We start from the raw sequence: 41,519 nt of genomic DNA, 5'->3' as shown, positions 1-41,519 counted from the left end.
GGCGAGCGGGTCACCTTCCGGCATTGCCAGGTAGACGGGTTCTTCCCAAAGATGGGTGATGGCATAGCCCTGCCCAGGCGAAGCCTCGGCTACAACACCGATATCCAACTGCCCGCGCCGCACGGCCGCGATGAGGTCAGGCGTGCTCGCTTCGCTGAAGCGCAGGCGGGTGCCCGGCCTGTCCCACCGAAAGGCGCCGAAGAGTTCCGGCAGGAACCCCATGGTCAGTGGCCCGAAGACGCCAACCGTGAGATATCGCCCTTTCGCCGCCCCGGTCCGCGCGCGTGCGAGTGCCGAACCGATCTGATGTGCGCCGGGGCTGGCTTGGTGCAGAAACTGCTTGCCGATCTCCGTGAGGTCGACGCCAGCGCTGTGACGGCGGAACAGCTTGGCACCGATCTCATCCTCGACATCACGGATGCGCCGGCTGATCGCCGACTGCTCGACGCCGAGGTCCTGAGCCGCGCGCCGGAAGCTGCCGCTCTCAGCCGCGGCCATGATGTAACGCACATGGCGTAGCTCGATCTTCGATCTCGGCACGATGGTTCCCCATTATGCAAAGGTCTTTGCAAACGTCGCCCCGTCAGCCCCCGAGAACTGTTCCGATCAGATTATGGGTCTTCTGCGTCTCCTCGCTACCGCCGCCAACGAAATCCTTAAGTGTCACACATTCGACTGTTCCTACGTCGCTAGCGGACTTCTGGATCGCATTTCGCCGGTGCAAGCAGTAAATGGTGCGTGATCTGAACAGAGCAATTACGGCGCGGAACGGGTGCGGCGAGTCGTGCAGATTCTGTGGGCTGACGGATGTCCCGCCGAGCTTTCAGGACTGAATTTGACCCGCCGATTTCTACGCCAGAGCCCGAGATTGCCGCACGCCACTCGGAAGGGACTTCCGGGATCGGCACCTATCGTTCTCAATCGCCAGCGACCGCCGCGAAGGAGAGCCAACATGGGTCAGAGCGAGCTTCTGGAGATCAGGAAGACCATCAGGCGGCACCAGCTGCGCGAGATGGTGCCCCTGGCCGACAGCACAATCTACGAGATGGAGCAGCGCGGCGAATTTCCACGCCGCTTCGCGCTGTCGCCGCGCTGCATCGTCTGGGATCTCGCCGAGGTCCACGCCTGGTTGCTGGCGCGGCGCGCGAAGCCGATCCAGCGCGCGCAGCACCCCGACGTGACGAAGCGCAAGTCCCGCCCGGTCAAAGCGCAGGATCGAGCGCGATAGGCGGCATGACTGTCGGCAGCAGCGTCGGAACATACTTCCGGCCCTCGACCCACGCATCGACGGTGTCGGCCCATTCCTGCATCATGTGGCGACGCTGAACCTCGTATTCCGCCTTGTTGTAGACGCCGCGAGATGAACGCCCGTCCTCGTGCGCCAGGCACTTTTCGATCCAGTCGCGGTTGAAGCCCAGCTCATTGAGCAGCGTCGAGCCCGTGCGGCGCAGGTCATGCACGGTGAACGGCTCCAGTGGCAGCCCCTCCTTCTTGGCCTGTTCGACGACAGCGTAGGTGACCCGGTTGAAGGTCGCCCGCGACATCGGCGCATCCGCATCGTAGCGGGACGGCAGCAGATACCTTGAATTGCCGGCGCAGGTCTTGAGCGCGATCATGATGTCGAGGGTCTGCCGGCACAGGTAGACATTGTGAGGCTTCGACCGCTTCATGCGCTCCTTCGGGATCGTCCAGACGGCGTTTTCGAAATCCACCTCATCCCAGACCGCGTCCTGCAGCTCGCTCTTCCGGACCATGGTGAGGAGGTAGAGCTTCATGCCGAGACGGATCGTCGGCAGCGTCGCGACATGCTCGAGCTGCTTGAGCATGATGCGGATCTCGGTCGGCGACAGCGCCCTGTCCTTCGGCGTGAAGGTGGCGATCGAAGCAGGACCAACGTCATCGGCCGGGTTCGCGACCTTTTCGCCGTGGAGAATGGCGAACGCGTAGATTTGCTTCAGGATATCCCGCACATGGATGGCCGTCGCCGGCGCACCACGTTCCACGATCTTGGCGCAGTGGGCACGCAGGTCATCAGGCGTGATCTCGGTCAGCAAACGGTTCCGCCAGACGGGCTTGAGTTCACGCTCGAAGATGGCGCGGCGCATGGCGCGCGTGCTGTCGGCCATGGGCGCGCCCGTCAGCCACTTCTCGCCGAACTCGCCGAAGCTCTTGGCCTCCTTGATCCGGCGCTTATCCCGCTGCTTCTCGATGGCGGGGGATCGCCCCTCGGCGATCATCCGTTTCGCATCCAGGCACAGTTCGCGCGCCCGGGCGAGTGAGATCCCATCCCGGGCGTACTTGCCGAGATGGACGGTCTCCCGCCTCCCGTTCAGCCGGTAGTCGAGCCTGAACGAAATGCCGCCCGTCGGTGCGACGCGCACATACATGCCGTCACGATCTGTCACCTTGTACATTTTGGCTTTTGGTTTCAGGCACTTGAGTGCTGCATCCGTCAACATTTGGGCCTCCTCGCGGAAAAAGGACCGTCACGCGGTTTTTGGAGGCTTTTGACGGAATTATCTCTTTATGTTCAGCGCGTTAGGCTGAAAAAAGTACCGTCATGGGCCTCGGTCGCTGTGACGGTACTTTCGATTTTTCGGATTATCAACGGGGGCCGGGTCCGTCATCAGACACGACAGACGCGTTCCATGCCCACCGATAGACATCGATAGGCTTCGGATCGATTATTTTTGTTTTTCAGTGGTTTAGAGCGTATTCTGGCGTAGTTTCGGATACCCTCGGATGGGCAAAAATTATTCCCACTCGATCGTGCCGGGCGGCTTCGAGGTATAGTCATAGACGACGCGGTTGATGCCGCGCACCTCGTTCACGATGCGGGTGGCGACGCGGCTGAGGAAGGCCGCCTCGAACGGGTAGATGTCGGCCGTCATGCCATCCACGGACGTCACGGCGCGGAGCGCGCAGACCTTGTCGTAGGTGCGGCCGTCGCCCATCACGCCCACCGTGCGCACTGGCAGCAGCACGGCGAAGGCCTGCCAGATGGCGTCGTAGAGGCCCGCCGCGCGGATCTCCTCAAGGTAGATGGCGTCGGCCTGCCGCAGCACGCCGCAGGCTTCCTTCGTCACTTCGCCCGGGATGCGGATGCCCAGCCCCGGCCCGGGGAAGGGATGGCGGCCCACGAACACCTCGGGCAGGCCAAGTTCCCGGCCCAGCGCGCGGACTTCATCCTTGAACAGCTCGCGCAGCGGTTCCACCAGCGCCATGTCCATCCGTTCCGGCAGGCCGCCGACATTGTGGTGGCTCTTGATGGTGACGCTGGGGCCACCGATGAACGAGACGCTTTCGATCACGTCGGGATAGAGCGTGCCCTGCGCCAGGAATTTCGCGCCGCCGATCTTCTTCGCCTCCGCCTCGAACACGTCGATGAAGGTCTTGCCGATGAACTTGCGCTTGGCTTCCGGGTCGGTCACGCCGGCGAGGCCCGACAGGAACAGCTCTTCCGCATCCACATGGACGAGGGGGATGTTGTAATGGTCGCGGAACAAGGTCACGACCTGCTCCGCCTCGTGCAGGCGCATCAGGCCGTGATCGACGAAGACGCAGGTGAGCTGGTCGCCGATGGCTTCATGGATGAGAACGGCGGCGACAGCGGAATCGACCCCGCCCGACAGGCCGCAGATCACCTTGCCTTGCCCGACCTGGGCGCGGATTTCCGCGATCTTGGTCTCGCGGAAGCTGGCCATGCTCCACGCCGGCTTGGCGCCGGCGATCTTCAGCACGAAATTCTCGATCAGCGCCCGGCCGTCGGGTGTGTGCAGCACCTCCAGATGGAATTGGGCGGCATAGATGCCGCGCGCCTCGTCCGCGATGAAGGCGAAGGGCGCCCCTTCCGAACGGGCCATCACCTCGAAACCTGCCGGCAGTTCGTCTGCATGGTCGCCATGGCTCATCCAGACGACATGGCGTTCGCCCACGCCCCACACGCCCTCGAACATCCGGCACGGCGCGACCACGTCCACCTCGGCCCGGCCGAATTCGCGGGTGACGCCCGGCGTCACCCGCCCGCCCAGCGCCTTCACCAGCGCCTGCTGGCCATAGCAGATCCCCAGCACCGGGATGCCGGCAGACAGCACTTCGGCGGGGAGTTCGGGGCTCGTCGCCTCCGTCACGCTGGCGGGACCGCCCGACAGGATGATGGCCTTCGGCTTCAGCCTTTCGAGCGCCGCCCGTGCTGCGTGGAAGGGCACCACCTCGCAATAGACATGGGCCTCGCGGACGCGGCGGGCGATGAGCTGGGTGACCTGGCTCCCGAAGTCGAGGATCAGGACGGTGTTGGCTTGGGCTTCGGCAGAGACTGACATGGCGGGCTCATAAGGCCCGAATCCGAGTCGCGCCAGTGCCGCGGATCAGATGTCGACGGCGATCCTGCTGATCACGGCCTTCCACTCGGGCGTCAGCGGCTTCGGGCGGCGGCCTTCGCGATCGACATAGACGTGAACGAAGAAGCCTTCGGCGGCCGGCTGGTTGCTGCCCTTCACGAACAGACCGATTTCGTAGCGGACCGAGCTGTTGCCGACACGGCTGACCGCGATTCCGGCCTGCACTTCTTCGGGGAAGGCGACGGGGCGGGCATAGGTGCAGCCGGTTTCGACGACGAGACCGATCATCGGGCCCTTTTCGATGTCGAGCAGGCCATGTTCGACCAGCCAGGCGTTCACGGCCGTGTCGAAGAAGCTGTAATAGACGACATTGTTCACATGGCCGTAGACGTCATTGTCCATCCAGCGCGTGGCGATGGGGCGCCAGGCCTTGTAATATCCGCGCGGACGCATTTCCCGCTTTTCAGCCATTGGCGACCATCCCTTCTGTTGCCCGACGAGTCGGCCTTAGCCCATGAGCAACGAAAATGGGAGCCTTCATGTTGCAGGGCAGCATGGCGGAACTGCCTGTGCCGGAAACGAAAAAGCCCGGCTGGCGGATCGCCAGCCGGGCTTTTCAGTCCGTTCGGTCGGACGATCAGGCCGCTTCGGCGGCCTGGACCGGGCCGGAATCCTGGCCCTTGGCGCTGACATCGCGATCCACGAACTCGATCACGGCCATGGCGGCCTGATCCGAGGCGCGGAAACCGGCCTTCAGCACGCGGACATAACCGCCCGGGCGGCCCGCGTAGCGCGGGGCCAGCACGTCGAACAGCTTCTTCAGCTGCGCATCGTCCTGCAGGCGGGCATGGGCGAGACGGCGGTTGGAAAGACCGCCCTTCTTGGCCAGCGTCACCAGCTTTTCGATATAGGGGCGAAGTTCCTTCGCCTTGGGCAGCGTGGTCACGATCTGCTCGTGCTTGATCAGCGAAGCCGACATGTTCTTGAGCATCGCCATGCGATGCTCCGTCGTGCGGCCGAGCTTCCGGTGGGCAACCTTGTGACGCATAGTCCTGTCTCCGTTTGTAAAGGGGCCGTTTCAGGTACCCCAGTCCACGCCCGCTTAACCCCGGGCGCTTCGGGCCTTAGAATTCCTGTTCGAGCTTCTTGGCGAGATCCTCGATGTTCTCGGGCGGCCAGCCCGGGATGTCCATCCCGAGGCGCAGCCCCATGGAGGCGAGAACTTCCTTGATCTCGTTCAGCGACTTGCGGCCGAAGTTCGGGGTGCGGAGCATTTCCGGTTCCGACTTCTGCACCAGATCGCCGATATAGATGATGTTGTCGTTCTTCAGGCAGTTGGCCGAACGGACCGAAAGTTCCAGCTCGTCCACCTTCTTCAGAAGGTTGCGGTTCATCATCACGTCGGTCGGCGCATCTTCCACGGCGCCGGCGACCGGGGCGGCCGCCACCGGGCGGGCGGCCGGCTCTTCAAAGTTGATGAACAGCTGCAGCTGATCCTGCAGGATGCGCGCGGCATAGCCGACGGCATCTTCCGGCGGCACCGAGCCATCGGTTTCCACCGTCAGCGTCAGCTTGTCATAGTCCAGATCCTGGCCGACGCGGGTGGGTTCCACCTTGTAGGCGACCTGGCGGACGGGCGCATAGAGCGCGTCCACCGGGATCAGGCCGATCGGCGCATCCGCCGGGCGGTTCATGGCGGCGGGCACATAGCCCTTCCCCGTCTGCACCGTCAGCTCCATGTTGAAGGTCGCGCCTTCATCGAGCGTGCAGATCACCAGATCCGGGTTCGAAATCTCGATGTCGCCGGTGACCGCGATCTGGCCCGCCGTGACTTCGCCGGGGCCGGAGGCGGACAGCGACAGGCGCTTCACCTGATCGCCCTGCATCTTCACGACGACCTGCTTCACGTTCAGGACGATGTCGGTCACGTCTTCGCGAACGCCCGGCAGAGACGAGAATTCATGAAGCGCGCCATCGATCTTGATGGCGGTGACCGCCGCGCCCTGCAGGCTCGACAGCAGCACGCGCCGCAGCGCGTTGCCCAGCGTCAGGCCAAAGCCGCGCTCAAGCGGTTCCGCCACGAACACCTTCTTGCTCGCCGTGCCGCCGGCCTTCACGTCCAGCGCGTTCGGCTTCTTCAGTTCCTGCCAGTTCTTCGCATAGGCTGCTGACACGATCATTTCACCTTTGCCTTGGGCAAGATGGCCCGTCGACCATCCGCCACTTGTTTCGTGCCCCTCAGGCGCTTCGCCGCATCGGATCGCGGAAAGCGCGGCCGCCCGGCGGTGGGCACCGCCGGGCGGATATGCGATGTCGTCAGACCCGGCGGCGCTTCGGCGGACGCACCCCGTTGTGCGGGATAGACGTGACGTCGCGGATCGACGTGATCTGGAAGCCGACAGCCTGCAGCGCGCGCAGGGCGGATTCGCGGCCCGAACCCGGACCCTTCACTTCCACTTCCAGCGTGCGGACGCCATGTTCCGCGGCCTTCTTGCCGGCGTCTTCGGCGGCAACCTGCGCGGCATAGGGCGTGGACTTGCGGCTGCCCTTGAACCCCATCGTGCCGGCCGACGACCAGGCAATCGCATTGCCCTGCGCGTCCGTGATGGTGATCATGGTGTTGTTGAAGCTGGCGTTCACATGCGCGACGCCGGCCGTGATGTTCTTGCGCTCGCGGCGCTTCAGCCTTTCGGGTGCGCGTGCCATTACTTCTTCTTCCCTGCGATCGGCTTGGCCTTGCCCTTGCGGGTGCGGGCGTTGGTGTGGGTGCGCTGACCGCGAACGGGCAGACCCTTGCGGTGGCGCAGGCCGCGATAGCAGGCCAGGTCCATCAGCCGCTTGATGTTCATCGCGGTGTCGCGGCGAAGATCGCCTTCCACCGTGTAGTCGCGATCGATCGTCTCGCGGATCGAAAGGACTTCGGCGTCGGTCAGGTCCTGCACGCGGCGCTCAGGCGGGAAGCCGAGCTTGGCGGTGATTTCCTTGGCGCGGGTGCGGCCAATGCCGTGAATATAGGTGAGCGCGATTTCCACGCGCTTGTTGGTGGGGATGTTGACCCCTGCGATACGTGCCACAAACTGCTCCTGCTCCACGGTGCGCCTTGGGCCGGGCGCTCCATCTCTCTGCGTTGCCGGTTTCCCGCCAGCGGAAACATGGCCGACCGGACTTGACCGGGGCTATGGCTGCACGCGTGCGGGAATCGGAAGAGGCGTCGCTATAGATGGCAGGCGCACCTGTCAAGGGCGCGCCTGCCGAAATTCAAATGCCTGTCAAGCCTGTTTCGAAAGGCGGGCGGGCGCCTGATCGAGGATCCCGGCGATCGCGGCAGAGACCTCGTCCATGTCGGCCATGCCATCCACATCCTTCACCAGGCCGCGCGCGGCATAGATGGGCAGGATCGGCGCGGTCTTGGCGCGATATTCCGCCATGCGCGTGCGCACGGTTTCCTCATTGTCGTCCGGGCGGCGCTTGAACTCCGTGGCACCGCACTTGTCGCACACGCCTTCGGCCTTCGTCGGCTTGAAGCGGTCGTGATAGCCTTCGCCGCACTGGGCGCAGGTGAAGCGGCCGGTGATGCGGTCCACCAGCGCGTCCTCGTCCACGACCAGCTCGATCACATGGTGCAGCGTGCGGCCCCGGGCGTCCAGCAGGCCGTCCAGCAGCTCCGCCTGACGGGCGGTGCGCGGATAGCCATCGAAGATCACGCCCTTGGACAGCGGAATGCCATCCAGATGCTCGCCCAGGATTTCGGCCATCAGTTCATCCGGGAACAGCTTGCCGGCCTTCATGATCTCGTCGGCGAGCGTGCCCACCTCCGTGCCGGCCTTCACCGCCGCCCGAAGGATATCCCCGGTGGACAGCTGGACCATGCCCCGGCTTTCGACGAGGCGGCTGGCCTGCGTGCCCTTGCCGGCGCCCGGGGGGCCCAGCAGGATGATGTTGATGCCTTCGGCTGTCCCCGCGTTCGTCAACGCCGCCCCCCTGTTCTCAGCTTCGCCTTCTTGATCAGGCCCTCATACTGGTGCGCCAGCATATGGCCCTGGATCTGGGCGACCGTGTCCATCGTGACATTGACCACGATCAGAAGCGAGGTGCCCCCCAGATAAAAGGGAATTGCCATCTGGCTGATCAGGAACTCCGGGAGAAGACAGACCAAGGTCAGGTAGGCGGCGCCGATCACGGTGATCCGGGTCAGCACGAAATCCAGATAGTGCGACGTCTTTTCGCCGGGGCGGATGCCGGGGACGAAGCCGCCGTGCTTCTTGAGGTTCTCGGCCGTTTCATCCGGGTTGAAGACCACGGCGGTGTAGAAGAAGCTGAAGAAGATGATCCCGCCGGCATAGAGCAGCATATAGAGCGGCGCGCCATGCTGGAGCGAAGTCGTGATCGTCAGCAGCCAGTCCGGCCCGCCTTCCTGGCCCATGAACTGGGCGATGGTGAGCGGCAGCAGCAGCAGCGACGAGGCGAAGATCGGCGGGATGACGCCGGCCGTGTTCAGCTTCAGCGGCAGGTGGCTGGTATCGCCCTGGAACATCCGGTTGCCCATCTGGCGCTTCGGATACTGGATCCGAATGCGGCGCTGGGCGCGCTCCATCAGGCAGATGAAGGCGATGACGCCAAGGCCCACGACCAGCACGGCAATGATGAAGCCGGCCGAAATGGCGCCGGTGCGGCCCTGTTCGAACAGGCCGCCGATGGCGACGGGCACCTGGGCGACGATCCCGGCCATGATGATGAGCGAAATGCCGTTGCCGATGCCGCGGCTGGTGATCTGCTCCCCCAGCCACATCAGGAACAGGGTGCCGCCCAGCAGGGTGATGATGGTGGAAATGCGGAAGAACCAGCCCGGATCGATCACGGCGGAGGCGCCGGAGGCCGCACCCCAGCTTTCAAGGCCGACGGCGATGCCATAGCCCTGGAAGATGGTGAGGATCACGGTGCCGAAGCGGGTGTACTGGTTCAGCTTCTTGCGGCCGCTCTCGCCCTCTTTCTTCAGCGCCTTCCACGGTTCGTAGATGGAGCCCATGAGCTGCACCACGATGGAGGCGGTGATGTAGGGCATGATGCCGAGCGCGATGATCGACATCCGCTCCAGCGCGCCGCCCGAGAACATGTTGAAGAAGTCCAGCATGCCGCCCGATGTCTGGGTGAACAGCTGATCGAGCGCCTGCGGATCGATGCCGGGCAGCGGCACGAAGGAGCAGAGCCGGAAAACGATGAGAGCGCCAATGGTGAACCACAGGCGCTTCTTCAGGTCGGTCGCCTTCGAGAAGTTTGCGAAACTCAGGTTCTGGGCAAGGGAGTCGGCGGCTGTCGCCATTGTCTCATCCTGTCTGGGGGCCGGTTCCCGGCGCAGTCCTTGATGCCGGTGCCCGGCTGGGCCGGGCGCCACATCTGATCAGGATGTAGGCGCTCGGCCCGGCCTTGCAAAGACCGAAGCCTCAGGCTTCGGTCGCGGCCTTCTTCGCCGGAAGCGTGACGGAGCCGCCGGCCGCTTCGACAGCAGCCTTGGCGGACTTCGTGACGCCCGAGACGTGCAGGTCCAGCTTCGCCTTCAGCTCGCCCTTGCCGAGGAGGCGGACGCCGTCCTTGGGCTGGGTGACGAGGCCGGCGGCCTGGAGGGCTGCCATGTCAACCGGCTTGCCGGCATCGAGACGCCCGGCATCGACGGCCCGTTGCAGGGCGCCGGTGTTCACTTCGCTGTACTCGGCCCGGTTCGGCTTGTTGAAGCCGCGCTTCGGAAGCCGCATGTGCAGCGGCATCTGGCCGCCTTCGAAGCCCTTGATGGCCACGCCGGAGCGGCTCTTCTGGCCCTTCTGGCCGCGCCCGGCAGTCTTGCCGAGGCCGGAGCCGATGCCGCGGCCGACGCGCACGCTGTCCTTGCGGGCGCCGGGGTTGTCGGTGATTTCGTTCAGCTTGGTCATTGCACTCGCTTTCGCTGTGTTCGCGCAGTGAACGGCAGAGGGCTCAGCCCTCCACCTTCACCAGATGTTGCACCTTGGCGATCATGCCGCGCACCTCGGGGGTGTCCTGCAGCTCCCGCGTGCGGTGCATCTTGTTCAGGCCCAGGCCGATCAGGGTCGCGCGCTGGTCCTTGGTGCGGCGGATCGGCGAGCCGATCTGCGTGACCTTTACGGTTTTCACGTCTGCCATCGTCACACTCCTTTATGCGACAACCGCGTCGGCGTCGGCCGCGGCTTGGGCCGGGCTGATATCGCCGCGACGGGCCAGCAGGTCCGCCACCTTCTTGCCGCGCCGCTGGGCGACCGTCCGCGGGGAGGTCTGCTCTTCGAGCGCCGCGAAGGTCGCGCGCACCATGTTGTAGGGGTTGTTGGAACCGGTCGACTTGGAGACCACGTCGGCCACGCCCAGGCTTTCGAACACGGCGCGCATCGGGCCGCCGGCGATGATGCCGGTACCGGCCGTCGCCGAGCGCACATGCACCTTGCCGGCGCCGAAATGGCCATAGCCGTCATGGTGCAGCGTGCGGCCTTCGCGCAGCGGCACGCGGATCATCGCCTTCTTGGCGGCCGCAGTCGCCTTGGAGATGGCTTCCGGCACTTCGCGCGCCTTGCCATGGCCGAAGCCCACGCGGCCCTTGCCGTCGCCCACGACGACCAGCGCCGCAAAGCCGAAGCGCTTGCCGCCCTTCACCGTCTTGGAGACGCGGTTGATGTGGACCAGCTTCTCGATCAGCTCCTGGCCGTCTTCGCCTTCGGCAGCGCGCGGTTCGCGGCGGCGGCGATCGCCATCGCGGCCGCCACGGCCACCACGGTCCCCGCCGGGGCCACCACGCCCACGGCCACCACGGCCACGGCGCTCTTCCTGCGGCGCGGCTTCCGCACCCGCCACTTCGGTTTCGATCACGTCGTCAGCCATATCAGAACTCCAGTCCGCCTTCGCGGGCGGCATCGGCCAGAGCCTTCACCCGGCCGTGGAAAATGAAGCCGCCACGGTCGAACACGACCTTGGTGACGCCGGCCGCCTTGGCGCGTTCCGCCAGAAGCTTGCCGATCGTCGCGGCAGCGGCAACCGTTGCACCCGTGCCCGAGAAATCCTTCTCGAGCGTGGAGGCGGCAGCCAGGGTCTTGCCGGCGGCATCGTCGATCACCTGCGCATAGATATGCTGCTGCGAGCGATGCACGCTGAGACGCGGACGGCCACCGGCCTTGGCGACGAGGGCCGTGCGCACGCGGCGCCGACGGGCCTCGAAGGGGGAAAGATGCTTCACCATTACTTCTTCTTCCCTTCCTTGCGGAAGATGAACTCGCCGCGATACTTGATCCCCTTGCCCTTGTAGGGCTCGGGCTTCCGCCAGCGGCGGATCTCGGCGGCCACCTGGCCCACCTTCTGCCGGTCGGAGCCGGAGATCTCGACCGTCGTCTGGTCCGGCGTCTTGATCGTGATCCCTTCGGGGATCTCGTAATTGACGTCGTGGCTGTAGCCGAGCTGAAGCTTCAGCATCTTGCCCTGGACATTGGCGCGATAGCCGACGCCGGTGATTTCCAGCACCTTGGTGAAGCCGTCGGAGACGCCCACCACCAGGTTCGAAACCAGCGTGCGCTGCATGCCCCAGAAGGCGCGGGCGCGCTTGGTTTCATTCGCCGGGTTCACGCGGATCTCGTTCGCCTCGATCGCGTAGCTGATATCATCGGCCAGCGGCATGGAGAGGGTGCCCTTGGGCCCCTTCACCTCGATGATCCCTCCGTTGATGGACGCCTGCACGCCGGCAGGAATCGCAACGGGCTTCTTTCCGATGCGGCTCATGATCAGAACACCTGGCAGAGGACTTCGCCGCCGACGTTCTCGGCCCGCGCTTCCGCGTCGGAGAGAACGCCCTTCGGCGTGGAGACGATGGTGATTCCAAGGCCGTTCTTCACGCGCGGCAGCTCCTGGGCGCCGGCGTAGACGCGGCGGCCGGGCTTGGACACCCGTGCGAGGTGCTGGATCGCGGGCTGGCCTTCGAAATACTTCAGCTCGATGCGGATATTCGCCTGCGGCCCCGCGGTGTCCTCCTTGGAGTAGCCACGGATATAGCCTTCGCGCTGAAGCACATCGAGAACGGAGGCCCGGAGACGGGACGCGGGCGTCAGCACGCTGTCCTTCTTGGCGGACTGGCCGTTGCGGATGCGGGTGAGCATATCACCCAGAGGATCGGTCATGTTCATGTCTGTCGGCCCTTACCAGCTCGACTTCGTGACGCCGGGGATCAGGCCCTTGTTGGCCAGTTCACGCAGCATCACGCGGGAAAGCTTGAACTTGCGGTAATAGGCGCGGCTGCGCCCAGTCAGTTCGCAGCGGTTACGCACGCGCGTCGGGTTCGCATTGCGCGGCAGCTCGGCCATTTTCAGGCGCGCGATCAGGCGCTCGCCCTCGTCGCGGCTTTCATCGTCCGCGATGGCCTTCAGCTTCTCGAACTTGGCCGCATACTGCTTGACCAGCTGCTTGCGACGCTCGTTCTTGTTGATCGAACTCAGTTTCGCCATGGACTTAAGCTCTCTCTTCTATCTCAAGCCGCAGCCGCTTGGCGCGCTTCCGCGTCGCCAACAAACGGCATCCCGAAATGGCGAAGAAGCGCGCGCGCCTCGTCGTCGGTTCCGGCGGTGGTGGTGATGATGATGTCCATGCCCCGGATCTTGTCGATCTTGTCGTAGGGCACTTCCGGGAAGATGATCTGTTCCTTCAGGCCCATCGCATAATTGCCACGGCCGTCGAAGCTCTTCGGGTTCACGCCCCGGAAGTCCTTCACGCGCGGCAGCGCGATGGTGATCAGGCGATCCAGGAATTCGTACATGTTGTCGCGGCGCAGGGTGACCTTGCAGCCGATCGGCATGCCTTCACGCAGCTTGAACTGCGCGATCGACTTCTTGGCCTTCGTGACGACAGGCTTCTGGCCCGCGATCGCCATCATTTCGGCGGCCGCGATCTCGACCTTCTTCTTGTCCTGGGTGGCTTCACCGACACCCATGTTGATCACGATCTTCTCGATCTTCGGGACCTGCATCGGGTTGTTGTACCCGAACTCTTCGGTCATCGCCGCGCGGATCCGCTCTTCATAGAGCTTCTGCATCCGCGGCTTCGCGCGTTCGTTAGCCATTCAGCACCTCGCCCGAGCCCTTGAGGACCCGTACCTTCTTGCCGTCGCGCACTTCAAAGCCGACACGGGCAGGCTTGCCCGTCTTCGGATCCTTGATCGCCACGTTCGACACATGGATCGGCGCCTCGCGCCGCTTCACGCCACCTTCCGGATCGGCTTGCGAAGGCTTGGTGTGACGCGAAATCATGTTCACGCCTGACACCACGACCTTGCCGTCCTTCGGCAGCGACTTGACGACCTGACCTTCACGACCCTTGTCCTTGCCGGACAGGATCACGACGGTGTCGCCCTTCTTGATCTTCGCCATCGACATCACAGCACCTCCGGCGCGAGCGAAATGATCTTCATGTGGCCGGTCGAGCGCAGCTCGCGGACAACCGGGCCGAAGATACGGGTGCCGATCGGCTCCTCGTTCTTGTTGATCAGCACGGCGGCGTTGCCATCGAAGCGGATCACCGAACCATCGGCACGACGGATGTCCTTGGCGGTGCGAACGACGACGGCGCGATGCACGTCACCCTTCTTCACGCGGCCCTTGGGGGCGGCTTCCTTCACCGAGACGACGATCACGTCGCCCACGCCGGCGAAGCGGCGCTTGGACCCGCCAAGCACCTTGATGCACATCACTTCCTTGGCGCCGGAGTTGTCGGCAACATCCAGCCTGGTTTGCATCTGGATCATGGATCAGCCCACCTTTTCCAGCACGCGCCAGGTCTTCAGCTTGGAAACCGGCGCACATTCCTCGATCCGCACGACGTCGCCGGCCTTGATGGCATTGGCTTCGTCATGGGCATGATATTTCTTCGAACGGCGAATGATCTTGCCGTACAGGGGGTGCGGCACCTGCCGTTCCACCAGCACAACAACGGTCTTGTCCGTCTTGTCGGAGACCACCGTCCCCTGCAGCACGCGCTTGGGCATCAGGGCCTCCTTAAGCGTTCGAAGCCTGGGCCTTGGCCCGGGCATTCTGTTCGGTCTGGATGCGGGCGATGCCACGGCGCACTTCGCGCACCCGGCTCGGCTTTTCCAGTTGCTGCGTCGCAGCCTGGAACCGCAGGTTGAGCTGCTCGCGCTTCAGCGCCTGCAGATCGTTGGCGAGGTCGGCGTCCGACCGGCTCTTGAGTTCAGTCTTGGCCATGATCAGTCCTTCTGCTCGCCAAGGCGGGTCACCATCTTCACCTTGATGGGAAGCTTGGCGGCCGCGCGCTCGAACGCACCGGCGGCGATCTCGTGGCTGACGCCATCGATCTCGAACATGATGCGGCCCGGCTTCACGCGGGCGGCCCAGAATTCCGGCGAACCCTTGCCCGAGCCCATCCGGACTTCGGCAGGCTTCGAGGAGACCGGCACATCCGGGAAGATGCGGATCCAGAGGCGCCCCTGGCGCTTCATGTGGCGGGTGATCGCGCGACGGGCGCTTTCGATCTGGCGCGCGGTGATCCGCTCGGGCGCCAGGGCCTTCAGACCATAGGTGCCGAAGTTCAGTTTGGTGCCGCCCTTGGCGTCCCCATGAATACGGCCCTTGAAGGCCTTGCGGAACTTTGTCCGTTTCGGTTGCAGCATCTTGTCTCGCCTTCAGTCGAGGGAGAGCCCTCCGATAAGGCGACGAGAATAGTCTCGTCGCTTACCGGGCCGGGCGAACTCCCGAAGTCTGGGATTCCATCATCAGCCGGTCCTGGGCCAGCGGGTCATGGCCGAGGATCTCACCCTTGAAGATCCACACCTTGACGCCGCAGACGCCATAGGCGGTGTGCGCCTGGGCTTCTGCATAATCGACGTTCGCGCGGAGCGTGTGCAGCGGCACACGGCCTTCGCGATACCATTCCACCCGCGCGATTTCAGCGCCGCCGAGGCGGCCCGAGCAGGTGATCTTGATGCCTTCGGCGCCCAGGCGAAGCGCGGACTGGACGGCCCGCTTCATCGCACGGCGGAACGCCACGCGGCGCTCCAGCTGATCGGCGACGCCCTGCGCGACGAGCTTGGAATCGATTTCCGGCTTGCGGATCTCGACGATGTTCAGGCTCACCTCGCTCTTGGTCATCGCACCGATCTGCTTCTTCAGCTTCTCGATGTCGGCGCCCTTCTTGCCGATGATCACGCCGGGGCGCGCGGCATAGATGGAGACGCGGCACAGCTTGGCCGGGCGTTCGATCACCACCTTGGAAATGGCGGCCTGCGGATGCGCCTTCTGGATGAACTGGCGGATCTTCAGGTCTTCCAGAAGCAGCCGGCCATAGTCGTCGCCGGTGGCGAACCAGCGGCTGTCCCAGGTGCGGTTGATCTGCAGACGCAGCCCGATGGGGGAAGTCTTGTGACCCATGTTACGCGTCCTGCCCTTCCGTCACGTCAAGCTCCTGCACCACGATCCGCAGCCGGCTGAACGGCTTGATGATCCGCGTGGAGCGGCCCCGCGCGCGGGTGGCGAAGCGCTTCATGGTGATCGACTTGCCGACCGAAGCTTCCTTCACCCACAGACGGTCGATGTCGAGGTTGTGGTTGTTCTCGGCATTGGCGATCGCGGACTGAAGGCACTTCTTCACGTCGATGGCCATCGCCTTGCGGGAGAAGTTCAGCGCCACGACGGCTTCCTCGGCCTTCTTGCCGCGGATGAGGCCGGCGACGAGGTTCAGCTTCTGGGGCGAACCACGCACGGTGGTCGCGACAGCAAGCGCCTCGCGCTCGCCGACCTTGCGACCTGCTTGGGGTTTCGACATCTCGCTTACCTCTTCGACTTCTTGTCGGCGGCGTGGCCCGGGAAGGTCCGCGTCGGCGCGAACTCACCCAGCTTCATGCCAACCATTTCTTCCGACACCGACACCGGCACGAACTTCTTGCCGTTGTACACGTTGAACGTGTGGCCAACGAACTGCGGCAGGATCGTCGAGCGCCGCGACCAGGTCTTGATCGGGCCCTTGCTGCCCGATTCCACCTTCTTCAGCAGGCTCAGTTCGACGAACGGGCCCTTCCAGACGGAACGTGCCATCGCTTACCTCTTCTTCTTCGCGTGGCGGGACCGGATGATCATCTTGTCCGTCGCCTTGTTCGAACGCGTCTTGGCGCCCTTGGTCGGCTTGCCCCACGGGGTGACCGGATGGCGGCCGCCCGACGTGCGGCCTTCACCACCGCCATGCGGGTGGTCGACCGGGTTCTTGGCGACACCGCGGGTCAGCGGGCGAACGCCCAGCCAGCGGGCCCGACCGGCCTTCGCAAGATACTGGTTCGAATTGTCCGGGTTGGACACCGCACCAACGGTCGCCATGCAGTCCGAACGGACATAGCGCTGCTCACCCGAGTTCAGGCGGATGATCACCATGCCGCGATCGCGGCCGACAACCTGGATGAAGGTGCCGGCGGCGCGGGCCAGCTGGCCGCCCTTGCCGGGCTTCAGTTCCACGTTGTGCACGATGGTGCCGACCGGAATCTGGCCGATTTCCATCGCGTTGCCAGGCTTCACATCGACCTTCTTGCCGGCCACCACGCTGTCGCCGGGGGCGAGGCGTTGCGGCGCCAGGATATAGGCCTGCTTGCCATCGGCATAGGTGATCAGCGCGATGAAGGCCGAGCGGTTCGGGTCATATTCCAGGCGCTCGACCGTCGCGGGGGCATCCCACGTGCGGCGCTTGAAATCGATGATCCGGTAACGCTGCTTGTGACCGCCGCCGATGCCGCGGGCCGTTGCATGGCCCATGTTGTTGCGGCCGCCGGTCTTGGTCTTGCCTTCGGTCAGCGCCTTGACGGGCTTGCCCTTGTGGAGCGCCGAGCGATCGACGAGCACGAGGCCGCGGCGGGCCGGGCTCGTCGGGTTGTATTGCTTCAGTGCCATGGCGTCAGATACCCGTCGTCACGTCGATCGACTGGCCCTCGGCCAGCGTCACGATTGCCTTCTTGAGATCGGACCGCCGGTAGGGGCTACCCCGCCAGCGCTTCGTCTTGCCCTTCTGGATCAGCGTGTTCACAGCCGTGACCTTCACGTTGAACAGCGCTTCGATCGCCGCCTTGATCTCCGGCTTGGAGGCCGTGCGGGCGACTTCGAACACCAGTTGGTTATGCTCTCCGACCAGCGTCGACTTTTCCGTGATGATGGGCTTCACCACCACGTCATAGTGCTTCAGGTCGATGGTTTCGGATTGCTTAGCCATTGAAACGCGCCTCCAGGCTCTCGACCGCGGCGCGCGTCAGCACCAGGTGATCGTGGTTCAGGATGTCGTAGACATTGGCACCGATCGCAGGGAGCACATCAACCTTGTAGAGGTTGCGGCTGGCCAGCGCGAAGTTCACGTCGACTGCGGTTCCGTCGATGAACAGGCCGTTGGCAACGCCGAGCTTCTCGAGGTTCGCCTTCAGGCCCTTCGTCTTGGCAGCATCCAGCACCAGGTTGTCGACGACAACCAGCTTGCCTTCACGCACCTTGGCCGACAGCGCAACCTTCAGGCCCAGCGCCCGAACCTTCTTGTTCAGGCCGGGGTTGAAGTCGCGGACCACGGGACCGTGCGCCTTGCCACCACCGATGAACTGCGGAGCAGCGCGGTTGCCGTGACGGGCCGTGCCGCCGCCCTTCTGGCGACCGAACTTCTTGCCCGTGCGCGAGACCTCGGAGCGGCCCTTGGCGCCACGCGCCGTGCCGCGGCGCTTTTCCAGCTGCCAGGTGACAACGCGGTGCAGGATATCGGTGCGCGGCTCCAGCCCGAAGATCTCGGGGTTGAGCTCGAGCTCGCCGGCCTTGCCGCCGTCAAGCGTTTGAACCTGAACCTTCATCACGCTTGCTCCTCACCAGTCGTTTCGACGGCCGGAGCTTCCTCGACGGGGGCTTCCACAGGCGCGTTCGCGCTCTTCACGGCAGCCGGGTAAGGCGCGTCGGCGGGGCGCGAAACCTTCACGGAATCGCGGACCAGCAGCCAGCCGCCCTTGGAGCCCGGCACCGAGCCGCGCACGAACAGCAGGTCGCGCTCGACGTCCGTCAGGACGATCTCGAGGTTCTGCTGCGTGCGGTTCCGGTCACCCATGTGGCCGGCCATCTTCTTGTTCTTGAACACCTTGCCCGGATCCTGGCGGTTGCCGGTCGAGCCGTGCGAACGGTGCGAGACCGAAACGCCGTGGGTCGCGCGCAGACCGCCGAAGCCCCAGCGCTTCATGGCGCCCGCAAAGCCCTTGCCCTGCGTCGCGCCCGTCACGTCGACCATCTGGCCGACGAGGAAATGGTCTGCGGAAATCGTGGCGCCGACTTCGACCAGGGCGTCTTCCGCCACCGGGAATTCGGCGAGCATCGCCTTCGGCTCCACTTCCGCCTTGGCGAAGTGGCCGCGTTCGGGCTTGCTGAGGTTCTTGGCCTTGGCCGAGCCCGCGCCGAGCTGGACCGCGACATAGCCGTCGCGCTCCGCCGTCTTCTGGGCGACGACCTGGTTCGTTTCGAGGGCCAGGACCGTGACGGGCACATGGACCCCGTCTTCACGGAACAGGCGGGTCATCCCCACCTTCCTGGCGATCACGCCGGTTCGCATTTCAATTCCTTCATCAGAGGCCCTGTCCGGCGATGACCGCCATCGGGGCTTGACCACTCAGAGGCCCGCCGAAAAACGCCGGTGGGCTTGGCTACAATGCAGACATCAGCCCTGAAGCTTGATCTCCACATCCACACCAGCCGCCAGGTCCAGCTTCATCAGCGCATCGACCGTCTGCGGCGTCGGCTTCACGATATCGAGAAGCCGCTTGTAGGTGCGGACTTCGAACTGCTCGCGCGACTTCTTGTCGACGTGCGGCGAGCGGTTCACCGTGAACTTCTCGATCCGGGTCGGAAGGGGGATCGGGCCGCGGACATCGGCACCCGTGCGCTTGGCGGTGTCGGCGATCTCTCCGGTCGCGGCATCAAGCACGCGGTGATCGAAGGCCTTCAGGCGGATGCGGATATTCTGCGTTTCCATATTCCCAACTCTTCTCGTTCCGGCGGCGCATCCCTCAGCGAGGGATCAACTCCACCGTTTCAAACCAGGATCGACAGTCCAAACAGCTCTGCTTCGCGGCGTTCAACCGGAACCCGGCATCCCGCCAAAAGCAATCCCGCCCAGCCAGCGACGAATCACCGGCCGGGCGGGAGGCAGCCCTATATTACTTAATGATCGACGCGACAACCCCTGCGCCGACGGTCCGGCCACCTTCGCGGATGGCGAAACGCAGGCCCTGGTCCATGGCGATCGGAGCGATCAGCTTCACGCCGAGGGTGACGTTGTCGCCCGGCATGACCATCTCGGTGCCTTCCGGCAGTTCCACGGTTCCGGTGACGTCGGTCGTGCGGAAGTAGAACTGCGGACGGTAGTTCGCGAAGAACGGGGTGTGACGGCCGCCTTCGTCCTTCGACAGGACGTAGACTTCGGCCTTGAACTCCGTGTGCGGCGTGATGGAGCCGGGCTTGCACAGCACCTGGCCGCGCTCGACGTCTTCACGCTTCGTGCCGCGCAGCAGGGCGCCGATGTTGTCGCCGGCCTGGCCCTGATCGAGCAGCTTGCGGAACATTTCGACGCCGGTGACGACCGTCTTCACGGTGTCCTTGATGCCGACGATCTCGACTTCTTCGCCAACCTTCACGATGCCGGTTTCGACACGGCCGGTCACCACGGTGCCGCGGCCCGAGATCGAGAACACGTCTTCGATCGGCATCAGGAACGGCTTGTCCAGCGGACGCTCCGGCTGCGGGATGTAGCTGTCGACAGCCGCCATCAGCTTCAGCACGGCATCGCGGCCGATTTCCGGCTTCTTGTCTTCCAGCGCCATCAGGGCCGAACCCTTGATGATCGGAATGTCGTCGCCCGGGAAGTCGTACTTCGAGAGCAGTTCGCGGATTTCCAGTTCGACGAGCTCGAGGATTTCCTCGTCGTCCACCTGGTCGACCTTGTTCATGAACACCACGAGCGCCGGCACGCCGACCTGCTTCGCCAGCAGGATGTGCTCGCGGGTCTGCGGCATCGGGCCGTCCGTCGCGGAGACGACGAGGATCGCGCCGTCCATCTGCGCGGCGCCGGTGATCATGTTCTTCACATAGTCGGCGTGGCCGGGGCAGTCGACGTGGGCATAGTGCCGGTCGGCGGTTTCATACTCGACGTGCGCCGTCGAGATGGTGATGCCGCGCTCGCGCTCTTCCGGGGCCTTGTCGATCTGATCATAGGCCGTGAAGGTGGCGCCGCCGGTTTCCGCCAGCACCTTGGTGATGGCAGCCGTCAGCGAGGTCTTGCCATGGTCGACGTGACCGATGGTGCCGATGTTGCAGTGCGGCTTGTTCCGCTCAAACTTCGCCTTCGCCATTTGGGTTTCCTCTTTTCCTCAATCGTTTGTCTGTTGATGAATCCGGGCTCAGCCCAGCTTCGCCTTCACTTCTTCGGCCACGTTCGAAGGCACTTCTTCATAGTGGCTGAACTGCATCGTGTACTGCGCGCGCCCCTGGGTCATGGAGCGGAGCTGGTTCACATATCCGAACATGTTCGCCAGCGGCACCATGGCTTCGATCACCTGGGCATTGCCCCGGCTGTCCGTGCCCTGGATCTGGCCCCGGCGGCTGTTCAGGTCGCCGATGCAATCGCCCATGAAGTCCTCGGGCGTCACCACTTCCACCTTCATCATCGGCTCAAGCAGCTTGATGCCCGACTTGCTGGCAGCTTCGCGCATGGCGCCGCGACCGGTGATTTCGAACGCCAGCGCCGACGAGTCGACGTCGTGGTAGGCGCCGTCATACAGCGTCACCTTGAAGTCGATGATCGGGAAACCGATCAGTGCGCCGGAGGCGGCCACTTCGCGGATGCCCTTTTCGACGGCCGGGATATATTCCTTCGGAACGTTCCCGCCCTTCACTTCGTCGACGAAGAGGATACCCGTGCCGCGCTCGCCCGGCTCGACGACCATCTTCACCCGGCCGAACTGGCCGGTGCCGCCCGACTGCTTCTTGTGCGTGAAGTCGATGTCGACCTTGCGCGCCAGCGATTCCCGGTAGGCCACCTGCGGCGCACCGACATTGGCTTCCACCTTGAACTCGCGCTTCATGCGGTCGACGAGGATCTCGAGGTGGAGTTCGCCCATCCCCTTGATGATCGTCTGGCCGGATTCGATGTCCGACGTCACGCGGAAGCTCGGGTCTTCCTGCGCCAGGCGGTTCAGGGCGATGCCCATCTTTTCCTGGTCGGCCTTGGTCTTGGGCTCCACGGCCACCTCGATGACGGGCTCGGGGAATTCCATGCGCTCGAGGATGATCGGCTTCAGCGGCGCGCAGAGCGTGTCGCCCGTGGTCGTTTCCTTGAGGCCGACCAGCGCGACGATGTCGCCGGCATAGGCTTCCTTGATGTCTTCCCGGTTGTTGGCATGCATCAGCAGCATGCGGCCGATCTTCTCGCGCTTGTCCTTCACCGAGTTCAGCACCGAGGTGCCGGTCTCCAGCTTGCCGGAATAGATGCGCGCGAAGGTCAGCGAACCGACGAACGGGTCGCTCATGATCTTGAACGCCAGCGCGCTGAACGGCTCGTCGTCGCTCGCCTCGCGGGTGTCTTCCTCTTCCGTACCGGGCTTCACGCCCTGAACGGCCGGAATGTCCAGCGGGCTCGGCAGATAGTCGATGACGGCGTCGAGCAGGGGCTGCACGCCCTTGTTCTTGAATGCCGATCCGCACAGCACCGGCACGAAGTCGAACGCCAGCGTGCCCTTGCGGATCAGCGCCTTCAGCGTCGCGGTGTCGGGCTCGGTGCCTTCCAGATAGGCTTCCATCGCCGCGTCGTCCTGTTCGACGGCGATCTCGATCAGCTCGGCGCGGGCAGCCGCGACCGCATCCGCATACTCAGCCGGGATGGGCTGATATTCGAACTTCGCGCCCAGCGATTCCTCGAGCCAGATGATGGCGCGGTTCTCGACGAGATCGACGAGACCCTTGAAATCGCCCTCGAGGCCGATGGGCAGATAGAGGACAGCCGGGCGGGCGCCCAGGCGATCCTTGATCATCTGCACGCAGCGGTCGAAATTCGCACCGGTGCGGTCGAGCTTGTTCACGAAGCACATGCGCGGCACGCGATACTTGTCGGCCTGGCGCCACACCGTTTCCGATTGCGGCTCCACGCCAGCGACGCCGTCGAAGCAGGTGATCGCACCGTCGAGCACGCGCAGCGAACGTTCCACTTCAATGGTGAAGTCGACGTGGCCGGGCGTGTCGATGATGTTGATGCGGTGGTCGTTCCAGAAGCAGGTCGTCGCGGCGGACGTGATGGTGATGCCCCGCTCCTGCTCCTGCTCCATCCAGTCCATCGTGGCCGTGCCTTCATGCACTTCCCCGATCTTGTAGGACTTTCCGGTGTAATAGAGAATCCGCTCGGTCGTGGTCGTCTTGCCGGCATCGATGTGTGCCATGATGCCGATGTTGCGATACTTCTCAAGCGGGTGAGAGCGAGGCATGGTGTGCTCCGGTAACTAGGTTTTGAACTACCAGCGGTAGTGCGAGAAGGCGCGGTTGGCTTCCGCCATCTTGTGCGTGTCTTCGCGCTTCTTGACGGCGGCGCCACGGTTGTTGGCGGCCTCCATCAGTTCAGCCGACAGGCGGGCCGACATGGTCTTTTCCGGGCGGTTGCGCGCGGAAGCGATCAGCCAGCGGATGGCCAGCGCCTGGGCGCGTTCGGCACGGACTTCGACGGGCACCTGATAGGTGGCGCCGCCAACCCGGCGGGACCGCACTTCGACGAGCGGACGCACATTGGCGAGCGCATCGTGGAAGACGCCGATCGGATCGCGCTTGGCGCGCTGTTCCACGGTGTCCAGCGCCGAATAGACGATGTTTTCCGCGACGGACTTCTTCCCCTCGTACATCACGAGGTTCATGAATTTGGTGAGCACCTGATCACCGAAACGGGGATCGGGCAGGATTTCGCGCTTCTCGGGGCGACGACGACGTGACATGTTCCTGGTCTCCCCAGCTTACTTCGGACGCTTCGCGCCGTACTTCGAGCGCGATTGCTTGCGGTTCTTGACGCCCTGCGTATCGAGGACGCCGCGGAGCACGTGGTAGCGCACGCCGGGCAAATCCTTCACGCGGCCGCCGCGAATCAGAACCACCGAGTGTTCCTGAAGGTTGTGGCCTTCACCGGGGATGTAGCCGATGACTTCGAAGCCGTTGGTGAGACGGATCTTAGCGACCTTCCGCAGAGCCGAGTTCGGCTTCTTCGGGGTCGTCGTGTAGACCCGGGTGCACACGCCGCGCTTTTGCGGGCAGGCTTCCATCGCGGGGACCTTGTTGCGCGCCTTCTGCGGCTCGCGGCCCTTGCGAATCAACTGGTTAATCGTGGGCATTCGCAGAACGTCTTTCTCTGTTCGGCCCGGTTCCACCATGGAACATGGCCTACTCCAGCCCAGACCCGCCCATGTCTTCCAAACGGAAATCCACGGCATAAGCGCGAGCAACCCCATGGGGCTGCTCGCCGCGCGGCTCGGCCTGTCGTATCATGTCTCGCGTCCTCAAGGGCAGCGGCTGAACCGCAGCCCCCCCGGAAGCGAGCGCCGCCCTTATCCCCGCTTCCCGAAAAGGTCAACAGCGGGGTCATCGGCTGCTTGCTTGGCAGCATGGGCCGGGCTGGGGCAATATCGGCGGCATGAAACGGCAAGACAAGCCCCCCGCGACCGGCCGCGACGCAATCGCGGGCACCGAGCATCCGCAGCACGAAATGGTGGCGCTGTGCGCGCTTCGGCCATCGCTCGTCCATCTGATCCGCAGCGATCATCCGGGCCTGCCCGACGACGCGCTGATCAGCCAGGCGACGGCAAACGTTTATCGCAGCCGCTATGTGGCGCAGATGCTGCGGCGGGAACGCGGCGCCCTGTCAAAGCTGGACGAGGAGATCGTGAAATCGATCGCCTCGCAGGACATCATCACCGATAACCCCGACGCCGACGACCAGGCGACCCGCACCATTGCCGAGCGGGCGTCGGACGGGCTGGCGTCGTTCGGGGGGAGCTGGACCTTCATTATGTCCTTCTCCGTCTTCCTCGGCCTCTGGATGCTGTGGAACGCGATCCGGGGATCGGCGGCCTTCGATCCCTTTCCCTTCATCCTGCTGAACCTGATGCTGTCCACGCTGGCGGCGGTGCAGGCGCCGATCATCATGATGAGCCAGAAGCGGCAGGAAGATCGTGACCGGGCGCGGGCCAGATCGGATTATCAGGTGAACCTGAAGGCCGAACTGGAAATCCGCCTTCTGCACGAAAAGATCGACCATCTGATCCAGCGGGAATGGCGCCGTCTGGAGGAGACGCACGCCATCGAGCAGGAGCTGTTCGATACCGCCAGCCGGCAGCCCAAGGACTAGCGGCGGTCCGTCACCAGCACGCCGCCCTTCACGACCGCCTTTGCGCCCAGCAGCGGGTCGACGCTGGCGAGCGGGTCGCCCGACACGGCGACCATGTCTGCAAAGCGGCCGACGGCGATCGCGCCCACATCCTTTTCGCGGCCCAGCGCTTCGGCGGCCGTGCTGGTGGCGGCGCGAAGCGCCTGCAGCGGCGTCATCCCGAAGCGGGTCATCACTGCGAACTGGTTCACCGCCATGTCGTGCGGCATCACGCCGGCATCGGAGCCGAACACCATCCGGACCCCGGCGGCGTTCGCCCTGCGGAAGCCTTCGCGCTGCACGTCGGCGACTTCGCGGTCCTTGCGCAGATTGTCCTCCAGCACGCCATTCTTCTTGCCTTCGGACTGGGTGTAATCGGTGTTGTAGATGTCCATCGAAAGGAAGGCGCCGCGTTCCTTCGCCAGCTTGATGCCCTCGTCGTCGATCAGGCTGGCATGTTCGATGGTGTCGATCCCGGCGCGGATGGCGGCCTTGATGCCCGAAGTGCCATGGGCGTGCGCCGCCACCTTCACGCCCCACATATGGGCTTCATCCGCAATCGCCTTCAGCTCCTCTTCGCGAAGCTGCTGCTGGCCCGGTTCGGTGTTGCGGCTGAACACGCCGCCGGTCGCACAGACCTTGATCACCTCTGCCCCATATTTGCGGATCTCGCGCACCTTGGCGCGCAGGGCATCGACGCCGTCGGCCACGCCCCGGCTGGTGCGTTCGAAGCTGGGGGGGAAGAAGGTTTCGTCGCAATGGCCGCCGGTGGCGCCCAGCGCATAGCCCGCCGGCACGATTCGCGGGCCCGTCACCCAGCCGTCGTCGATGGCCTGCTTGATGGCGATGTCGTCGAAATTGCCCGAGCCGACGTTGCGGACCGTAGTGAAGCCGGTGTCCAGCATCTTGCGCGCCTGCACCGCACCCAGCACCGGCCAGTAGCTGTCGGACTTCAGGAGGCTGTCCATCGGGCTGATGCGGGGATCGCCCGTGAGGTGGACGTGCATGTCGATGAAGCCGGGCACCAGCGTGAGGCCGGGAAGGTCGATCCGCTTGCCGTCGGTGATGGTGAGCGTGCCCTGGGTGCCGATCTGCCGGATGCGGCCGTCCTCCACCAGGATGGCCGGCTTCTCGACGGTGCGGCCCGTCAGTACATCCACCATGCGCTCGGCGGTGATCAGCACGGTTTCCGCCGCAGCCGGCGCCGCGATCAGCGCGGCGGCCGCCACCAGGACAATGGCCTTCATCCGTTCAACCCCTTTATTGTTGCCTGCCCCTTGCCTGCACGGCTTCGCGGCGCTTCGCAACCTCGCCGGGGGTGACGCTGCCGTTTGCCGCACTGGAGCGGGCATGTTCCAGCGCCATCCCATCCTGGAAGCTGGCGGCGAACCCGTCGTCGATCAGTTTCTTGTAGGCGGCCGAGAAGCCTGGCTCGATCGTCGCCATGTCGGCGGCGAGCTTCCGAGCCGCCGGCAGCAGCTGGTCTGCCGGGACGACGCGGTTCACCAGCCCCCAGCGTTCCGCGGTGGCGGCGTCGAGGAAATTGCCCGACAGGCTGAGTTCCTTGGCCCGGTAGAGGCCGATGAGGCGGCTGAGTTTCTGCGAAAGCCCCCAGCCCGGCATGATGCCGACGCGGGCATGGGTGTCGGCAAAACGGGCATTTTCCGATGCGATCAGCACGTCGCAGGCCAGCGCCACCTCGAAGCCGCCGGTGATCGCGACGCCGTTGATCGCGCCGATCACGGGCTTGCGGCACTGTTCGATGGCCTTCACCGGATTGGCCTGCGGCGTTTCGCCCGTGGCGTCGCCCATGGCGGTCGCGTCGGAGCCGAGTTCCTTCAGGTCGAGCCCGGCGGTGAAGGCGCGGGTGCCGGCGCCTGTCAGCACCACGGCGCGCACATCCTCGCGCCGGTCCATCTCAACCATCACCGCGGCGAGTTCGGCGCGCAGCGCCTTGGACAGGGCATTCATCGCTTCCGGCCGGTTCAGCGTGACGACCGCCACCCCGTCGGCAATGTCCGTTTCAACGAGCGCCATCTTCCCTCTCCTTCCAGCCTTGCAGACCCTTTGCGGCGGCGGCGGCGGCTTCGCCACCTCTCCACATTGGGAATCCGCCCATCCGGAATCGACGGGGGCGAAAGCGGCTTGCCCCTTCGCCGATTTCGGGCAGGTTGGCGGCGGGAGGACGCGGCACATGTTCATCGGCCATTATGCACCGGCAATCGCGGCGGCGGCGCGCAAGGATTCGCCGCCGGCGTGGATCCTGTTCGTGGCGGCGCAGTTCGTGGACATCCTGTTCTTCCTGGCGGTTTTCCCCGGCTGGGAGCGGGCGCCGAACGACCCTGCGGCGCCGGCCGCCCTGCCCTTCGCGCTGGATGCCCCCTGGACCCACAGCCTGCTGGGAAGCGCCGGGCACGCCATCCTGTTCGGCGCGCTGCTGTCGCTGGCGGCGCCCGCCGGGCGGAAATGGGCCTGGGGGCTGATTTCGGGGCTGGTCGTGCTGTCCCACTGGCCGATCGACTGGCTGGTCCACCGGCCCGACCTGCCGCTGGCGCCGGGGACCGAGCCGCTGGGGCTGGGCCTGTGGTACCGGCCTTGGATCGCCTGGCCGCTGGAGATCGGCCTGCTGGCAGCGGCGACCTGGTGGTTTGCCCGCGCCGTGCCCAGCCGGGCACGGGCGGCCTGGGGGCTGAGCGCCTTCATGCTGCTGGTGCAGGTGGTGAGCCGGACGGCCTTCCCCCCGGCCGAGAGCATCACCGCCCTCGCCCCGACGGCGCTGTTCGCCTATGCCCTGTTCCCGGCGCTGGCGGCCTGGGCGCTGCGGAAGCCGGCGGCGGGCTAGAGCAGCAAGGGGCGCTGCCCCCTAGACCCCGCAAGGGCCCCGCAGGCCCTTGACCCGCACAGTTTCAGATCCGGAACGGTTCCATCGTCTCTGGCAACGGCTCCACCGACCCGACATGGTCGGGCTCAAGGAGATTGTTCCATGAGCCTGCAAACCCAAGCCATCTTGCCCGGCCACCTCACCGCAGCTGAAATCGCCGTTCGCTTGGAGGAAGCGTCTGCCATGCTCGTCCTCGGCTACCGCACCATGCGCATTCCCGAGCATGTTCTGTTCGAACTGGAAGAACCCAACGGCGAGATCCTGTGCATCGAGGCATTCCTCCACTCGTGGGCAGTAGAAGACTACGCCGCCATCACCAAGGGGAACAGCATATTGCTGACCACCGAACATTCTCAACGCGCGGTCGATGCCTTTCGGCAAATCACGACTGGAGGCGGATGGATGCGCGAGCACGAGTTGGGTAGCTGGACAGAGAGCCAGCAGATGGTGGCAGTGAGAGGGGTGTGACCGGCATATCCACAATATATTGATGCAGACGCGCTCTCGAGGGTTGTCCTGCACTCTGACAATGTATACGTTTTGTTCTCAACACCGAAAGCGCACACTAGGGGACGTCGCATGACCCAGAGGGAACCTGCCTTCAGATTCCTATCCTTCTTTTCAGGAGCCATGGGACTCGATCTGGGTTTGGAGGAAGCTGGCGGCGAATGCCTTTTGGCATGCGAAGTGGATCGCGCGACACAGGCCACAATTCGTTACAATCGCCCTTCACTGCCGCTGATTTCGGACGTATCATCATGCACCGTTGAAACTGTGCGGGAAGCGGCAGGCTTGCACCCGTCGGAAAACATTGATCTGATTGTTGGTGGCCCTCCTTGCCAAGCGTTTTCGACTGCAGGGGCCCGTCGCAGCTTCCAAGATTCACGCGGAAACGTTTTTCTTGATTACATCGACTTGGCACTTGCTCTCAAGCCGCGCTTTATCGTGATAGAAAACGTTAGGGGACTATTGTCTGCGCCTCTCAGCCACACTCCGCACTCCGAGCGTAGTAAAGGCTGGAAACCATCCAATGATGAACGATCTGGCGGCGCGTTAAGGCATGTTCTAGAGACCATTGAACGTCAGGGATACGGGGTTTCGTTCAACCTATATAATTCTGCCAACTTCGGCGTTCCTCAAGTTCGAGAACGTGTTATTTTAATTGCCAGTCGTGATGGAAAATCACTTCCCTTCCTTATGCCAACACACTCTGAGAACGGTGAATTTGGACTGCCAAAATGGAAGACGTTTAGGGAAGCGGTTCAAGGTATAAAAACATGCACGAGTTCCAACTTCCCTGAGTCCCGATTAAAATATTATAGGTTTCTTAGGTCGGGACAATACTGGAAGCATTTGCCCACTGATCTTCAGAAAGAAGCCATGGGAAAATCCTTCTATTCGGGAGGCGGAAAGACGGGCTTTTACCGTCGCCTAGACTGGGACAAGCCCGCATGTACGCTGGTTACTTCACCGTCCATGCCCGCAACGGACATATGCCATCCAGAGCTTGATAGGCCCCTCTCCATTGAGGAGTACAAGCGAGTCCAGCAGTTTCCAGATGAATGGGAAATATGCGGCAGCCTAACTGACCAGTACCGCCAAGTAGGGAATGCAGTTCCCGTCGGCCTCGGCGCCGCAGTGGGAAGGCTAATTTGTCAGCACATAGCAGGAGTTTCACAAATTCCTCCGAAGGACTTCAAGTATTCTAGATATAGAAATTGCGACCATGTAAGTTGGAATTCAGTAAATTCCAGTCTAGGGGCGATATCCAATTCAAAAAAATTGGCACAACCTCGCTTTTTGTAGGTCGAGTTATAAATCCCTTTCTACAACAGATTCTATAAAACTAATAAATCCTTCTTCATTCAGGATGCCGATGGTACCTTTATCGGGAAACTTCTCCCAGTTTGTCTGCCCAGTTCTAGACTTTGTTCTGTACCACTTTTTGATATCTGTGCCATCTCTAACTCTCGCCGATGAGCTGTTCTCTGAATTGTCTCGGTTCTTTATTTGTAGCGCAATCCAGATTCCATCGTCGTTTTTCTTAAGAAAATCGATGGCCTTAACGACGTCCCCGCTACACCAAATCCAGCCTTGCGGCCCCATCTGTTGGGCGACATACGCCTCTAAAAGTGGGCCGATCACATTCTCAGCAGCCATCGCCATCTTGTGATGCGCCTCGACGGACATCAATTCATTCGCATGAACTCCATACCTGAGCCCGACAACGATCGAAACCGCAGGATCTGACACGGTTTGAGCAAAGGAAGGCTGCCTGACCCTTCGACCATTCACCATTTGTGTAGCCAGGTCGATTAGCTTCCTCTCATCCAACGCTTCTTGAAGAAGAAATTTTTTCGGAGTTCTGTCCGGATTAGCTCGAAGGAACTCAGTCACCAACTCAAATTCTTGACTGATCATAAAATCTGCTGGCGTCACCATCCCTTGCCCCCCAAATTTTGTGGCGCCGATTCGCCGTTAAATTTACCGAGTAGCGAATTTGCAGCAATAGGACAGCGCTGTCCTGTGGCCAGCCAGATCGGTTATCTTTCCGGCCATGTCAGCCGAGAGGATGCCGCGATGACCGAGCCTGTCCCTTTCACCCCGTCCCTACCCGAAATGGCGTGATGTGGTGGACACCAGCCAAGCAGCGCCAAGTTCCTTCTCGAACCGGCGACAATGGGCTCCGTCACCCTCGCCGCGCAGGACTGGTTGGGAGAGGATGGGGACGGCGCGAAGCGGGCGATCGGGGGGGGGTGAAGGGGCGTCACGCACCTTCCCGCCGGAGGCCCTTTTCCTTTTCCGGCCTGCCCGGCTAACTGGCGGCATGGCACGGTGGCTGACGGCATTGGCGGCATTGAACGGGCTTCTGGCGGTGGGGCTGGGGGCGTTCGGGGCGCATGCCATTGCCGATCCGCAAGCAAAGGCCTGGATCGCGACAGCGGCCCAGTTCCAGCTGCCGCATGCGGCCGCCGTGCTGGCGTTGCTGGCGTGGCGGCCCGGATGGCGCGTGGCGCCCTGGCTGCTGGCGGTGGGGGCGCTGCTGTTCGCCGGTGCGCTTCAGGTGATGGGGCTGGGCGGGCCGCGCTGGCTGGGCATGGTAGCGCCCGTCGGCGGCACGCTGATGGTGTTGGGATGGGGCGCCGTTCTGCTGGGCGCGCTGCGCGGGCGGTGAGGGCCGGACGAACCTGAAAGACCCGGCGGCGAAGCCCCCGCAAGCGCGACTGCGCGCCGACGCAAGTGCGCCGGAGCCAAGGCAGGCGGATGCCCGCCGTCCGGTGTTTGAGGGACTAAGGGACCGGTGGCGAAGCCGCCGCAAGCGCGACCGCGCGCCCGAGCCAGTGCGAGGAAAGCCAAGGCGGGCGGATGCCCGCCGCCCAGCATCTGAGGGCCTCAAAAAATCAGCAATCTTGCTGCCTTCAGGCAGCAAGACCATGACAATGCTTGAACTTCCGGCCTGATCCGCAGGGGCACAGCGTGTTGCGGGCGACGGTGCGCTGCCAGCTTTCCGGATCCTCGGCGACGAAATCCGGGCCGAACAGGTGGGCGACCGACTGCGCGGCTTCCACCTCGTCCGTCGAGAGGGCGTCGCCCATGGCGAACACATTGGTTTCGCCATAGCCGGTGAAGCCCATGGATGCGCCCTGATCCGACGGCAGGCCGCCGCCGGGCAGGTCGGCGCCGCCGTCCAGCTTCAGGAAATCGGGCAGGTCGGGCATCTCCATCGGTTCCGGCATGCGGAACTCGGCAAACGCCAGCGTGCGGGTCACATCCTCGCGGACATTCTTCAGCATGCGTTCGAACAGGGCGAAGGCCTCGGCCTTGTATTCGTTCAGCGGCTGCTTCTGGGCATAGGCGCGCAGATGGACGACCTGCCGGAGGGCATCGAGCGTCGCCAGATGCTCTTTCCAATAGTGGTCGAGGCTTTGCAGCAGGATCTGCTTTTCCACCTGCAGCCAGTTTTCCTCGGGGATGCCCACCTGCTTGGCGGCCATCCTTTCATCGAGCTGGGTCTGCAGCCGCTCGATGAACAGCTCCTGGTCGACGGACTGTTCCTTCACCCAGGCGTCGAGATCGACATCGAGGTTCAGCTGGTTGGTGACATCGACCTTGAGGCCCTCCACATCCCATTGTTCGGGGTAGGTGCCTTCGGGGCAGTGGCGCTCCACGATGTCGGCCACGGTGTCGCGGCGGAATTCCTCCACCACATCGGACACCTTTTCGGCGTCCATGATGTCGGCGCGCTGTTCATAGACGACCTTGCGCTGGTCGTTCATGACGTCGTCATACTGGAGGAGCTGCTTGCGGATGTCGTAGTTCCGCGCCTCGACCTTCTTCTGCGCGGTCTCGATGGCTTTCGAGATCCAGGGGTGGACGATTGCCTCCCCATCGTCGAGGCCCGAATTCATCACCCGCGTCAGCATGTTCTGCTGCCCGAAGATGCGCAGCAGATCATCGTCGAGGCTGAGGTAGAAGCGGCTGAGGCCCGGATCGCCCTGCCGGCCGGAGCGGCCGCGCAGCTGGTTGTCGATCCGGCGGCTTTCGTGGCGTTCCGTGCCCAGCACGAACAGGCCGCCGGCTTCGCGCACCCGTTCGCGCTCGGCGGAGACTTCGGCCTTGATCCGCTCGATCGCGGCGCTGCGCTCGGGCCCTTCGGGCACCTGCGACAGCTCGTCCTCGATGCGGAACTCCTCGTTCCCGCCCAGCTTGATGTCGGTGCCGCGCCCGGCCATGTTGGTGGCGATGGTGACGGCGCCCAGCCGGCCCGCCTGCGCCACGATATGCGCTTCCTGTTCATGGTAGCGCGCGTTCAGCACCGAGTGGCGGACGCCTTCGGCGGTGAGATATTCCGACAGCTTCTCCGACTTCTCGATGGAGACGGTGCCGACGAGGACGGGCTGGCCGATCTTTGCCTTTTCGCCGATCGTCTTCACGATGGCGGCGAACTTGTCGGCCTCGTTCTTGTAGAACTCGTCCTGATCGTCCTGCCGCTTCACCGGCAGGTTGGTGGGAATTTCCACCACGTTCAGCTTGTAGATGTCGTAGAATTCGGGCGCTTCCGTCGCGGCCGTGCCCGTCATCCCCGACAGCTTGGGATAGAGGCGGAAGTAATTCTGGAAGGTGATGGAGGCGAGCGTCTGGTTCTCGGGCTGGATTTCCACCCCTTCCTTCGCCTCGACCGCCTGGTGCAGGCCATCGGACCAGCGGCGGCCATCCATCATGCGGCCAGTGAATTCATCGATGATGACCACCTTGCCGTCGCGGACGATGTAATCCGTGTCGCGGCGGAACATGTGAACGGCGCGAAGGGCCTGGTTCAGGTGGTGGACGACCTGCGTATTCTCGAAATCATAGAGGTTTTCGCCATGCAGGTGGCCGGCGGCCTCCAGCGCGCGTTCGGCGAATTCGGTGCCGTCCTCGGTGAGGATGATCGACTTGCCCTTCTCGTCCTTCTCGTAATGGTCGGGCTGGAAGGTCTTCACGATCAGGTCGACCGCCAGATAGAGGTCGGTCTTGTCGTCCGTGGGGCCGGAAATGATGAGCGGGGTTCGCGCCTCGTCGATCAGGATCGAGTCCACCTCGTCGACGATGGCGTGGTTGAAGGCCCGCTGCACCATCTGCGAGCGATCATATTTCATGTTGTCGCGCAGGTAATCGAAGCCGAATTCGTTGTTGGTGCCATAGGTGATGTCGGCGGCGTAGCTCATCCGGCGCTCGACATCGTGCATGTTGGGCACGATCACCCCCACGCTGAGGCCCAGCCATTTGTAGAGCTGGCCCATCCATTCGGCGTCGCGCCTGGCGAGATAGTCGTTCACGGTGACGACATGGACGCCCTTGCCCGGCAGCGCGTTCAGATAGGTGGCGAGCGTGGCGACGAGCGTCTTGCCCTCGCCCGTGCGCATCTCGGCGATTTCGCCCCGGTGCAGCACCATGCCGCCGATCATCTGCACGTCGAAATGGCGCATGCCGAGCACGCGCTTCGACGCCTCGCGCACGGTGGCGAAGGCTTCGGGAAGGAGGCTGTCCAGCTTTTCGCCGCCGGCGAGGCGGTCGCGGAAGATGCGGGTCTGATCCTGCAGCTCGGCGTCCGTCATCGCCTCATATTTGGGTTCCAGCGCGTTGATCTGGCGGACGGTCGATTGAAGCGACTTCACATAGCGGTCGTTCGACGATCCGAAGATGGCCTTGGCGACCTTGTTCAAGCCAAGCATGGAATGCCTTCACATATGGGGCGCAGACGGCCTGTGGCCGCTGCCTGTTGCTGCGCCAAATAGGTATGGGCCCGGTGAGCGTCAATTGCGCGGGGTCGCCTTTCGTGTGTCGGCCATGAAAGAGGCGGGCCTGCCGGCATGGCAGACCCGCCCTCTGATCGCCGCAATGGGCCCTGCGATCAGGCCGCCATCTGGCGGCGGCGGCGCATGGCTGTGCCGACGAGGCCGAAGCCCATGATCATCATCGCCCAGGTGGCGGCTTCGGGCACGGCGCCGATCCGGACCTCGCCAAGCCCGGTCCACTGCCACTGGTCGCCATGGTTGTTGAGGAGATCGAGGCGGACATAGCGGGCATCGCCGGACAGGGCATAGACCTGCGCGGGCAGCGGAAGGCCGGTGCCCTTGGCCAGCGTGCCCTGGGTGGCGGGGGCGAATGTGACGCCGTCGGTGGAGAGCGAAACCGTGAAGTCCTTCGCGCCTCGCACGAGGCTGTAGCCCATGCCGAAATCGACATTGTAGGTCCAGATGCGGATGTCGGCGAGGCGGGTGACCTTGCCCAGATCGAAGACGAGCCAGGCGGGCTCGCCGGTCGTTTCTGTCATCCAGTGGTTATTGTAGTTGCCATCGTGCAGGCCGCCGGACAGGCCGGAACCGTTGATGAGGTTCTGGGCGTTGTACGTCCAGAAGGTGGAGCTGGCGGCGACCGCGGCGGGCTGGATCACGGCCGGGGCGGCGACGGCCGGGGTGGCGGCGAGAAGGAGGGCGGTGAACATCAGGCGCATGGAAATCTCCCTGTTGAGGTGGGGGCCTGATGGCGGGCGGCGGTTGCGGACAGGTGACCGTTTTCGGGAACTTTCGTGACGGCGCGCGCGGCGGGACTCGCGCGCGGGGCGCGGGGCCGCTAAGCGCAGGCCATGACCATTTCACCGCTTGCCACGCCCTTTCCCGAGCTTCCCGAAATCGCCGGCGTGCGCCGTGGCGTGGCGACGGCCGGGTACAAGCCCTGGACGCGGCCGGATGTGACGCTGCTGGCCTTTGATGCGGGTACCAGCGTGGCCGGGGTGACGACGCGATCGAAATGCCCGTCGCCCGAGGTGGAGCTGTGCCGCCGCCACCTGACCTGGGGCGCGGCGCGCGGGCTGGTGGTGAATGCGGGCAATTCCAACGCCTTCACGGGTGCGAAGGGGGCCGAGGCCTGCGCGCGGCAGGTTGCCGAAGCCGCGAACCTGCTGGGCTGCGAGCCGGCGGAGGTGTTCGCGGCCTCCACCGGGGTGATCGGCGTGCCGCTGCCCGTGGAGAAGGCGGTGGCAGGCGTGCACGCCGCCTTTGCCGCGCTGGGCACCGCCGGCTGGCTGGACGTGACGACCGCCATCGGCACCACCGACACCTTTCCCAAGGCCGCCGTCCGCGAGGCGATGGTGGGGGGCGTGAAGGTGACGCTGGTGGGCTTCATCAAGGGATCAGGCATGATCGCGCCGGACATGGCGACCATGCTGGGCTTCATCGTGACGGATGCGGCCGTTGCCGCGCCGTTGCTTCAGACGATGCTGGAGGCGGCGAACCGGCGCAGCTTTTCCTGCATCACCGTCGACGGCGACACCTCCACCTCTGACACGGTGCTGGCGTTTGCGACCGGCAGGGCGGGGCATCCCCTGCTGGAGAGCGCGGATGCGCCGGGCGCGGATGCCTTCGCCGCCGCCCTCCACGACCTGTGCCGCGAGCTGGCGCAGCTGGTGGTGCGCGACGGCGAAGGGGCGACGCGGTTCGTGGAGATCCGCGTTACGGGCGCGGTTTCGGACGACAGCGCGCACAGGATCGGCCTGAGCATCGCGAACTCGCCGCTGGTGAAGACGGCGATCGCGGGCGGCGACGCCAACTGGGGCCGGGTGGTGATGGCGGTGGGCAAGGCCGGGGAGCCGGCGGAGCGCGACCGCCTCTCCATCCGCTTTGGCGGCGTGGAAGTGGCCGCGAACGGGATGGTGGTGCCGGGCTATGACGAGGCGCCGGTGGCCGCCCATCTGCAGGGGCAGGACATCGACATCGCGGTGAACCTGGGGATCGGCGACGGCCGCGCGACGGTGTGGACCTCGGACCTGACCCACGGCTACATTTCGATCAACGCGGATTATCGCAGCTGACCCTTCCGGCAGCTGATCGCCGCCCCCAGCGAAGGGCATGATGGACGCCATGACCAGCCTGATCCTGCATCATTATCCGACGTCGCCCTGGGCCGAGGTGCTGCGGCTTGCGATGGGCCTGAAGGGCCTTGGCTATGGCTCTGTCGAGCCGCCCGTGATCTGCCCGAAGCCGCGGCTGGCGGTGCTGACGGGGGGCTATGTGCGGGTGCCGGTGCTGCAGAACGGGGCCGACATCTTCTGCGACACGGCCGCCGCGATCGACGCGCTGGAAACGCTGCACCCCGACCCCACGCTGTTTCCGGCGCCCGCCGGGCAGGGCCACCGGCTGCTGGCGCAGCTGGCGCAGGGGCCGGTGTTCTTCTGGGCGGTGGGGGCCGCGATGGGCGCGCTGCCGACAGAGGGGATGGAGGAATTCTGGGCCGACCGGGAGGCCCGTTTCGGAATGAAGCCGGCCGCCTTCCGGGCGATGGCCCCGCACCTGGCCGCCCAGTTCGAAGCGCATCTGGCGAACCTGGACATGGCCTTGTCGGACGGGCGCGCCTTTTTGGGCGGGGACGCCCCCGGCCATGGAGACCTGGCGCACTATCAGCTGCTGTGGTTCCAGAAGGCGCGCTTCGGCGGGGATCTTTCCCCCATCGTGGCAGACCGGCCGCACCTGGGCGCCTGGGCGCAGCGGGTGGCGGACATCGGCCACGGGCGGCCGGTGCCGATGGACGCGGAAGGTGCCATCGCCGTTGCGCGCGCGGCGGAGCCCACGGTGCGCGGCGTCGTTTCGCCGGGTTCCGGGTTCGAGGCGGGGCAGGAGGTGCTGGTGTCGCAGGAAGGCAGCAACGACGCGCCGACGGCGGGCCGGCTGGCGGTGCTGACGGACCGGCGCATCACGCTGCTGCGCGACCACCCCGAAACCGGGGCGGTCGCGGTGCATTTCCCGAGGCTGGGGCAGATCATCCGCCCCGCCTGACGGGGATTCAGCCCAAAGGCCGGTTCAGAGGCTGCCTTCGATCCAGCCCTTCAGCGCCGACTTGGGCGCAGCGCCCAGCTGTTCGGCGACCTTTTCGCCGCCCTTGAACACCAGCAGCGTGGGGATCGAGCGGACATTGTATTTCGACGCCCATTCGGGTTCGTCGTCGATGTTCACCTTCACCACCTTCACGCGGCCATCCAGTTCGTCGGAGATTTCCTCCAGCGCGGGGCCGATCATGCGGCAGGGGCCGCACCATTCCGCCCAGAAATCCACCAGCACGGGGGTTTCGCTTTTCAGCACTTCGTCCTCGAACGAGGCGTCTGTCACCTTCACGGTCGCCATCGGCACAGTCTCCTTTGCATCCGAGATAGCCGAGCCGCGCCTTCAATCAAGCGGCAACAGCCCCTCCATATCCTTGGCCGTGCCCAAGAGGAACTTGGGGCCTGAGGTGTAGAGCAGCGCCACATCGACGCGCCGGCCGGGGAAGGCCTGCGCCAGCACGGCACGATAGGCCGCCATCTGCCGCCGGTGCGCGACGGAGGCGGCGGCGAAACTGCCAGGCACGGACAGGCCGGTCTTGAAATCGACGACCAGCACACGATCCGATTCCACCAGCAGCCTGTCCACGATGCCCGCGATGGCCTGCCCCTCCACCAGCCCGGCGACGGGAGCTTCCGCCAGCGATTGCGGGCCGAACAGGGCCTCGTGCGCGGGATCCGCCATCACCGCCAGCACCTGCGCCGCGATGGCGGATGCCTGCGCGCCCGCGCCCTGCCGCCCGAGCCAGGCGAGCGCCTGCGCCTCGCGCGCGTCGGGCGGAACGGCGGGCAGCCGTTCGAACAGGCTGTGGATCCAGCTGCCGCGCTGCGCGGCGGCGCGCATCGCCTCTGCCGCCGGGCCTTCGGGTGGCGGCTCGGGGAGGCCGGACGGCGTGACCGGGCGCGACGGACGCGGCGGCGGCGGGGCAGCGCTGGTCAGCACGTCGTGAAGCTTTTGCTGCGCCGGATCGGGTGACAGCGACCCACCGCCCGCCACCGGCGGCACCCAGCGGCCGGCGCGATGGCGCAGCATCCCGCCATGGGCGGTTTCGATCCGCTCCACGCCGGGCAGCGATTCCAGCACGGGGGCGAGCCGGACGTGCCAGCAATCGCGCGAGCCATCCGCGATCTTGTCCAGATGCTTGCCGCTGACCGCGCCGCCGATGAACAGATGATCCGCCGCCCGCGTGAGGCCCACATAGAGCAGGCGAAGATCCTCCTGCTGCTCGCGCACTTCGATCGCATCGAGCGCGGCGACGACGGCGGCCGGGCTGTCCTGCTTCTTCGGGTGGAACAGCGGCAGGCTGAGCCCGTGGTGACCGATGCGGACATGGCCGTCGTTCCGGCGGCGGCGCTGGTGGGCGGCATCCGCCAGCACCACGACGGGCGCTTCCAGCCCCTTGGAGCCGTGGATCGTCATCAGCCGGACCTGATCCGCCGCGGCCTCTGCATCGCGCTTCACATCGGAGCCCTCGGCCTCGATCCAGGCGAGGAAGCCCGCGAGCGCGGGCGGGTTCGCCTGTTCATAGGCGAGCGCCTGCTGGAGCAGCTCGTCGATCGGGTCATTCGCCTGCGCGCCCAGCCGGGCGACGAGGCGGCGACGCCCGCCAAGCTGACCGGACAGCAGCAGATCGAGAAAGCGCGCCGGGCCGGCCATGTCCGCCATCGCCAGCACCGCACCGAGCCAGTCCCGCGCCTCTGCCGCGCGCCCGCCGCCGGACGACACCCGGCCGAGCGCGGCCCAGAGGCCGGGCCGCCCGCCGCCCAGCGCCCGCACCTCCTCGTGCGACCAGCCCAGGAAGGGCGAGACAAGAAGCGTTGCGAGCGTCAGATCATCCTCTGGCTGGACGGCGAAGCGCATCACCGCAAGGCAATCGAGGACGGCCAGCGGTTCCGTCAGCAGCAGCCGGTCCACCCCGGCCACGGGCACCTGCCGCTCGTGCAGCTCTGCGACGAGGGCGCCCATCAGCCAGCTGCGCTTCCTGAGCAGGATCAGCACATCGCCCGCCAGCGCCCAGCGGCCCTTCGCGGGCAGCCAAAGCCTTTCGGCGCCATCCGGCTTCAGCCAGCCGGCGATCCGGTCGGCAAGCCATTTCGCCATCGCCCGGTCGGCGGCTTCGGCGCCGTCTTCGGGTGTGTCGCCCTCGTCCGGGCCGGCGGCGGCATCCTCTTCGTCGCCCTCTGGCGTGATCGCGGGCCACAGCACCACTTCGCCCGGCGCATCGGCGCGGTGCGGGACATGCGGCGGGGGAGACTGTTCCATGCCGAGGGCGGCCGGCCCTTCGCGGGCAAGGAAGCCGTTCACCACATCCAGCACGGCCGGGCCGGAGCGGAAGCTGAGATCGAGATCGACCCCTTCGATGGGGCGCCCGGCAGCGGCGGCCACGGGCGACAGCGACTTGCGCCAGCCTTCGAACACCTCCGGACGGGTGCCCTGGAAGCCGTAGATCGCCTGCTTGTGATCACCCACGACGAACAGGGTGCGTTGGCGGCCTGCGCTGCTGTCGAAATAATCCTCTACCAGCCGGCCGATGATCGCCCACTGCCGGTCGTTGGTGTCCTGCGCTTCATCGACGAGCACATGATCGAAGCGGCTGTCGAGCTTCCAGCCGACATAGGACGGCATGCCCGTCGGCCCCAGGAGATCGACGGTGCGGGCGATCATGTCGTCGTAATCGATGGCGAGCGCGGCGCGCTTCAGCCGGACGTAGCGCGCGACAACGCGATGGCCCGCGCGCAGCGCGCGGGCGGCGATTTCGGCCGTGGCAAGCCGGCGGTCGTGATCGAGCAGCGCCCGCAGCTGGTCTGCGAGGGCGTCGATGACGGCGCGAAGCTGCGGCTGCTTCTTCAGGGGCGTGGCGTGCGGCTTGGTGCTGCCGTCGGGCCTCAGAACCTGGGCACAGAGGGTGACGAATGTGTCGGCCCGGCCATCGGCGTCCTGCGAAAGCCAGGCCTGGACGGTGGCGGCCGATGCATGGCCGGTGGGGGTGTTCCAGGCCGCCATCCCGGCGGCGAAGGCGCGGGCGTTCCCCTCGTCGAACCGGCCGGGGGCCAGGCCCTGGCGCAGGCGGTCGCCGGGTTGTTCGCCTTCCTCGACGCCGAGCCAGGCCCGGACGGCGGTTTCCGCGCCCCGGACGTCGGTGAAGCGGAGCAGGGAATCGGACTGGGCGATCATCGCATCCAGCGCCTGCATCACGCCGCCCTCCCCCTTCAGGATGGACAGCTGGGCGAGATCATCGAGATAGGCGGCATCGCCTGTCGCCTGCGCGTCCGCAATCGCTTCCGAAAGGGCCTGGCGGCGCAGCTGCCGGGCGTCGCGCTCGTCCAGGGCGCGGAAGCCGGGCGGGAGGCCCGCCTCCAGCGGGAAGGCCGCGAGCAGGCCTTGCGCGAAGGCGTGCAGCGTCTGCACCTTCAGGCCGCCGGGCACATCCAGCGCCTCTGCGAACAGGGCGCGGGCGCGGGCACGCAGCGGGGCGGAGGGTGCGACGCCCATCGCCGCCAGTTCGGCATCGAGCCGGGCATCGGTGTATCCGAGCCAGTCGCCCATCCGCTTTACCAGACGGTTCTGCATTTCGGCGGCGGCTGCCTTGGTGAAGGTGAGCGCGAGGATGCGGTCTGGCGGGCTGCCGTCGAGCATGAGGCGCAGGATGCGGTCTGTCAGCACATGGGTCTTGCCGGTGCCGGCCGAGGCCGCGACCCAGACATGCCGGGCCGGATCGGCCGCCAGCCGCTGCGGCGGGGTGCGTGGCTGCGCGTCGGGCGGGGGTGCGGCGCTCAACGGCCGAGCCATTCCGCGACGCGGGCCAGATGATCGAAATCGCGGAAGCGACGGCCATAGACCATGTGCTGCTTGGCGCGGAACGGGCGGTCGCCCAGCAGCCAGCCTTCGACCAGCCGGGTGAAATCCTCGAACGCGGCGGACAGATGGGTTTCGAGCGCGTCCGACCCGGCCTTCTTGCCGAGCGCGGGCTGTTCCTTGCCCGGATCGATGCCGCCGGACAGCTTCAGATAGTCGAGACGCCCGACCGGCAGATCCCCGCTGACGCCCAGACCGCCGCCGGCTGCAATCGCGGCGAGGAGGGCCAGCTGCGTCTGGTAGAGGCTCTCGACCTCACCGATGGTGGGGAGCGTGCCGGTCTTGTAATCGAGGATGCGGAGCGCATGGCCGTTGCTGTCGATGCGGTCTGCCCGGCCCTTCAGGGTGACGCCGCGCCATTCGAGCGTGCCTTGCGCTTCCCAGGCGGCGGGGGTCCAGCCTGCTGCGCCATCCTCTTCCAGCCGTTCCACCACCCAATCCACCATGCGGATCACGCGGGGGCGCCACAGTGCGGCGAGATCGGGGCGTTCGCCCAGCCCGGCGAGCAATTCGTCCACCAGCTCCAGCCGCCGCGCCGGGCCGGGGCGGCCTTCGCTGAGCCAGCGTTCGAGGATGTCATGCACCACCTGCCCGCGTTCGCCGGCCGTCGGCTCTGCATCATGGCGGTCGAGCGGCTTCAGGCCGAGCATGCGC

The 41,519-nt window shown here is 65.1% G+C and carries 51 protein-coding genes; 8 read left to right on the top strand and 43 right to left on the bottom strand.

The features are described 5' to 3' along the window. A partial coding sequence (locus tag ACE3O8_RS02955) for a LysR family transcriptional regulator (protein WP_374386603.1) occupies window positions 1-540 on the bottom strand: 540 nt, incomplete at its 3' end. Between the two features lie 412 nt (window positions 541-952). Between ACE3O8_RS02955 and ACE3O8_RS02950 the strand changes: the two genes are divergently transcribed. Further along, window positions 953-1,228, top strand: a complete 276-nt coding sequence (locus tag ACE3O8_RS02950; protein WP_374386601.1) for a helix-turn-helix transcriptional regulator — start codon at window positions 953-955, stop codon at window positions 1,226-1,228. Here ACE3O8_RS02950 and ACE3O8_RS02945 read toward each other — a convergent pair. From ACE3O8_RS02945 to rpsL, 34 genes are all read right to left on the bottom strand, one after another. Beyond that, entirely contained in the window at window positions 1,203-2,459 is a 1,257-nt protein-coding gene (locus tag ACE3O8_RS02945) for a site-specific integrase (protein WP_293536248.1), read from the bottom strand. The two genes, ACE3O8_RS02950 and ACE3O8_RS02945, sit on opposite strands and share 26 nt — an antisense overlap. A 294-nt stretch (window positions 2,460-2,753) precedes the next feature. Further along, on the bottom strand, window positions 2,754-4,322 hold the full coding sequence (guaA, locus tag ACE3O8_RS02940) for a glutamine-hydrolyzing GMP synthase (RefSeq protein WP_374386599.1): 1,569 nt from the start codon (window positions 4,320-4,322) through the stop codon (window positions 2,754-2,756). A 45-nt stretch (window positions 4,323-4,367) separates the two neighbouring features. Further along, on the bottom strand, window positions 4,368-4,811 hold the full coding sequence (locus tag ACE3O8_RS02935) for an acyl-CoA thioesterase (protein ID WP_374386597.1): 444 nt from the start codon (window positions 4,809-4,811) through the stop codon (window positions 4,368-4,370). 166 nt (window positions 4,812-4,977) lie between these two features. Beyond that, window positions 4,978-5,388, bottom strand: coding sequence for a 50S ribosomal protein L17 (gene rplQ, locus ACE3O8_RS02930; RefSeq protein WP_374386594.1), 411 nt, complete (start codon window positions 5,386-5,388; stop codon window positions 4,978-4,980). Window positions 5,389-5,464: 76 nt separating this feature from the next. Continuing rightward, window positions 5,465-6,520: a DNA-directed RNA polymerase subunit alpha gene (locus ACE3O8_RS02925; protein WP_374386592.1), complete on the bottom strand. Its 1,056-nt coding sequence runs from the start codon at window positions 6,518-6,520 to the stop codon at window positions 5,465-5,467. A gap of 136 nt (window positions 6,521-6,656) precedes the next feature. Next, the gene (gene rpsK / locus ACE3O8_RS02920; protein WP_199553356.1) at window positions 6,657-7,046 is read right to left on the bottom strand and encodes a 30S ribosomal protein S11; all 390 of its coding nucleotides are present in this window, start codon (window positions 7,044-7,046) and stop codon (window positions 6,657-6,659) included. Further along, window positions 7,046-7,414: a 30S ribosomal protein S13 gene (gene rpsM / locus ACE3O8_RS02915; RefSeq protein WP_374386590.1), complete on the bottom strand. Its 369-nt coding sequence runs from the start codon at window positions 7,412-7,414 to the stop codon at window positions 7,046-7,048. The genes rpsK and rpsM overlap by 1 nt, the downstream gene beginning before the upstream one ends. Before the next feature lie 195 nt (window positions 7,415-7,609). Beyond that, entirely contained in the window at window positions 7,610-8,284 is a 675-nt protein-coding gene (locus ACE3O8_RS02910; RefSeq protein ID WP_374386609.1) for an adenylate kinase, read from the bottom strand. 23 nt (window positions 8,285-8,307) lie between these two features. Beyond that, on the bottom strand, window positions 8,308-9,660 hold the full coding sequence (gene secY, locus ACE3O8_RS02905) for a preprotein translocase subunit SecY (protein WP_374386588.1): 1,353 nt from the start codon (window positions 9,658-9,660) through the stop codon (window positions 8,308-8,310). A 121-nt stretch (window positions 9,661-9,781) separates the two neighbouring features. Further along, the gene (gene rplO / locus ACE3O8_RS02900) at window positions 9,782-10,264 is read right to left on the bottom strand and encodes a 50S ribosomal protein L15 (protein WP_374386586.1); all 483 of its coding nucleotides are present in this window, start codon (window positions 10,262-10,264) and stop codon (window positions 9,782-9,784) included. A gap of 43 nt (window positions 10,265-10,307) precedes the next feature. After that, window positions 10,308-10,484, bottom strand: a complete 177-nt coding sequence (gene rpmD, locus ACE3O8_RS02895) for a 50S ribosomal protein L30 (protein WP_374386607.1) — start codon at window positions 10,482-10,484, stop codon at window positions 10,308-10,310. Between the two features lie 21 nt (window positions 10,485-10,505). Next, window positions 10,506-11,219 (bottom strand): 30S ribosomal protein S5, encoded by a 714-nt coding sequence (gene rpsE / locus ACE3O8_RS02890; RefSeq protein ID WP_374386584.1) that lies wholly within the window; start codon window positions 11,217-11,219, stop codon window positions 10,506-10,508. Window position 11,220: 1 nt separating this feature from the next. Then, window positions 11,221-11,571 carry a 50S ribosomal protein L18 gene (gene rplR, locus ACE3O8_RS02885; RefSeq protein ID WP_374386605.1) on the bottom strand — a complete coding sequence of 117 codons (351 nt, stop codon included), beginning with the start codon at window positions 11,569-11,571 and terminating at the stop codon, window positions 11,221-11,223. A gap of 2 nt (window positions 11,572-11,573) precedes the next feature. Next, a complete protein-coding gene (gene rplF, locus ACE3O8_RS02880; protein ID WP_374386582.1) occupies window positions 11,574-12,107 on the bottom strand; it encodes a 50S ribosomal protein L6 in 534 nt (177 codons plus the stop codon). 2 nt (window positions 12,108-12,109) lie between these two features. Beyond that, window positions 12,110-12,508 (bottom strand): 30S ribosomal protein S8, encoded by a 399-nt coding sequence (gene rpsH / locus ACE3O8_RS02875; RefSeq protein ID WP_374386580.1) that lies wholly within the window; start codon window positions 12,506-12,508, stop codon window positions 12,110-12,112. Window positions 12,509-12,520: 12 nt separating this feature from the next. After that, window positions 12,521-12,826, bottom strand: a complete 306-nt coding sequence (rpsN, locus tag ACE3O8_RS02870) for a 30S ribosomal protein S14 (protein WP_374386578.1) — start codon at window positions 12,824-12,826, stop codon at window positions 12,521-12,523. A 23-nt stretch (window positions 12,827-12,849) separates the two neighbouring features. Further along, a complete protein-coding gene (gene rplE / locus ACE3O8_RS02865) occupies window positions 12,850-13,437 on the bottom strand; it encodes a 50S ribosomal protein L5 (RefSeq protein ID WP_374386576.1) in 588 nt (195 codons plus the stop codon). Next, entirely contained in the window at window positions 13,430-13,750 is a 321-nt protein-coding gene (rplX, locus tag ACE3O8_RS02860; RefSeq protein ID WP_374386574.1) for a 50S ribosomal protein L24, read from the bottom strand. Before rplX ends, rplE begins: the two co-directional genes overlap by 8 nt. Beyond that, window positions 13,750-14,118, bottom strand: coding sequence for a 50S ribosomal protein L14 (gene rplN, locus ACE3O8_RS02855; protein WP_374386572.1), 369 nt, complete (start codon window positions 14,116-14,118; stop codon window positions 13,750-13,752). The genes rplX and rplN overlap by 1 nt, the downstream gene beginning before the upstream one ends. 3 nt (window positions 14,119-14,121) lie before the next feature. Then, the gene (gene rpsQ, locus ACE3O8_RS02850; protein WP_140927692.1) at window positions 14,122-14,358 is read right to left on the bottom strand and encodes a 30S ribosomal protein S17; all 237 of its coding nucleotides are present in this window, start codon (window positions 14,356-14,358) and stop codon (window positions 14,122-14,124) included. 10 nt (window positions 14,359-14,368) lie between these two features. After that, entirely contained in the window at window positions 14,369-14,575 is a 207-nt protein-coding gene (gene rpmC / locus ACE3O8_RS02845; protein WP_374386570.1) for a 50S ribosomal protein L29, read from the bottom strand. A 2-nt stretch (window positions 14,576-14,577) separates the two neighbouring features. After that, a complete protein-coding gene (rplP, locus tag ACE3O8_RS02840) occupies window positions 14,578-15,000 on the bottom strand; it encodes a 50S ribosomal protein L16 (RefSeq protein ID WP_374386568.1) in 423 nt (140 codons plus the stop codon). 61 nt (window positions 15,001-15,061) lie between these two features. Further along, window positions 15,062-15,757, bottom strand: coding sequence for a 30S ribosomal protein S3 (gene rpsC / locus ACE3O8_RS02835; RefSeq protein ID WP_374386566.1), 696 nt, complete (start codon window positions 15,755-15,757; stop codon window positions 15,062-15,064). Window position 15,758: 1 nt separating this feature from the next. After that, entirely contained in the window at window positions 15,759-16,151 is a 393-nt protein-coding gene (gene rplV, locus ACE3O8_RS02830) for a 50S ribosomal protein L22 (RefSeq protein WP_374386565.1), read from the bottom strand. Window positions 16,152-16,156: 5 nt separating this feature from the next. Beyond that, entirely contained in the window at window positions 16,157-16,420 is a 264-nt protein-coding gene (gene rpsS / locus ACE3O8_RS02825) for a 30S ribosomal protein S19 (RefSeq protein WP_374386564.1), read from the bottom strand. Window positions 16,421-16,423: 3 nt separating this feature from the next. Further along, window positions 16,424-17,260 (bottom strand): 50S ribosomal protein L2, encoded by an 837-nt coding sequence (rplB, locus tag ACE3O8_RS02820; RefSeq protein WP_374386562.1) that lies wholly within the window; start codon window positions 17,258-17,260, stop codon window positions 16,424-16,426. A gap of 4 nt (window positions 17,261-17,264) precedes the next feature. Beyond that, entirely contained in the window at window positions 17,265-17,576 is a 312-nt protein-coding gene (locus ACE3O8_RS02815; protein WP_374386560.1) for a 50S ribosomal protein L23, read from the bottom strand. After that, window positions 17,569-18,192, bottom strand: a complete 624-nt coding sequence (rplD, locus tag ACE3O8_RS02810) for a 50S ribosomal protein L4 (RefSeq protein ID WP_374386558.1) — start codon at window positions 18,190-18,192, stop codon at window positions 17,569-17,571. Before rplD ends, ACE3O8_RS02815 begins: the two co-directional genes overlap by 8 nt. Next, a complete protein-coding gene (gene rplC / locus ACE3O8_RS02805; protein ID WP_374386556.1) occupies window positions 18,192-18,935 on the bottom strand; it encodes a 50S ribosomal protein L3 in 744 nt (247 codons plus the stop codon). Before rplC ends, rplD begins: the two co-directional genes overlap by 1 nt. A 105-nt stretch (window positions 18,936-19,040) precedes the next feature. After that, window positions 19,041-19,355, bottom strand: coding sequence for a 30S ribosomal protein S10 (gene rpsJ / locus ACE3O8_RS02800; RefSeq protein WP_140927701.1), 315 nt, complete (start codon window positions 19,353-19,355; stop codon window positions 19,041-19,043). A 184-nt stretch (window positions 19,356-19,539) separates the two neighbouring features. Next, window positions 19,540-20,730, bottom strand: a complete 1,191-nt coding sequence (gene tuf / locus ACE3O8_RS02795; protein ID WP_374386554.1) for an elongation factor Tu — start codon at window positions 20,728-20,730, stop codon at window positions 19,540-19,542. Window positions 20,731-20,778: 48 nt separating this feature from the next. Continuing rightward, the gene (gene fusA, locus ACE3O8_RS02790; RefSeq protein ID WP_374386552.1) at window positions 20,779-22,854 is read right to left on the bottom strand and encodes an elongation factor G; all 2,076 of its coding nucleotides are present in this window, start codon (window positions 22,852-22,854) and stop codon (window positions 20,779-20,781) included. A 27-nt stretch (window positions 22,855-22,881) separates the two neighbouring features. Further along, the gene (gene rpsG / locus ACE3O8_RS02785) at window positions 22,882-23,352 is read right to left on the bottom strand and encodes a 30S ribosomal protein S7 (protein ID WP_374386550.1); all 471 of its coding nucleotides are present in this window, start codon (window positions 23,350-23,352) and stop codon (window positions 22,882-22,884) included. Window positions 23,353-23,370: 18 nt separating this feature from the next. After that, window positions 23,371-23,742, bottom strand: a complete 372-nt coding sequence (gene rpsL / locus ACE3O8_RS02780; protein WP_152577498.1) for a 30S ribosomal protein S12 — start codon at window positions 23,740-23,742, stop codon at window positions 23,371-23,373. A gap of 299 nt (window positions 23,743-24,041) precedes the next feature. Here rpsL and ACE3O8_RS02775 point away from each other — a divergent pair, with 299 nt between their 5' ends. Next, a complete protein-coding gene (locus tag ACE3O8_RS02775; RefSeq protein ID WP_374386547.1) occupies window positions 24,042-24,755 on the top strand; it encodes a DUF1003 domain-containing protein in 714 nt (237 codons plus the stop codon). Here the strand turns inward: ACE3O8_RS02775 and ACE3O8_RS02770 are convergent. Next, on the bottom strand, window positions 24,752-26,020 hold the full coding sequence (locus tag ACE3O8_RS02770) for an amidohydrolase family protein (protein ID WP_374386545.1): 1,269 nt from the start codon (window positions 26,018-26,020) through the stop codon (window positions 24,752-24,754). The two genes, ACE3O8_RS02775 and ACE3O8_RS02770, sit on opposite strands and share 4 nt — an antisense overlap. Window positions 26,021-26,033: 13 nt before the next feature. Continuing rightward, window positions 26,034-26,810, bottom strand: coding sequence for an enoyl-CoA hydratase (locus ACE3O8_RS02765; RefSeq protein ID WP_374386543.1), 777 nt, complete (start codon window positions 26,808-26,810; stop codon window positions 26,034-26,036). 19 nt (window positions 26,811-26,829) lie between these two features. Here ACE3O8_RS02765 and ACE3O8_RS02760 point away from each other — a divergent pair, with 19 nt between their 5' ends. From ACE3O8_RS02760 to ACE3O8_RS02750, 3 genes are all read left to right on the top strand, one after another. Next, window positions 26,830-27,615, top strand: a complete 786-nt coding sequence (locus ACE3O8_RS02760) for a hypothetical protein (RefSeq protein WP_374386541.1) — start codon at window positions 26,830-26,832, stop codon at window positions 27,613-27,615. A 141-nt stretch (window positions 27,616-27,756) separates the two neighbouring features. Continuing rightward, a complete protein-coding gene (locus tag ACE3O8_RS02755) occupies window positions 27,757-28,122 on the top strand; it encodes a hypothetical protein (RefSeq protein WP_374386539.1) in 366 nt (121 codons plus the stop codon). A 111-nt stretch (window positions 28,123-28,233) separates the two neighbouring features. After that, window positions 28,234-29,460 (top strand): DNA cytosine methyltransferase, encoded by a 1,227-nt coding sequence (locus ACE3O8_RS02750; protein ID WP_374386537.1) that lies wholly within the window; start codon window positions 28,234-28,236, stop codon window positions 29,458-29,460. 6 nt (window positions 29,461-29,466) lie between these two features. On the opposite strand, the gene ACE3O8_RS02745 is transcribed toward ACE3O8_RS02750, so the two are convergent. After that, complete coding sequence (locus tag ACE3O8_RS02745; protein WP_374386535.1) at window positions 29,467-30,096, bottom strand: SinI family restriction endonuclease; 630 nt, start codon at window positions 30,094-30,096, stop codon at window positions 29,467-29,469. Between the two features lie 385 nt (window positions 30,097-30,481). Here ACE3O8_RS02745 and ACE3O8_RS02740 point away from each other — a divergent pair, with 385 nt between their 5' ends. Continuing rightward, complete coding sequence (locus tag ACE3O8_RS02740; protein ID WP_374386533.1) at window positions 30,482-30,829, top strand: DUF423 domain-containing protein; 348 nt, start codon at window positions 30,482-30,484, stop codon at window positions 30,827-30,829. A gap of 244 nt (window positions 30,830-31,073) precedes the next feature. On the opposite strand, the gene secA is transcribed toward ACE3O8_RS02740, so the two are convergent. Both secA and ACE3O8_RS02730 read right to left on the bottom strand, forming a co-directional pair. Beyond that, window positions 31,074-33,869, bottom strand: coding sequence for a preprotein translocase subunit SecA (gene secA, locus ACE3O8_RS02735; protein ID WP_374386531.1), 2,796 nt, complete (start codon window positions 33,867-33,869; stop codon window positions 31,074-31,076). A 179-nt stretch (window positions 33,870-34,048) separates the two neighbouring features. Then, entirely contained in the window at window positions 34,049-34,651 is a 603-nt protein-coding gene (locus ACE3O8_RS02730) for a PEPxxWA-CTERM sorting domain-containing protein (protein WP_374386529.1), read from the bottom strand. A 132-nt stretch (window positions 34,652-34,783) separates the two neighbouring features. On the opposite strand from ACE3O8_RS02730, the gene argJ reads away from it, so the two are divergent. Together argJ and ACE3O8_RS02720 are read left to right on the top strand one after the other, a co-directional pair. Further along, window positions 34,784-36,007 carry a bifunctional glutamate N-acetyltransferase/amino-acid acetyltransferase ArgJ gene (argJ, locus tag ACE3O8_RS02725; RefSeq protein ID WP_374386527.1) on the top strand — a complete coding sequence of 408 codons (1,224 nt, stop codon included), beginning with the start codon at window positions 34,784-34,786 and terminating at the stop codon, window positions 36,005-36,007. 40 nt (window positions 36,008-36,047) lie between these two features. Next, window positions 36,048-36,968, top strand: a complete 921-nt coding sequence (locus ACE3O8_RS02720; RefSeq protein ID WP_374386525.1) for a glutathione S-transferase family protein — start codon at window positions 36,048-36,050, stop codon at window positions 36,966-36,968. 24 nt (window positions 36,969-36,992) lie between these two features. Here ACE3O8_RS02720 and trxA read toward each other — a convergent pair whose 3' ends face one another. The 3 genes from trxA to ACE3O8_RS02705 all read right to left on the bottom strand — a co-directional run. Next, complete coding sequence (gene trxA / locus ACE3O8_RS02715; RefSeq protein WP_374386523.1) at window positions 36,993-37,313, bottom strand: thioredoxin; 321 nt, start codon at window positions 37,311-37,313, stop codon at window positions 36,993-36,995. A gap of 42 nt (window positions 37,314-37,355) precedes the next feature. Continuing rightward, entirely contained in the window at window positions 37,356-40,787 is a 3,432-nt protein-coding gene (gene addA / locus ACE3O8_RS02710; RefSeq protein ID WP_374386521.1) for a double-strand break repair helicase AddA, read from the bottom strand. Further along, window positions 40,784-41,519: RecB family exonuclease (locus tag ACE3O8_RS02705; protein WP_374386519.1), on the bottom strand; the 736-nt coding region annotated here is incomplete at its 5' end. The genes ACE3O8_RS02705 and addA, both read right to left, overlap by 4 nt.

The sequence above is a fragment of the Sandaracinobacter sp. genome (assembly GCF_041909755.1).
GTDB lineage: Bacteria > Pseudomonadota > Alphaproteobacteria > Sphingomonadales > Sphingomonadaceae > Sandaracinobacteroides.
The sequence above is the reverse complement of the archived record's forward strand: the minus strand, read 5'-3'. Positions and strand labels throughout refer to the sequence as shown.

Excerpts from the sequence above, each read along its gene's own strand:
- ACE3O8_RS02950 (WP_374386601.1), top strand. The coding sequence starts at position 953 with ATGGGTCAGAGCGAGCTTCTGGAGATCAGGAAGACCATCAGGCGGCAC.
- ACE3O8_RS02945 (WP_293536248.1), bottom strand. The coding sequence starts at position 2,459 with ATGTTGACGGATGCAGCACTCAAGTGCCTGAAACCAAAAGCCAAAATG.
- guaA (WP_374386599.1), bottom strand. The coding sequence starts at position 4,322 with ATGTCAGTCTCTGCCGAAGCCCAAGCCAACACCGTCCTGATCCTCGAC.
- ACE3O8_RS02935 (WP_374386597.1), bottom strand. The coding sequence starts at position 4,811 with ATGGCTGAAAAGCGGGAAATGCGTCCGCGCGGATATTACAAGGCCTGG.
- rplQ (WP_374386594.1), bottom strand. The coding sequence starts at position 5,388 with ATGCGTCACAAGGTTGCCCACCGGAAGCTCGGCCGCACGACGGAGCAT.
- ACE3O8_RS02925 (WP_374386592.1), bottom strand. The coding sequence starts at position 6,520 with ATGATCGTGTCAGCAGCCTATGCGAAGAACTGGCAGGAACTGAAGAAG.
- rpsK (WP_199553356.1), bottom strand. The coding sequence starts at position 7,046 with ATGGCACGCGCACCCGAAAGGCTGAAGCGCCGCGAGCGCAAGAACATC.
- secY (WP_374386588.1), bottom strand. The coding sequence starts at position 9,660 with ATGGCGACAGCCGCCGACTCCCTTGCCCAGAACCTGAGTTTCGCAAAC.
- rplO (WP_374386586.1), bottom strand. The coding sequence starts at position 10,264 with ATGACCAAGCTGAACGAAATCACCGACAACCCCGGCGCCCGCAAGGAC.
- rpsE (WP_374386584.1), bottom strand. The coding sequence starts at position 11,219 with ATGGCTGACGACGTGATCGAAACCGAAGTGGCGGGTGCGGAAGCCGCG.
- rplF (WP_374386582.1), bottom strand. The coding sequence starts at position 12,107 with ATGAGCCGCATCGGAAAGAAGCCCGTTGCGATTCCTGCCGGCGTGCAG.
- rpsH (WP_374386580.1), bottom strand. The coding sequence starts at position 12,508 with ATGAACATGACCGATCCTCTGGGTGATATGCTCACCCGCATCCGCAAC.
- rpsN (WP_374386578.1), bottom strand. The coding sequence starts at position 12,826 with ATGGCGAAACTGAGTTCGATCAACAAGAACGAGCGTCGCAAGCAGCTG.
- rplE (WP_374386576.1), bottom strand. The coding sequence starts at position 13,437 with ATGGCTAACGAACGCGCGAAGCCGCGGATGCAGAAGCTCTATGAAGAG.
- rplX (WP_374386574.1), bottom strand. The coding sequence starts at position 13,750 with ATGTCGATGGCGAAGATCAAGAAGGGCGACACCGTCGTGATCCTGTCC.
- rplN (WP_374386572.1), bottom strand. The coding sequence starts at position 14,118 with ATGATCCAGATGCAAACCAGGCTGGATGTTGCCGACAACTCCGGCGCC.
- rpsQ (WP_140927692.1), bottom strand. The coding sequence starts at position 14,358 with ATGCCCAAGCGCGTGCTGCAGGGGACGGTGGTCTCCGACAAGACGGAC.
- rpmC (WP_374386570.1), bottom strand. The coding sequence starts at position 14,575 with ATGGCCAAGACTGAACTCAAGAGCCGGTCGGACGCCGACCTCGCCAAC.
- rplP (WP_374386568.1), bottom strand. The coding sequence starts at position 15,000 with ATGCTGCAACCGAAACGGACAAAGTTCCGCAAGGCCTTCAAGGGCCGT.
- rpsC (WP_374386566.1), bottom strand. The coding sequence starts at position 15,757 with ATGGGTCACAAGACTTCCCCCATCGGGCTGCGTCTGCAGATCAACCGC.
- rplV (WP_374386565.1), bottom strand. The coding sequence starts at position 16,151 with ATGTCGAAACCCCAAGCAGGTCGCAAGGTCGGCGAGCGCGAGGCGCTT.
- rpsS (WP_374386564.1), bottom strand. The coding sequence starts at position 16,420 with ATGGCACGTTCCGTCTGGAAGGGCCCGTTCGTCGAACTGAGCCTGCTG.
- rplB (WP_374386562.1), bottom strand. The coding sequence starts at position 17,260 with ATGGCACTGAAGCAATACAACCCGACGAGCCCGGCCCGCCGCGGCCTC.
- ACE3O8_RS02815 (WP_374386560.1), bottom strand. The coding sequence starts at position 17,576 with ATGGCTAAGCAATCCGAAACCATCGACCTGAAGCACTATGACGTGGTG.
- rplD (WP_374386558.1), bottom strand. The coding sequence starts at position 18,192 with ATGAAGGTTCAGGTTCAAACGCTTGACGGCGGCAAGGCCGGCGAGCTC.
- rplC (WP_374386556.1), bottom strand. The coding sequence starts at position 18,935 with ATGCGAACCGGCGTGATCGCCAGGAAGGTGGGGATGACCCGCCTGTTC.
- rpsJ (WP_140927701.1), bottom strand. The coding sequence starts at position 19,355 with ATGGAAACGCAGAATATCCGCATCCGCCTGAAGGCCTTCGATCACCGC.
- tuf (WP_374386554.1), bottom strand. The coding sequence starts at position 20,730 with ATGGCGAAGGCGAAGTTTGAGCGGAACAAGCCGCACTGCAACATCGGC.
- fusA (WP_374386552.1), bottom strand. The coding sequence starts at position 22,854 with ATGCCTCGCTCTCACCCGCTTGAGAAGTATCGCAACATCGGCATCATG.
- rpsG (WP_374386550.1), bottom strand. The coding sequence starts at position 23,352 with ATGTCACGTCGTCGTCGCCCCGAGAAGCGCGAAATCCTGCCCGATCCC.
- rpsL (WP_152577498.1), bottom strand. The coding sequence starts at position 23,742 with ATGCCCACGATTAACCAGTTGATTCGCAAGGGCCGCGAGCCGCAGAAG.
- ACE3O8_RS02775 (WP_374386547.1), top strand. The coding sequence starts at position 24,042 with ATGAAACGGCAAGACAAGCCCCCCGCGACCGGCCGCGACGCAATCGCG.
- ACE3O8_RS02770 (WP_374386545.1), bottom strand. The coding sequence starts at position 26,020 with ATGAAGGCCATTGTCCTGGTGGCGGCCGCCGCGCTGATCGCGGCGCCG.
- ACE3O8_RS02765 (WP_374386543.1), bottom strand. The coding sequence starts at position 26,810 with ATGGCGCTCGTTGAAACGGACATTGCCGACGGGGTGGCGGTCGTCACG.
- ACE3O8_RS02755 (WP_374386539.1), top strand. The coding sequence starts at position 27,757 with ATGAGCCTGCAAACCCAAGCCATCTTGCCCGGCCACCTCACCGCAGCT.
- ACE3O8_RS02750 (WP_374386537.1), top strand. The coding sequence starts at position 28,234 with ATGACCCAGAGGGAACCTGCCTTCAGATTCCTATCCTTCTTTTCAGGA.
- ACE3O8_RS02745 (WP_374386535.1), bottom strand. The coding sequence starts at position 30,096 with ATGGTGACGCCAGCAGATTTTATGATCAGTCAAGAATTTGAGTTGGTG.
- ACE3O8_RS02740 (WP_374386533.1), top strand. The coding sequence starts at position 30,482 with ATGGCACGGTGGCTGACGGCATTGGCGGCATTGAACGGGCTTCTGGCG.
- secA (WP_374386531.1), bottom strand. The coding sequence starts at position 33,869 with ATGCTTGGCTTGAACAAGGTCGCCAAGGCCATCTTCGGATCGTCGAAC.
- ACE3O8_RS02730 (WP_374386529.1), bottom strand. The coding sequence starts at position 34,651 with ATGCGCCTGATGTTCACCGCCCTCCTTCTCGCCGCCACCCCGGCCGTC.
- argJ (WP_374386527.1), top strand. The coding sequence starts at position 34,784 with ATGACCATTTCACCGCTTGCCACGCCCTTTCCCGAGCTTCCCGAAATC.
- ACE3O8_RS02720 (WP_374386525.1), top strand. The coding sequence starts at position 36,048 with ATGGACGCCATGACCAGCCTGATCCTGCATCATTATCCGACGTCGCCC.
- trxA (WP_374386523.1), bottom strand. The coding sequence starts at position 37,313 with ATGGCGACCGTGAAGGTGACAGACGCCTCGTTCGAGGACGAAGTGCTG.